The organism is Kitasatospora sp. NPDC056651, assembly GCF_042792155.1.
In the GTDB taxonomy this organism is placed as follows: Bacteria; Actinomycetota; Actinomycetes; order Streptomycetales; family Streptomycetaceae; genus Kitasatospora.
On the sequence record NZ_JBHTWX010000012.1, the window covers coordinates 1 to 57,671 of the forward strand.

The 57,671-nt window shown below is 74.2% G+C and carries 37 protein-coding genes and 1 pseudogene (1 of these 38 running past the window's edge); 26 read left to right on the plus strand and 12 right to left on the minus strand.

The window, feature by feature from the left end; all coding sequences use genetic code 11:
* Positions 1-85: 85 nt before the first annotated feature.
* Positions 86-3,295: a M28 family peptidase gene (locus ACFRAR_RS07570; protein ID WP_380695841.1), complete on the minus strand. Its 3,210-nt coding sequence runs from the start codon at positions 3,293-3,295 to the stop codon at positions 86-88.
* Positions 3,296-3,657: 362 nt separating this feature from the next.
* On the opposite strand from ACFRAR_RS07570, the gene ACFRAR_RS07575 reads away from it, so the two are divergent.
* The 6 genes from ACFRAR_RS07575 (at position 3,658) to ACFRAR_RS07600 (ending at position 19,970) form a co-directional block, all read left to right on the plus strand.
* A complete protein-coding gene (locus tag ACFRAR_RS07575; RefSeq protein ID WP_380695843.1) occupies positions 3,658-5,085 on the plus strand; it encodes a helix-turn-helix domain-containing protein in 1,428 nt (475 codons plus the stop codon).
* Positions 5,086-5,390: 305 nt separating this feature from the next.
* Positions 5,391-6,248 carry a sterol desaturase family protein gene (locus ACFRAR_RS07580; protein ID WP_380695845.1) on the plus strand — a complete coding sequence of 286 codons (858 nt, stop codon included), beginning with the start codon at positions 5,391-5,393 and terminating at the stop codon, positions 6,246-6,248.
* A 70-nt stretch (positions 6,249-6,318) separates the two neighbouring features.
* Positions 6,319-15,558 carry an amino acid adenylation domain-containing protein gene (locus ACFRAR_RS07585; RefSeq protein WP_380695847.1) on the plus strand — a complete coding sequence of 3,080 codons (9,240 nt, stop codon included), beginning with the start codon at positions 6,319-6,321 and terminating at the stop codon, positions 15,556-15,558.
* Positions 15,545-17,224 (plus strand): phytoene desaturase family protein, encoded by a 1,680-nt coding sequence (locus tag ACFRAR_RS07590; protein WP_380695849.1) that lies wholly within the window; start codon positions 15,545-15,547, stop codon positions 17,222-17,224. The genes ACFRAR_RS07585 and ACFRAR_RS07590 overlap by 14 nt, the downstream gene beginning before the upstream one ends.
* Positions 17,225-17,253: 29 nt before the next feature.
* Entirely contained in the window at positions 17,254-18,918 is a 1,665-nt protein-coding gene (locus ACFRAR_RS07595) for a phytoene desaturase family protein (protein WP_380695985.1), read from the plus strand.
* Positions 18,915-19,970 (plus strand): zinc-binding dehydrogenase, encoded by a 1,056-nt coding sequence (locus ACFRAR_RS07600; RefSeq protein WP_380695851.1) that lies wholly within the window; start codon positions 18,915-18,917, stop codon positions 19,968-19,970. The genes ACFRAR_RS07595 and ACFRAR_RS07600 overlap by 4 nt, the downstream gene beginning before the upstream one ends.
* A 50-nt stretch (positions 19,971-20,020) precedes the next feature.
* Here the strand turns inward: ACFRAR_RS07600 and ACFRAR_RS07605 are convergent, their stop codons facing one another.
* The 6 genes from ACFRAR_RS07605 to ACFRAR_RS07630 all read right to left on the minus strand — a co-directional run bounded on the left by ACFRAR_RS07605 (position 20,021) and on the right by ACFRAR_RS07630 (position 28,340).
* Positions 20,021-21,406, minus strand: a complete 1,386-nt coding sequence (locus tag ACFRAR_RS07605) for a hypothetical protein (protein ID WP_380695853.1) — start codon at positions 21,404-21,406, stop codon at positions 20,021-20,023.
* 142 nt (positions 21,407-21,548) lie between these two features.
* Positions 21,549-22,772 carry a pyridoxal-phosphate dependent enzyme gene (locus tag ACFRAR_RS07610; RefSeq protein ID WP_380695855.1) on the minus strand — a complete coding sequence of 408 codons (1,224 nt, stop codon included), beginning with the start codon at positions 22,770-22,772 and terminating at the stop codon, positions 21,549-21,551.
* Positions 22,773-22,864: 92 nt separating this feature from the next.
* Positions 22,865-23,416, minus strand: a complete 552-nt coding sequence (locus tag ACFRAR_RS07615) for a YceI family protein (RefSeq protein ID WP_380695857.1) — start codon at positions 23,414-23,416, stop codon at positions 22,865-22,867.
* Between the two features lie 204 nt (positions 23,417-23,620).
* Positions 23,621-26,512, minus strand: a complete 2,892-nt coding sequence (locus ACFRAR_RS07620) for a penicillin acylase family protein (RefSeq protein ID WP_380695859.1) — start codon at positions 26,510-26,512, stop codon at positions 23,621-23,623.
* A 129-nt stretch (positions 26,513-26,641) separates the two neighbouring features.
* Complete coding sequence (locus tag ACFRAR_RS07625) at positions 26,642-27,238, minus strand: DUF1349 domain-containing protein (RefSeq protein ID WP_380695861.1); 597 nt, start codon at positions 27,236-27,238, stop codon at positions 26,642-26,644.
* Between the two features lie 88 nt (positions 27,239-27,326).
* Complete coding sequence (locus ACFRAR_RS07630; RefSeq protein ID WP_380695863.1) at positions 27,327-28,340, minus strand: zinc-binding dehydrogenase; 1,014 nt, start codon at positions 28,338-28,340, stop codon at positions 27,327-27,329.
* Between the two features lie 101 nt (positions 28,341-28,441).
* Here ACFRAR_RS07630 and ACFRAR_RS07635 point away from each other — a divergent pair, with 101 nt between their 5' ends.
* A complete protein-coding gene (locus ACFRAR_RS07635; RefSeq protein WP_380695865.1) occupies positions 28,442-29,104 on the plus strand; it encodes a TetR/AcrR family transcriptional regulator in 663 nt (220 codons plus the stop codon).
* A 111-nt stretch (positions 29,105-29,215) separates the two neighbouring features.
* On the opposite strand, the gene ACFRAR_RS07640 is transcribed toward ACFRAR_RS07635, so the two are convergent.
* Positions 29,216-29,902 (minus strand): macro domain-containing protein, encoded by a 687-nt coding sequence (locus ACFRAR_RS07640; RefSeq protein WP_380695867.1) that lies wholly within the window; start codon positions 29,900-29,902, stop codon positions 29,216-29,218.
* 263 nt (positions 29,903-30,165) lie between these two features.
* Here ACFRAR_RS07640 and ACFRAR_RS07645 point away from each other — a divergent pair, with 263 nt between their 5' ends.
* The 6 genes from ACFRAR_RS07645 to ACFRAR_RS07670 all read left to right on the plus strand — a co-directional run bounded on the left by ACFRAR_RS07645 (position 30,166) and on the right by ACFRAR_RS07670 (position 40,585).
* Entirely contained in the window at positions 30,166-31,785 is a 1,620-nt protein-coding gene (locus tag ACFRAR_RS07645) for an ADP-ribosyltransferase domain-containing protein (protein ID WP_380695869.1), read from the plus strand.
* Between the two features lie 119 nt (positions 31,786-31,904).
* Positions 31,905-34,052 carry a HelD family protein gene (locus ACFRAR_RS07650; protein WP_380695871.1) on the plus strand — a complete coding sequence of 716 codons (2,148 nt, stop codon included), beginning with the start codon at positions 31,905-31,907 and terminating at the stop codon, positions 34,050-34,052.
* 162 nt (positions 34,053-34,214) lie between these two features.
* Complete coding sequence (locus ACFRAR_RS07655) at positions 34,215-35,255, plus strand: IPT/TIG domain-containing protein (RefSeq protein ID WP_380695873.1); 1,041 nt, start codon at positions 34,215-34,217, stop codon at positions 35,253-35,255.
* A 383-nt stretch (positions 35,256-35,638) separates the two neighbouring features.
* A complete protein-coding gene (locus ACFRAR_RS07660) occupies positions 35,639-37,360 on the plus strand; it encodes a SulP family inorganic anion transporter (RefSeq protein ID WP_380695875.1) in 1,722 nt (573 codons plus the stop codon).
* Between the two features lie 47 nt (positions 37,361-37,407).
* A complete protein-coding gene (locus ACFRAR_RS07665; RefSeq protein ID WP_380695877.1) occupies positions 37,408-37,764 on the plus strand; it encodes a zinc ribbon domain-containing protein YjdM in 357 nt (118 codons plus the stop codon).
* 121 nt (positions 37,765-37,885) lie between these two features.
* On the plus strand, positions 37,886-40,585 hold the full coding sequence (locus ACFRAR_RS07670; RefSeq protein ID WP_380695879.1) for a BTAD domain-containing putative transcriptional regulator: 2,700 nt from the start codon (positions 37,886-37,888) through the stop codon (positions 40,583-40,585).
* A gap of 235 nt (positions 40,586-40,820) precedes the next feature.
* Here the strand turns inward: ACFRAR_RS07670 and ACFRAR_RS07675 are convergent, their stop codons facing one another.
* Together ACFRAR_RS07675 and ACFRAR_RS07680 are read right to left on the minus strand one after the other, a co-directional pair.
* On the minus strand, positions 40,821-41,117 hold the full coding sequence (locus ACFRAR_RS07675; RefSeq protein ID WP_380695881.1) for a hypothetical protein: 297 nt from the start codon (positions 41,115-41,117) through the stop codon (positions 40,821-40,823).
* A 333-nt stretch (positions 41,118-41,450) separates the two neighbouring features.
* Positions 41,451-42,194, minus strand: coding sequence for a DUF4232 domain-containing protein (locus tag ACFRAR_RS07680; protein WP_380695883.1), 744 nt, complete (start codon positions 42,192-42,194; stop codon positions 41,451-41,453).
* A gap of 356 nt (positions 42,195-42,550) precedes the next feature.
* Between ACFRAR_RS07680 and ACFRAR_RS07685 the strand changes: the two genes are divergently transcribed.
* Positions 42,551-43,174 carry a response regulator transcription factor gene (locus ACFRAR_RS07685; protein WP_380695885.1) on the plus strand — a complete coding sequence of 208 codons (624 nt, stop codon included), beginning with the start codon at positions 42,551-42,553 and terminating at the stop codon, positions 43,172-43,174.
* A gap of 159 nt (positions 43,175-43,333) precedes the next feature.
* On the opposite strand, the gene ACFRAR_RS07690 is transcribed toward ACFRAR_RS07685, so the two are convergent.
* Positions 43,334-44,293 carry an ABC transporter substrate-binding protein gene (locus tag ACFRAR_RS07690; protein WP_380695887.1) on the minus strand — a complete coding sequence of 320 codons (960 nt, stop codon included), beginning with the start codon at positions 44,291-44,293 and terminating at the stop codon, positions 43,334-43,336.
* A gap of 90 nt (positions 44,294-44,383) precedes the next feature.
* On the opposite strand from ACFRAR_RS07690, the gene ACFRAR_RS07695 reads away from it, so the two are divergent.
* The 3 genes from ACFRAR_RS07695 to ACFRAR_RS07705 are packed head-to-tail and all read left to right on the plus strand — an operon-like array spanning position 44,384 to position 47,348.
* A complete protein-coding gene (locus ACFRAR_RS07695) occupies positions 44,384-45,382 on the plus strand; it encodes a FecCD family ABC transporter permease (RefSeq protein ID WP_380695889.1) in 999 nt (332 codons plus the stop codon).
* Between the two features lie 8 nt (positions 45,383-45,390).
* Positions 45,391-46,503: a FecCD family ABC transporter permease gene (locus ACFRAR_RS07700; protein WP_380695891.1), complete on the plus strand. Its 1,113-nt coding sequence runs from the start codon at positions 45,391-45,393 to the stop codon at positions 46,501-46,503.
* Positions 46,500-47,348 (plus strand): ABC transporter ATP-binding protein, encoded by an 849-nt coding sequence (locus tag ACFRAR_RS07705; protein WP_380695893.1) that lies wholly within the window; start codon positions 46,500-46,502, stop codon positions 47,346-47,348. The genes ACFRAR_RS07700 and ACFRAR_RS07705 overlap by 4 nt, the downstream gene beginning before the upstream one ends.
* Positions 47,349-47,426: 78 nt before the next feature.
* Here the strand turns inward: ACFRAR_RS07705 and ACFRAR_RS07710 are convergent, their stop codons facing one another.
* Positions 47,427-48,275, minus strand: coding sequence for a universal stress protein (locus ACFRAR_RS07710; protein ID WP_380695895.1), 849 nt, complete (start codon positions 48,273-48,275; stop codon positions 47,427-47,429).
* A gap of 297 nt (positions 48,276-48,572) precedes the next feature.
* On the opposite strand from ACFRAR_RS07710, the gene ACFRAR_RS07715 reads away from it, so the two are divergent.
* From ACFRAR_RS07715 to ACFRAR_RS07755, 9 genes and pseudogenes are all read left to right on the plus strand, one after another.
* The gene (locus tag ACFRAR_RS07715; RefSeq protein WP_380695897.1) at positions 48,573-49,850 is read left to right on the plus strand and encodes an ABC transporter substrate-binding protein; all 1,278 of its coding nucleotides are present in this window, start codon (positions 48,573-48,575) and stop codon (positions 49,848-49,850) included.
* Positions 49,847-50,776 (plus strand): carbohydrate ABC transporter permease, encoded by a 930-nt coding sequence (locus ACFRAR_RS07720; protein WP_380695899.1) that lies wholly within the window; start codon positions 49,847-49,849, stop codon positions 50,774-50,776. The genes ACFRAR_RS07715 and ACFRAR_RS07720 overlap by 4 nt, the downstream gene beginning before the upstream one ends.
* Positions 50,776-51,609, plus strand: a complete 834-nt coding sequence (locus tag ACFRAR_RS07725; RefSeq protein ID WP_380695901.1) for a carbohydrate ABC transporter permease — start codon at positions 50,776-50,778, stop codon at positions 51,607-51,609. Before ACFRAR_RS07720 ends, ACFRAR_RS07725 begins: the two co-directional genes overlap by 1 nt.
* 94 nt (positions 51,610-51,703) lie before the next feature.
* A complete protein-coding gene (locus tag ACFRAR_RS07730; protein WP_380695903.1) occupies positions 51,704-52,885 on the plus strand; it encodes an ABC transporter ATP-binding protein in 1,182 nt (393 codons plus the stop codon).
* A 123-nt stretch (positions 52,886-53,008) separates the two neighbouring features.
* Positions 53,009-54,760 carry a multicopper oxidase family protein gene (locus ACFRAR_RS07735; RefSeq protein ID WP_380695905.1) on the plus strand — a complete coding sequence of 584 codons (1,752 nt, stop codon included), beginning with the start codon at positions 53,009-53,011 and terminating at the stop codon, positions 54,758-54,760.
* A 229-nt stretch (positions 54,761-54,989) separates the two neighbouring features.
* A complete protein-coding gene (locus ACFRAR_RS07740; protein WP_380695907.1) occupies positions 54,990-55,580 on the plus strand; it encodes a restriction endonuclease in 591 nt (196 codons plus the stop codon).
* A gap of 136 nt (positions 55,581-55,716) precedes the next feature.
* Positions 55,717-56,343: pseudogene (locus ACFRAR_RS07745) on the plus strand (ABC transporter ATP-binding protein); the annotation flags it as partial.
* A 95-nt stretch (positions 56,344-56,438) separates the two neighbouring features.
* Positions 56,439-57,341, plus strand: a complete 903-nt coding sequence (locus tag ACFRAR_RS07750; RefSeq protein WP_380695909.1) for a sensor histidine kinase — start codon at positions 56,439-56,441, stop codon at positions 57,339-57,341.
* A protein-coding gene (locus ACFRAR_RS07755; protein WP_380695911.1) for a LuxR C-terminal-related transcriptional regulator crosses the window boundary here: on the plus strand, positions 57,305-57,671 show its 5' portion. The gene runs 290 nt beyond the window's last position; the window shows 367 of its 657 coding nt (coding positions 1-367); the start codon lies at positions 57,305-57,307; the stop codon falls past the right edge of the window. The genes ACFRAR_RS07750 and ACFRAR_RS07755 overlap by 37 nt, the downstream gene beginning before the upstream one ends.

Consider the following 57,671-nt stretch of genomic DNA (forward strand, 5'->3'; position numbering starts at 1 on the left):
GTCCCCCTCGACGGACCGCGGCGCGGCGTTTTCACCGGGTGCTACCGGGTGCTACCGGGTGCTACCGGGTGTCAGCGACCTTCGGTCACACCCGCTGCCAGAGCGCCGGTACGTTCGGCGGCTCCCAGCCGACCTGGGCGGTGTGGCCCTGGAGGCACTGGTAGCTGACCCCGCTGTAGGTCACCACGTCGCCCGCCTGGTAGGTGGTGCCGGCGGTCCAGGTGCCACCGGGGTTGGTCGGGCCGTTGCCCACCACCAGGGAGAAGCTGGTGCTGTGGGTGGCCGAGCCGGTCCCGGTCAGGGTGATGTTGTAGGTGCCGGTGGCGGTCGAGGCGGAGGTGGCGACGGTGAGCGTCGCCGAGCCGCCGGACTGCACCGAGGACGGGCTGAAGGAGACCGTCACACCGGCCGGGGCGCCCGAGGCGGTCAGGCTGACCGTCTGGGCCGAGCCGGAGGTGGTCGCGGTGGCGACCGTCGCGGTGGTGGTGTCACCGGGCTGGACGGTGGCGGTGGCCGGGTTCACCGAGAGGGAGAAGTCGTTGGCGGGCGTGCTGCCGCCGACCGAGGTCTTCCAGATGGTGTAGGCCACGCCGTCGGCGCTGCGGTTGAGCACCGTCGCGTCCACGTTGGCGGTGGTGTCGCAGGACTGGTGGTAGCAGGAGTCGTACGAACGGCCCGCCTGGCCGCCCCACTTGGCCGCCTGCGCCGAGGACTTGGTGGCGCTGGCGCCGGCCGCGTAGCCCGAGGTCGGGATGCCCGCCTGCTGGAAGGAGTAGTCGTCGGAGCGGCCCTGGCCCTCGACGTTCTCCTCCGGCTGGAGGTTCAGCGAGTCCCAGTAGGCCTTCATCGGCGCGGAGGCCGAGGAGGAGATGTTGTTGATGAAGTAGCCGGCGTTGGTCGAGCCGATCATGTCGAAGTTGTAGTACGCCTTGATCGCCGAGCGCTGGGCGGAGCCCAGTTGGCCGACGTAGGACTGCGAGCCCTGGAGGCCCTGCTCCTCACCGGTCCACCAGGCGAACCGGACGTGCCGGGTCAGGCTGGGGTTCTGCTGGGCGAGCACGAGCGCGTTCTCCAGCAGGGTGGCCGAGCCGGAGCCGTTGTCGTTGATGCCGGGGCCGGCCGAGACGCTGTCCAGGTGGGCGCCGAACATGGTGACCTGGTCGGACGGGCCGCCGGGCCAGTCGGCGATCAGGTTGTTGGACTGGTAGGTGCAGGAGGTGCAGGTCTGCTCGGTGACGGTGTAACCGGCCGCCTGGAGCTTGCCCTTGATGTACGCCAGCGACTGGCTGTGCCCGGCGCCGCCCGCGCGGCGGTTGCCGCCGTTCTGGTTGGCGATGGTGTTCAGCTGGGCCAGGTGGGCCTGGACCTTGGCGACGTCGATGTCGGGCGCGGGCCCGTTGGGGTTGCCGCCCCCGCCGACCGTCAGGCCGTACTGGGCGGTGTGGGTGGTGGAGCCGGCGGTGCCGGTCACGGTGATCTGGTAGGTGCCCGCGGTGGCGGCCGAGGAGGCCGCGAGGGTCAGCGTGGCCGACGAACCGGACTGCACCGACGAGGGGTTGAAGCTCGCGGTGACGCCCGACGGCAGGCCGGAGGCGGTCAGGCCGACGCTCTGCGCGGTGCCCGAGGTGACGGCGGTGCTGACCGTCGCCGTGGTCGAGGCGCCGGGCTGGACGGAGCCGGACGCCGGGCCGAGCGACAGCGAGAAGTCGTTGTTGCCGGACGGCGCGCAGGTCGGGTCACCGGTCTGGGCGGGCACGCTGACCGCGTCCCAGGCCGCCTTGGCCCGGTTGAAGAAGGTGCAGCTCGGGTCCAGGCTCTTGGCCGCCGTCAGGGTGGCGGTGCGGTAGCGCTTGTAGGTCATGCCGCTGGTCTTGAGCAGCATGCCGCCGTAGAAGACCCGGCCGGCGTCCTTGATGCCGATGCCGGTGACGGAGGAGCTGTTGCAGGTCGGGCTGGTGGGCTTGCCGCCGCCCGGGTTGGAGCCCTCGGCCAGCAGGTAGAACCAGTGGTTCAGCGGGCCGGCCGCCGCGTGCTCCTCGGTGTTCGGGATGGAGGAGGAGTAGCAGTTGGGGTTGTTGCTCACCAGCGAGGGGTTGTACATGTTGCGGATCGGGCCGTTGCCGACCAGGTTGATCATCTCGCCGACGGTGTAGTCCGGGCTGTCGTACGGAGCGGGCTCGTTGGCGTACGACTCGGTGAGCGCGCCCATGATGTCGCCGGTGGCCTCGCCCAGACCGGCCTCGTTGTTGGCGCCGCCCGGGGTGTACTGGTCGAGGCCGTGGCCGAACTCGTGGCCGACCACGTCGATCGCGGCGATCCACTTGTTGGCCTGGCTGTGGCCGATGGATATCGTGCTGCCGTCCCAGTAGGCGTTGACGTCGTTGAGGCCGACCTTGACCGGCCAGCTGCCGCCGTTGCCGTTGTGCCCGTTGCGACCGAGCCAGTCGCGGAGCATGTCCCATTCCTTCTGGGCCGCGAACATCGCGTCGCCGCAGCCGGTCTCCTTGCTGGTGGCGCTGCCGGTGCCCCAGGAGTCGGAGCTCTTGCTGAACACCTGGCCGGTGCTGTAGTCGGAACAGGACAGTCCCGGCCGGTTGGGGTCGCGCAGCGAGTAGGAGCCGCCCGAGCCGGTGGTGCTGATGGTGACCGGGGCCGGGCCGTTCCACTCGCTGTTGATGGTGCCGGCGCGGACCTCGTCGTAGCTGTCGATCACGTCGCCGGTGGCCGCGTCCACGAAGACGTGCAGCCGGCTCGGGGCGCTACCCCGGTGCCCGGCGAGCACGGTCTCCCAGGCGAGCCGGCCGCTGCCGCCGTCCTTGACCCGGACGACCAGGCGGCGGGACTCCACCGAGTCGACGGCGGCCAGCCTGGTGCGCGCGGTCTTCTCCGCCTGTTCCGCGCTGACCTGCGGTTTCGTCGAGCCCCCGACCGGGCCGGTGGCGGCCGACTGGAGGCCGCGGACCTTGCCCTGTCCGTCGGCGAGCACGACCGCGTCGCCGCCGACCACCGGCAGACCGCGGTAGCTGCGCTCGTACGCGACGGAGTAGAGGCCGCCGACCCAGGGGGTGACGGCCTTGCGCTCGTAGGTCTCGTCCGGGCCCTTGGCGAGCGCGTCCAGACCGGCCGCGGCGGCGGCGTCGGCGGCGTTCACGGCGGCGGCCAGGGCGCTCGGCGGCGCCGGGGTGGGAACGGGCGCGGCGGTGGCCGGCCCGGCGGTGGCGGCGATCATGCCGGCCAGCACCGTCAGGGTGGTCGCTGCGGTCAGCAACCGACCTGTGGAAACTCTGCGTTGCATCGAGGCTCCTCGCATGTGGGGGTCCTCGACCGCGGACGACACGGCTGGTGGCGCTCCGCAGGGCCGCGTCCGGGGGGACGGCCGTGCGGGCCGTCCGCGCTCGGGTGCCCGAACCCTCACATGGCGTCATGCTCGGGTCAATGCCCGGTGCGCGCGGGGCATAGGTTTGGCAAATTCCGTCAAGGCCGCCGGTCCGGGTTTGCGTCAAGCTGGGGTTTCCTTCAAGTGGTTGAGACCACGTCATGTACGGGGTGGGTGGCCATCGAGTACCGTCCTCGTCATCGGAGTCGTCCGAATCACTGGAATCGTCGCGTCGGCGGGCCCTGCGGACCGCCCGGGGACGACGCGCCCGGGAGGCAGCCGTGCAGCGGAACCGTGTGGCCCCCGCGGCAGGGGTTCCGGCACCGCCGACCGGCCGGGTGCGGGACGCCTGGCGGGAGTTCGGCGCCCGGCTGCGGCACTGGCGGCGCCGGGCCGGTCTCACCCAGGCCCAGCTCGGCGCCGGGATCGGCTACGACCACACCGCGGTCAGCAAGATCGAGCACGGTGCCCGCCGGGTCACCCCCCGGGTCGCTGACCGGATCGACGAGCTGCTCGGGGCCGGCGGCGAGTTGAGCGCCGCCTGCCTGCGCGCGGAGAACGCCGAACTGTGCGTCCTGGACGCCCTGTCGCCCGCGCTGCTCCAGCCCCCGGTGCCGGGCGAGGCGCCGCTCGGCGCGCCCGCCCCCGCCCCGGCGCCGCCGCGGCTGCCCGACTACGGACTGCTCTGCCCGCTGCACGGCGCCGAGGGCTGTACGGTGCCCGGGCCCGCCGAGATCGCCGCGCTGCACGCGGAGTTCTGCGCCCCCAGGGCGCTCGACGACCCGTCCGCCGCGCGCCCGCTGGACGCCGCCACCGCGCACGCCCTGACCGGGCTGCTCGCCGCCCACCTGCGCTCCGGCGAAACCGGCGACCGGCCGTGCCTGGCCGCCTCCGTCGAGCGCACCCTGACCGCGGTGCTCGCCCGGCTCGCCGCCGCGCCCGCGGCGCAGCGCGGCCCGCTGGTCCGGCTGGCGGCCGAACACGCCCACGCGGCCGGCGCCCTGCGGATGCAGGACGGGCGCAACGCCACCGCGATGGCCTGCTACGACCGCGCGCTCACCTGGGCCGGGCTGGCCGGGGACCAGGCCACCCAGGTCGGCACGCTCAGCGACATGAGCATCCTGGCCCGGCTGGACGGCGACCCGGTGGCCGCCCTCGGCTACGCCCGGGAGATCGACCGGGCGGCCCCGGACCGGCACTGGGCCGGCGCGATGGGCCGGATCAGCCGGGCCCGGGCGCACGCGCTGGCCGGGGACGCGGGGGCGACCGTCCGGCAGATCGGCCTGGCCCGGGCGCACCTGGACCACATCGGCGCGGACGACGAGCTCGACGTGCCCTGGCTCTCCATCGCCTCGATGCGGGTGCGGGTGGAGGCCGCGGCCGCCGCAGCGCTGCGCGACGTGGCCGCGGCCACCGACGATCCCCGGCTGGCCCGCCGGGCGCTGAGGGCCGCCGAGACCGCGCTCGCCCTGCTCGGTCCGGACCAACTGCCCGCCAGCCGACTGCTCTTCGTCGTCCGGGCGGCCGACTGCCACGTCTGCGCGCACGATCCGGGGTCGGCCGTCGACCTGCTCGGCCCGGCCCTGGAGGCGACCGGGGCCACCGCCCTGCCCGCCCTCGTCGAGTACGAGCTGCGCGGGTTGCGCGACCGCCTCGCGGCGCACGCGCCCCGCGCCGCACACCGGCTGGCGGAGCCGGCCCGCTCCTGACCGGCGGTCGTCCGGGGTCCGTGGTGACGGTGGCCGGGTTGGCCGGATCGGTGGCCGCGCAGAACGGCGCACAAGGGGCGCACCAGGCGCTCGGCCGATGGAACAGTGGGCATCGCACTCCGTCAATTCCCGTTCGTTCTCGAAAATGCGCCCCTTTTGCGCCGTACAGACGTCAACTTCGTGCGCGTATAGTCCGCCGATCGGGTCATTCATGGATTTAACACGTCGAATGACTGTCACGGCGCGTGAGTCCCGCTAGAGTCTCTGACGTTTCCAGTCGTTGGTTCGCGAAGAACGGGGGGCGCGTGCTGTCAGTCATTGCCAGCCGGCTCGCCCATCCGTTGCTGCTGCTGGGTGTGCTGTGCACGGCCGTCGCGACCCTGCACTTCCACTGGGCGCCGGACCGGGTCTCCCCGTTCTTCCTGATCGGCGTGCTCGGATACCTGGCGGTCCTGGAGCGGGTGATCCCGTACCGGACCGACTGGCATCCGAGCAGGCGTGAACTCGGCTGGTACAGCGTCTACTTCGTGCTGAGCATGGTGGGCGGCGCGCTGGCCCAGGGGCTGGTGTCGGCGCTGGTGGAACTGCTCGGCACGGCCCACCCGGCGCTGCCGTTCGCGGCGGAGATCCCGCTCGCGCTGCTGATCGGCTCGCTCGGCGACTACCTCGTGCACCGCTGGTCCCACCGCAACCGGTGGCTCTGGCGACTGCACGGGGTGCACCACGTCCCGGACAAGGTGAACGTCGCGAACAATGGCGTGAATCATTTCCTGGACGTGGCCGTCGCACAGTCCGTGGTCCAACTGTCGCTGGCGCTCATCGGATTCTCTCCGGATTCAGTGTTCGTAGTCGGAATATTCGTCCTGGCTCAGGGGTATTTCGTCCACGCCAACATCGAAGTCCGGATCGGTCCGCTCGGTCACGTCCTGGCGGGCCCGGAGCTCCACCGCCTGCACCACAGCACCGACCTCGCCGAAGCCGGCCACTACGCCTCCGACCTCTCGCTCTGGGATCACGTGTTCGGGAGCTTCACCTGGCGGCCGGGCAGAGTGCCGAAGGCCGTCGGCCTCACCGACCCGGCCGCGTTCCCCGCCACCGGAGAGCTCGGCGCCACCCTTCTGCATCCCTGGCGCCGGCCGAAGACGACCGAACAGTCCGTCTGAACCCCGGCCCACGAGGCCGCCTCCACCTGCCCGTGCCCCCGGCGCCACGCCATCACCCTCGGATTGGATCATGACTTCCTCGCCCTTCGCCGTGCCCCGCGAACGCATCGCGATCACCGGTATCGGCTGCCGCCTGCCGGGACACGCCAACGACCACCGGACCTTCTGGCGCAACCTGATCGAGGGCCGGGACTGTCTCACCGAGACGCCCGCCGACCGCTACGACACCGGCACCCTGGGCAGCAGGGACCGGGCCAAGCCGGGGCGGCTGATCGGGGGCCGGGGCGGCTACATCGACGGCTTCGACACCTTCGACCCGGACTTCTTCGGGATCAGCCCGCGCGAGGCCGAACACATGGACCCGCAGCAGCGCAAGCTCCTGGAGGTCAGCTGGGAGGCCCTGGAGGACGGCGGGCTGCGCCCCGACGAGCTGGCCGGCCGGGAAGTCGGCGTCTACATGGGCGCCTTCACGCTCGACTGGAAGATCCTCCAGTTCGCCGACCTCGACTTCTCCACCATCGCCGCGCACACCGCCACCGGCACCATGATGACGATGGTGTCCAACCGGATCTCGCACTGCTTCGACTTCCGCGGGCCCAGCGTCTCGATCGACACCGCGTGCAGCTCCTCGCTGGTCGCGGTCCACCTCGCCTGCCAGAGCCTGCTCCGTGGCGAGACCGAACTCGCCCTGGCCGGGGGCGCGTTGCTGCACATGACGCCGCAGTACACGATCGCCGAGACCAAGGGCGGCTTCCTCTCCGCGGACGGCCGCTCACGCGCCTTCGACGCCTCCGCCGACGGCTACGTCCGGGCCGAGGGCGTCGGCGTGGTCGTGCTCAAGCGGCTGTCCGACGCGCTGCGCGACGGGGACCCGGTGCACGCCGTCATCCTGGGCAGCGGCGTCAACCAGGACGGCCGCACCAACGGCATCACCGTCCCCAGCGCGGACGCCCAGGTCACCCTGATCGAGCGGGTCTGCGCCGAGGCCGGAGTGGTGCCCGGCAGCCTCCAGTACGTCGAGGCGCACGGCACCTCCACCCCGGTCGGCGACCCGATCGAGGCCGCGGCCCTCGGCCGGGTGCTCGGCATCGGCCGCCGCTCCGGGGACCGCTGCTACGTCGGCTCGGTCAAGACCAACATCGGGCACACCGAGGCGGCGGCCGGCGTCGCCGGGCTGATCAAGACGGTCCTCGCGCTCAAGCACCGCCGCATCCCGCCGCACCTCAACCTGGAACGGCCCAACCCCGGCATCGACCTGGACGCGCTGCCCTTCGAGATCCCGACCGTACCGACGGTCTGGCCCGAGCACCGCGGGCCCGCCCGCGCGGGCGTCAACTCCTTCGGCTTCGGCGGCACCAACGCCCACGTCCTGCTGGAGGAACCGCCGCGGCCCGAGCCCACCCCGCCGGCGGCCGAGCCGGCCCGCACGGTGCTGCCGCTGAGCACCAAGGACGCCGCCGGGCTGCCCGAACTGGCCGCCGCCGTACGGCAGGAGATCGCCGGCGGGACGACCCTGGCCGACCTCGGGCACACCCTGGCGCACCGCCGTCAGCACCTGTCCGAGCGGCTCGCCGTGGTCTACTCCACCCGGCAGGACCTGGACGAGGCGCTGGCCGCGTACGAGCGCGGCGAGGAGCACCCGCGGGTCGTCCAGGGCCGCGCCCTGGAGCGCCGGCAGCGGCGCCTGGCCTGGGTGTTCACCGGCATGGGCCCGCAGTGGTGGGGGATGGGCCGGGGGCTGTACGAACACGAGCCGGTCTACCGGGAGGCCGTGCGGGCCGTCGACCGGGAGATCCGCGAGCAGGCCGGCTGGTCGCTGCTGACCGAACTGGACCGCGCCGAGGCGGACTCCAGGATGGCCGAGACCTGGCTCGCCCAGCCCGCCAACTTCGCTGTCCAGGTGGGACTTTCGGCGATCTGGCGGAGCCACGGCCTGCACCCCGACGCGGTGGTCGGGCACAGCACCGGCGAGGTCGCCGCCTTCCACGAGGCCGGGGTGTACGACCTCGCCGACGCCGTCCGCGTGGTACTCGCCCGCAGCCGCCTCCAGCAGCGTCTGGCCGGCACCGGCAGCATGCTCGCGGTCGGCCTGCCGGAGGCGGAGGCCGAGCGCCGGATCCGCCCGTACCGCGACCGGATCTCGCTCGGCGCGGTCAACAGCCCCTCCGCGGTGACCCTGGCCGGGGACACCGAGGCGCTGGGCGAACTGGCCGAGGAGCTGCGGCAGCAGGGCGTCTTCGCCCGGCCGCTGGACGTCGAAGTCCCGTACCACAGCGTGCGGATGGACCCGATCCGGGACGAACTGATCGCCTCGCTCGCCGCCATCAAGCCGCAGGAGGCGCGGCTGCCGCTCTACCTGACCGCCCGCGAGGGGCTCGCCCGCGGGCCGGAGCTGGACGGCGAGTACTGGTGGCAGAACGTCCGCAACCCGGTGCGCTTCCGGGCCGCCGTCGAGCGGATGGCCGAGGACGGCCACGCGCTGTTCCTGGAGCTCGGCCCGCACCCGGTGCTCGGCCACGCGATCCGCGAGTGCGCCGAGCAGGCGCACACCCTGCCGTCGATCCGCCGGCAGCAGGACGAGCCCGAGCGCCTCGCCCGCAGCCTGGCCGAACTCCACACCCTCGGCGTCGAGTTCGACTGGGGAGCGCTGCACCCGGCCGGCCGCCCGGCACCGCTGCCGGCCTACCCGTGGCGGCGCGACCGCTACTGGGTGGAGCCCAAGCCGGTCGAGCAGGTCCGCCTCGGGCGGCTCGACCACCCGCTGCTCGGCCGCCGCACCGCGAGCGCCCAGCCCGGCTGGACCGGCACGCTCGACCCCGAGCGGCTGCCCTACCTGGCCGACCACCGGATCGAGGGCCAGGTGGTCTTCCCGGCCGCCGGGTACCTGGAGATGGCCGCCCAGGCCGTCCGCACCCTGACCGGCGGCACCGAGGTGACGCTGGCCGAGATCGAGCTGAACCGGGCACTGTTCCTCTCCGAGACCGAGCCCGTCCCGGTCCAGCTCGGCTACGCGCCCGAGGACGCCCGCTTCACCATCGCCTCCGCCCCGGCGGGCGGCGAGCCCGCCGTGCACGCCGCCGGGCGGGTCCGCACCGGCCAGCGCCGCTCCTACGGGCCCGCGCCGGACCTGGACGCGCTGCGCGCCCGGGGACAGCACCTCGACGGCCCGGACTGCTACCGGCGGCTGGCCGAGCTCGGCTACGACTACGGCCCCGCCTTCCGGACCATCGCCGAGGTCTGGGCCGGCCCCGGCGAGGCACTCGCCCGGATCCGGCCGACCGGGGACCTCGGCCCGGACGCGGCCGCCCACCACCTGCACCCGGTCCTGCTGGACGGCTGCTTCCAGGCCCTGCTCACCACCCGGCTGCACACGCCCGAGGGCGGCAGCGTCCGGCTGCCCGTCTCGATCGAGGAGGTCCGGCTCGACGGGACCGGCGACCGCCCGCTCTGGGTGCACGCCACCGTCACCCGGGACAGCGGCGAGGAACTCGTCGGCGACCTCGCGCTCTTCGCCGAGGACGGCACCCCGGTCGGCAGGGTCACCGGCTTCAGGGTCGCCGACGTCGCCCAGGCCCCGGCCTCCGTCGGACTGGCCACCATCGACGGCTGGCTCACCGAGGTCGCCTGGGTGAGCGCACCCGAGCCCGCCGGCGGCGAGGTGCCCGGTGACCTGCTGCTCTTCGCCGACGAGGGCGGCGTCGCCGGACGGCTGGCCGCCCTGGCCGCCACCCGCGGCACCCGCTGCCACCTGGTCCGGCCCGGCACCGGGTACCGCCACGGCGAGGACCACTCGACCGTACGGCCCGACTCCGCCGAGGACGTCCGACGGCTGTTCGCCGACCTCGACCCGGGCTTCGGCACCGTCGTCCACCTCTGGAACCTCGACCTGCCCGCCCTGGAGTCCGCCACCGCCGAGCGGCTCGGCCCGCTCGCCACCCTCGGCGCCTACTCGCTGATCGCCCTCGCCCAGGCCCTGCCCGCCGCCCGCCCGGACGGCCGGCTGCACATCGTCACCCGGGGCACCCAGCCCGCCGCCCCCGGCGACCGGGTCGAACCGCTCGGCGCCCCCGCCTGGGGCATCGGACGGGTGCTGTGGCAGCAGGAGCTGGTCGCCCAGCGCGGCACCCTGATCGACCTCGACCCGGCCGCCGACGCCGCCGCCCAGGCCGAGGCGCTGCTCGCCGAACTCGCCGCCGGGGACGAACAGGAGATCGCCCTGCGGGCCGGTGCCCGGCTCACCAGCCGGCTGCGCCAGGCCGAGGGCCTCACCCGCCCGCTGCCGCCCGTGCTGCGACCCGACGGCAGCTACCTCGTCACCGGGGCCTTCGGCGCCCTCGGCCGGCTGCTCTGCCGCACCCTGGTGCGGCGCGGCGCCCGCCGGCTGATCCTGGTCGGCCGCACCGCCCTGCCCGAGCGCTCCCAGTGGGCGTACACCGACCCGGACGGGCCCGTCGGCGAGCGGATCGCCTTCCTGCGCGAACTCCAGGCGCTGGGCGCCGAACCGCTGCTCGCCCCGGTGGACGTCACCGACGAGGCCGCCCTCGCCGACTGGCTCGCCGACTACCGGCAGCGCCAGCGCCCGCCGATCCGCGGCGTGTTCCACCTCGCCGGGCAGGTCAAGGACACCCTGCTGGCCCAGATGGACCGGGCGGCCTTCGACGCCGGCTACGCCCCCAAGGTGGTCGGCGGCCACCTCCTGCACCGGCTGCTGCGCGACGAACCGCTCGACCACTTCGTGCTGTTCGCCTCCGTCGCCTCGCTGCTCACCACCGCCGGGCAGACCAACTACGCGGCCGGCAACGCCTTCCTGGACGCCCTCGCCCACCACCGGCGGGCCGACGGCCTGCCCGGGCTCAGCCTCGACTGGGGCCCCTGGGCCACCGGCATGATCGAGGAGCTGGGCCTGGTCGCCCACTACCGCGACGCCCGCGGCATGAGCTCGCTGCCGCCCGACGCCGGGACGGCCGTCCTGGAGCGCGTCCTCGGCCAGGACCGCGCCCAGCTGCTGGTCGCCACCGTGGTCGACTGGCCGACCTTCCTCGCCTGGTACCCGGCGCCGCCGCCGCTGGTCGCCGAGCTGGCGGCGAGCGCCGCCGAACAGGCCCCCGTCGAGACCGGCGGCTTCCTGGACACCTACCGCGCGGCCGACCCGCAGGCCCGCCGGGAGCTGGTCACCGAGCGGTTCACCGCCGCCGCCGCGGCCGTGCTGCGGATCGCCGCCGAGCGGATCGACACGGAGACCAGGCTCGGCGCGCACGGCCTGGACTCGCTGCTCGCGATGGAGCTGCGCGCCCGGGTGCACGCCGAACTGGGCGTCGCCCTGCCGGTGGTGGCCCTGCTCAGCAACGGCACCGTCGGCGACCTGGTCGACCTGCTCACCGAGGGCCTGGCCGAGCGGCTCGCCGACGGCGGCCCGGCCGAGGCCGAGGTGGAGCTCCACACCGACGAGTCCCGCTACCCGCTCACCCACAACCAGCAGGCGCTCTGGTTCCTGCGCCTGCTGCACCCGGACGGCTTCGCGTACAACATCGGCGGCGCCGTCGAGGTGCGCGCGGAGATCGACCCCGAGTCGATGTTCGCGGCCTTCCGCTTCCTGGTCGCCCGGCACCCCGGGCTGCGCGCCGCCTTCACCGCCGAGGAGGGCCGCCCGGTCCAGCTGATCCGGGAGGACGCCGAGGCCGACACCGGGCTGTTCGACGTCGAGGGCCGGCCGTGGGAGGAGATCCACGACCTGATCGTCCGCGAGTACCGGAGGCCGTACGACCTCGCCGGGGACCCGCTGGTCCGGCTGCGGCTGTTCCGGCGCGGGCCGGACCGCTGGGTGCTGATGAAGGCCGTCCACCACATCGTCTCGGACGCGATCTCCACCTTCACCTTCATCGAGGAGCTCTTCGAGGTCTACGAGGCGCTGCGCCAGGGCCGCACCCCGGAACTGGCCCCGGTCCCGGCCCGCTACCTGGACTTCCTCAACCATCAGAACCGCTTCCTGGCCGGGCCCGAGGCCCGCCGGATGCTGGACTACTGGCGCGGCCACCTGCCGGCCGAGATGCCGGTGCTGGCGCTGCCCACCGACAAGCCGCGCCCGGCCGTGCAGACCCACAACGGGGCCTCGGAGTTCTTCCAGCTGGACGAGGAGCTCACCTCCAGAGTCCACGAGTTGGCCCGGGCGAACGGCGCCACCCCGTTCATGGTGCTGCTCGGCGCGTACTACCTGCTGCTGCACCGCTGGTCCGGGCAGCCGGACATCGTGGTCGGCAGCCCGGTCACCGGCCGCACCCAGGAGGAGTTCGGCTCCGTCTACGGCTACTTCGTCAACCCGCTGCCGCTGCACGTCAGCCTGGCCGGGGAGCCGACCGTGGCCGAGCTGCTGGCCCGGGTGCGGGCGAGCGTGCTCGGCGGCCTGGACAACCAGGAGTACCCCTTCCCGCTGCTGGTCGAGCAGCTGGGGCTCCAGCACGACCCGAGCCGCTCCGCGGTGTTCCAGGCGATGTTCATCCTGCTCACCCACAAGGTCGCCGTGGAGCGCTTCGGCTACCGCCTGGAGTACATCGAACTCCCCGAGGAGGAAGGTCAGTTCGACCTCACGCTGTCCGCCTACGAGGACCGCGCGGACGGCTGCTTCCACTGCGTCTTCAAGTACAACTCCGACCTCTTCGAACCCGCCACCGTCCAGCGGCTCGCCGCGCACTACCGCAACCTGCTGGACGCCATGACCCGCGCCGCCGAGGCCGAGCCGGTCGGGCGGCTGCGGATGCTGGGCGAGGCCGAGCGCCGGGAGATCCTCACCGGCTTCAGCGGCGCCGAACGCCGGATCGAGCACGACGTCCCGGTGCCGGAGCTGATCGCCAAGGCCGCCGCCGAGCGGCCGGAGGCCGTCGCGGTCGTCACGCCCGGCCGGGACGGGACCCGCCGGACGACCTACCGCGAACTGGACCGGCGCTCCCACCGCACCGCCGTACGGCTGCGCGAACTCGGCGTCGGCGAGGGATCGGTGGTCGCGGTCTGCCTGGACAAGTCACCCGAGCTGATCACCACCCTGCTGGCGATCTGGCGGGCCGGCGCCGCGTACCTGCCGCTCGACCCCGGCCACCCGGCCGACCGGCTCGCCCACCAGGTGGCCGACGCCGGGGCGGCCCTCGTGGTGGTCGACCAGGGGCGCCCGCTCGCGGCCGACCTGCCCGCCGACCTGGTCACCCTGGAAGAGCTCGACCGGCCCGCCGGGACGGCCCCGCAGCTGCCCGCCGCCGACCCGGACCGGGCCGCCTACGTGATCCACACCTCGGGCTCCACCGGCCGCCCGAAGGGGGTCCGGGTCGACCACCGCAACCTGGCCGCCGTCACCGCCGGCTGGCGCGCCGAGTACCGGCTGGACACCGAGGTGCGGGTGCACCTCCAGATGGCCGGCACCGCCTTCGACGTCTTCTCCGGCGACCTCGCCCGGGCGCTCAGCACCGGAGGCACCCTCGTCCTGGTCGACCGCGAACTGCTCTTCGACACCGCCCGGCTGTACCGGGTGATGCGCGAGGAGGCCGTGAACGGCGGCGAGTTCGTGCCCGCCGTGGCCCGCGCGCTGCTGGCGCACTGCGAGCGCGACGGCCTGGCGCTGGACTTCCTGCGGCTGCTGATCGTCGGTTCCGACTCCTGGAAGGCCGCCGAGCACCAGCGGCTGCGCGAGCTGTGCGGCCCCCGGACCCGGCTGGTCAACTCCTACGGGCTGACCGAGGCGAGCGTCGACAGCACCTACTACGAGGGCGCGGCCGAGCGGCTGGAGCCCGGCCGGATGGTGCCCATCGGCCGACCGTTCCCGAACAGCGCGGTGTACGTCCTCGACCCCTACCGCGAGCCCGTCCCGGTGGGCGTGCCCGGCGAGCTGTGGATCGGTGGCGCGGGCGTCGCGGCCGGCTACCCCAACGACCCGGAACAGACCGCCCGGCGCTTCGTCACCAGGGAACTGGACGGCACGACCGTCCGGCTCTACCGCACCGGCGACCTCGGCCACTGGGACACCGCCGGCACCGTGCACCTGCTCGGCCGGATCGACAACCAGGTCAAGGTCCGCGGCCACCGGATCGAGCTCGGCGAGATCGAGGCCCACCTCACCGCCCGCCCGGAACTCGCCCAGGCCTGCGTGACGGTCCGCCCGGACGCCCGGGGAGAGGCCGCGCTCGCCGCCTACGTGGTGCCGGCCGAGGGCACCCTGCTGGACCGCCGGGAGCTGCGCCGCCACCTGGCCGAGCACCTGCCCACCGTGATGATCCCCTCCTACCTCACCGAACTGCCCGCCCTGCCGCTCACCCCGAACGGCAAGGTGGACGTCGCGGCGCTGCCCGAGCCGAAGGCCGACACGGCCGGGGCCCAGCACGAACCGCCGGTCACCCTCTACGAGACCACGGTCGCCGAACACTGGCGGAACCTGCTCGGCCTGGACGAAGTCGGCCTCCAGCACGACTTCTTCGAACTCGGCGGCAGCTCGATCCGGCTCATCGAGCTGATCCACCACCTCCAGACCGAGTTCAACATCAGCATCCCGGTCGGCCTGCTGTTCAAGGTCACCACCCTGCACGGCATGGCCCGCACCGTCGAGCAGATCATCACCGGCGAGGTGGCCGGCGGCGAGGCCTACCTCTGGTTCAACTCCGAAGCACCCGCGGACCGTACGGTCTTCTGCTTCCCGCCGGCCGGCGGGCACGGGCTGGTCTACCGGCAGCTCGCCGCGCACCTGCCGGAGCAGCGGATCGCCTCCTTCAACTACCTGACCGGCGACGACAAGACGGCCCGCTACGCGGACCTGGTCGAGCAACTGCACCCCGACGGACCGTACGTGCTGCTCGGCTACTCGCTCGGCGGCAACCTGGCCTACGAGGTGGCCAAGGAGCTGGAGCGGCGCGGACGCACCGTCGACTCGGTGCTCCTGGTCGACGCCTACCGGGTCACCGAGGCCTTCGACCTCGGCGACGAGCACCTGGCCGTCTTCGAGCGCGAACTGCACGAACACCTGCACCGCCACACCGGATCGCGGATCGTCGCCCAGGAGACCCTCGAACAGGCCAGGGACTACCTGGAGTTCAGCAGCCGGACGCCCAACACCGGTACGGTGAAGGCACAGTTGGACGTGGTCTGCGAACGCGAGCGGCTCTCCGTCCACGTGGGCGGCGAACCGGGTTCCTGGCACGGCGCCTCCACCACCGGCACCGCGGTGTACGTCGGCCACGGCGCCCACGCCGAGATGCTCGACGGGGACTTCGCCGCCCGCAACGCCGAACTGGCGGGCGCCATCCTGGCCGGAGGGGCAGCCGATGGCCGCGACTGACCGGGGACCGGACTGGTCCACCAGGGGGCGGGCCCCCGGCGGCCCGCCCCGGGTCATCGTGATCGGGGCCGGCCTGGCCGGCCTCGCCACCGGCTGCTACGCGCAGATGAGCGGCCTGGAGACCCGGATCTTCGAGAAGCACGTGCTGCCCGGCGGCTGCTGCGCCGCGTGGTCCCGGCACGGCTACCTGTTCGACTACTGCATCGACTGGCTGATCGGCACCGCCGAGGGCACCGGCGCGCACCAGGTGTGGAGCGAACTCGGCGCCCTGGACGGCAAGTCGGTGACCCGCTTCGAGACCTTCAACCGCGTCGTCGACGAACACGGCCGGGCCGTCACCTTCTTCGGCGACCCGGACCGGCTGGAGGCCCACCTGCTGGCCCTCGCGCCCGGGGACGCCAAGCCGATCCGGGCCTTCTGCCGGGACCTGCGGCGCTTCGCCGCGATCGACCTGCCCTGGGACCTCACCCCGCCGCCGCTGCGCACCACGGCGGAACGGCTGCGCACCCTGCGCGCCGTCCTGCCCGCGTTCCGGCTGTTCTGGCGCACCGCGACCACCCCGATGAGCGGCTTCGCCGAGCGCTTCCAGGACCCGCTGCTGCGGCGGGCCTTCCCCAACATGTTCCTCCAGGAGCCGGCCGGCTTCCCGCTGCTGCCGTACCTGTACACCCTGTCCGCCGCGCACAACGGCAACGCGGGCTTCCCCCAGGGCGGTTCGCTCGGCCTGGCCCGCTCGGTCGAGGAGCGCTACACCTCGCTCGGCGGGGTGATCGGCTACCGCTGCCGGGCCGAGCGGGTGCTGATCGAGGACGGCCGGGCGATCGGGGTGGAACTCCGGGACGGCTCGCGGCACTTCGCGGACCACGTGGTGGCCGCCTGCGACGGCCCGACGGTGCTCGACCGGCTGCTGGAAGGGCGCTACTCCAGCCCCTCCACCGAGCGGCTGTACGGCGAACTGCTGGACAAGCCGGGCAACCTGTACCCGGCCGTGGTGTCCGCCTTCGTCGGCGTCGACGGCCCGCTGCCCGAGGGCGAGCCGCACGCCACCACCTACCTGCTGAAGCCCGAGGACGGCGACCGGCTGCCCGGCTCGCTCCAGCACAGCCTGGTGGTGCAGTTGCGCTCCAACTACGCGGACGGCTTCGCGCCGCCCGGCAAGTCGGTGCTGCACTGCACCTACTTCAGCGACTACCGCTCCTGGAAGGACCTGCGCACCGCCGACCGCCGGGCCTACCGGGCGCGGAAGCAGGAAGTCGCGGCGTTCGTCCGGGAGTTCCTGGAGCGGACCTACCCCGGCCTCGGCCGGCGGATCGAACTCGTCGACGTCGCCTCGCCGGTGACCACCGAGCGGTTCACCGGCAACACCTACGGCAGCATCCTCGCCTGGCAGGCCTTCTCCGAGGCCGAGGACGTGGCCAACCGGCTGGTCAACCGGGAGCGGATGCGGCTGCCCGGACTGAGCGGCTTCTCGATGGCCGGCCAGTGGACCGCGCTCGGCGGGCTGATCCGGGCCGCCACCAGCGGGCGGTTCGCCGCCCAGTACCTCTGCCAGGAGCTGGGCCGGCCGTTCCGGGCCTGGCCCAGTGAGAACCAGGAACCCTGGCACCCGGGCAAGTGGGGCCGGCTGCCGCAACTCGACCAGGCCACCGTGGGAGCGCCTGAATGACCACCACCGAAAGCGCCGGCCGGCAGAGCATGGTCATCATCGGCGGGGGGCTCGGCGGCCTGTCCACCGGCTGCTTCGCGCGGATGAACGGCTACCGCACCCGGATCCTGGAGATGCACGAGATCCCCGGCGGCTGCTGCACCGGCTGGGACCGCGGCGAGTTCACCTTCGACTGCTGCATCAGCTGGCTGCTCGGCAGCGGACCGGGCAACGAGATGCACCAGATCTGGCTCGAACTCGGCGCGCTGCAGGGCAAGCGGGTGCGCAACTTCGACGTGTTCAACGTGGTGCGCGCCCGGGACGGCCGGGCGGTCTACTTCTACTCCGACCCGGACCGGCTGGAGGCGCACCTGCTGGACCTGGCCCCGGAGGACGCCCGGCAGATCCGGAGCTTCTGCGCCGGGCTGCGCAAGTTCCGCCAGGCACTGGCCCGTTACCCCTTCCTCAAGCCGGTCGGGCTGATGGGGCGGTGGGAGCGGGCGCGGATGCTCGCCTCCTTCCTGCCGTACGTCAACGTGATCCGGCGCTCGATCACGGTGCTGATGAGCGACTACTCGGCGCGGTTCAGGAGCCCGCTGCTGCGCGAGGCGTTCAACTTCATCCTGTACGAGAAGCACCCCAACTTCCCGGTGCTGCCCAACTACTTCCAGCTCGCCTGCCACGCCGGGCAGTCGGCCGGGGTGCCGGAGGGCGGCTCGCTGGCGCTGGCCCGGTCGATCGAGCAGCGCTACCTGCGGCTGGGCGGCGAGATCAGCTACAACACCAAGGTGAGCGAGATCCTGGTCGAGAACGACCGGGCGGTGGGGGTACGGCTGAGCGACGGCCAGGAGGTGCGGGCGGACATCGTGGTGGCCGCCTGCGACGGCCGGACCACCATGATGGACCTGCTCAAGGGCCGCTACCTGAGCGACACCTACCGGCGGCTGTACACCCAGACCATCACCGAGCCGGGCATGGTCTTCCCCGGCTACGTGACCGTCTTCCTCGGCCTGCGCCGGCCCTTCCCGGCCGGGGACCCGTGCACCACCCACCTGCTGGAGGACGAGGTCGCCGCGCGGCTCACCGGCATCCGGCACCCGAGCATCAACGTCCAGTTCCGCAGCCGCCACTACCCGGAGCTGTCGCCGGTCGACACCACCGTGGTGTACGCCAGCTACTTCTGCGACATCGCGCCCTGGCGCGAGCTGAGCACCGGACCGGAGCAGTCGGCCCGGATGCGGCGCGGCGAGGAACTGCACACCCTGCCGGTCGGCCGCGGGCGCGAGTACCAGCGGGAGAAGCGCCGGGTGCGCGACACCATCGTCGACTTCCTGGACGTCCGGCACCCCGGGCTCCGGGAGGCGGTCGCGGTCAAGGATGTCTCCACCCCGCTCACCCAGGTCCGCTACACCGGCAACTACGACGGCAGCGTGCTGGGCTGGCAGCCGTTCGTGGAGAGCGGCGAGACGCTGGAGGAGGAGGTCAAGCGCAACGGCCCGGGGTTGCCCGGCCTCGCGAACTTCTACCAGTCCGGGGTCTGGGCGACCACCGGCGGGCTGATCCGCGCCGCGGCGGCCGGCCGGCACGTGGTCCAGTTCATCTGCCGGGACGACGGCAAGCCCTTCACCGCGGCGGTGGACGACAGCGCCCCGCCGCCCACCCTGCTCATCGACCGGGTCGGCCCCGCCGACCGACAGTTTGGAGTGACCTCGTGAGGATCGAGAAGTGGGTCGTCCAGGAGCACGCGGACGGCGTGCCGGACATCGAGAAGGTGTACCGGAAGGTCGTGGAGGAGGTGGACGTCCGGCTCGCGGCGGACGAGATGCTGCTGCGCACCCGGTACGTCTCGGTGGACCCGTACCTCCAGGGCATCGCGCTGGACACCCCGATCGGGGACCACATGGGCGCGGACTCGATCATGGAGGTGGTGGAGGCCGGGCCGGACGCGCGCTTCGCGGTCGGCGACCTGGTGCAGGGCTTCGGCGGCTGGCGCACCCATGTGATCAGCGACGGCGAGCCCAGGCTCTGGCAGACCGGCACCTTCCCGATGGTCTTCCCGGCCTACCGGAAGCTGGACCCGGCCGACTACGACGAGGACCTGCCGCTGTCCACCGCGCTCGGCATCCTGGGCGGGCCCGGGATGACGGCCTGGGGGACGGTCGAGAAGTTCCTGGACGTGCGGCCCGACTCGACGGTGCTGGTCAGCGGGGCCTCCGGGGCGGTCGGTTCGCTGGTCGGGCAGCTGGCCAAGCAGCGGGGCGCGCGGGTGATCGGCACCACGGCGACGCCGGAGAAGGCCGAGTGGCTGCGGCGGCTGGGCTTCGACGCGGTGCTGCCGTACCGCGACGGTGACGCGCCGGAGGAGGTGGAGAAGCAGCTGGCCGAGCTGGCGCCGGAGGGCATCGACCGCTACTTCGACAGCCTGGGCGGGGCGTTGACGGACGTGGTGTTCCGGATGCTCGTGGTGGACAGCCGGGTGGCGGTCTGCTGGCAGTGGGGGAGCCAGGTCGGCGGCGACTGGGTGGGGCCGCGACTGCTTCCGATGATCATGTTCCCGCGGACCACGATCCGCGGCATCTTCTCGCTGGAGTGGTTCACGGAGGAGAACTGGGCGGCGCTGCGGCGGGACCTCAAGCCGCTGGTCCGCAGCGGGGAGCTGCTGCACCGGGAGACCGTCCACCAGGGGTTCGACAGCATCCCGGAGGCCTACCGGGGCCTGTACCTGGACCGTTCGGCCAGCCGGGGGAAGGTGCTGGTCGAGCTCTGAGCGACGCGGAGGGCCCTTCGGCCGACTGCCGAAGGGCCCTTTGTCGCACCTCAGTTGAGGGTGAACCAGGTGCTGCGGGACTTCTTCCACTCGGGGTGGGTGAGGTCCTTGGCGGCGGTGGAGTCGCCGTAGAGGTCGGCGGAGCCGTCGTCGGTGATCAGCTGGGCGCGGGCGCCGGGGGCGTTCAGGTCCGGGACGTCCGGAATGGCCTCCCAGGCGCCGTAGTCGCTGGTCGGCAGGTCGATCAGCTTGGTCGGCAGGGAGCCGGGCCGACCGTCCCAGCGGTAGAGCGCGTACGGGGCGGAGTTGTCCTCGGCGGCCCAGGAGCCGGCCGAGATCAGGTACTGGCCGAGGTCGTTGCGGCGGATGTCGCGGATGGAGAGACCGCCGAGGTCCAGCTCGATCGGGTCGCCGAAGGTCGCGTGCGCGGCCGAACCGTTCAGCAGGGAGGGGAAGTCGGTGACCGGGACGAGCAGCGCCCGGCCGCCGGTGACCGCCGGGGTGAGCGGCGCGCGGAAGCCGATGTAGGCGGTGCTGGTGCTGCCGGGGGCGAACTCCAGGCCCTCGACGTTGAACCCGTCGATCTGCTTGGGCACCTGGCCGTCGGCGGCGCCGGCCGCGAAGCCGTAGCGCTTGCCGTGGGCGTTGTCCCAGGTGATCAGGTCGTCGCGCAGGCCCTTGTACGAACCGGCAAGGGAGAGCTGGGTGTTGGCGCCGGATCCGGTGACGGTGGTGGCGAAGACGGTGTGCCGGTCGGGCTTGATCACGCCGTCCTTGTTGTTGCCGAGCGAGCCCGTCCAGTAGATGGTGTTGCCGACCCGGGTGGCGGCCTCGATGTCGATCTCCTTGGAGACGCCGAGGGCCGAGCTGAAGTCCCAGGTGCGGACCGGCGCGCCGGAGTTGTTGGGGTCGTACAGGCGCAGGGTGTTGGACTCGTCGTCGCCGACCACGATGTAGCCGCCGCCCGCGTCCACGGCGGCCGAGGCGTCGCTGGAGCCGGTCAGGTAGCGGCTGGTGGCGGAGAACCCGACGGCGGGGGAGGAGGCGTAGTGCAGGGTGCCGGTGGCGCTCTTGCCGCCGAGGCCGGTGACCTTGATCGTGAGGTCGGCGTAGCCGACGCCCTGGGCCGCGACCGCCAGAGAGCGGCTGCCGCCGGTGCCTGTCACCGTGACGTCGCCGGTGCGGGCCACGGCGCTGCGGGTGGTGGCGGAGGCGGCGACGGTCAGCGCCGAGGCGTCGGCACCGGACTGGGCCACCGTGACGGTCACGGTCGGGTCGCCGGTGGCGCCGACCGCGCCGGACAGGTAGCCGGCCGAGAAGTTGATCGTCGGGGTGCCGTACGTGGCCGCGCCGGCCGGGAGGGCGGGCAGGGCGAGCGCGGGCACCGCGGCGACGGCGACGGCCAGCGGCAGGAGGCGGCGGAGGGAACGCGACACGGTGGCTACCCTTCGGCAGATGCGGGGGAGTTGACGGAGGGTGTCAGCCTGCTGGCGCTCGGCGAACACCGGCCCTACGGAGACCTGACGAGGAAGGGCGGGCGGGCGAACAGCGGGCCTCCGCGGGCGGCCCGGCCGGCGGTCAGCCGGTGAGCCCGGCCGCGCGCAGGCGGCGGCCGACCGCGTCCCAGTCGGGGGCGACCGGCTCGGTGCGGTGGGTGTCGACGCCCTTGTCCTTGAAGCCGCTGGAGGTCGACACGCAGACCACCGGGCCCTCGGAGAGGTCCGGCCGGCCGTCGCCCAGACTGCGCAGCCCGGCCAGGCCGGCCGCCGAGGACAGCTCCGTCCAGAGCCCGGCCCGGGCCAGCTCGCGCTGGGCGTCGGCGAGTTGACGATCGTCCACGGTCAGCGCCCAGCCGCCGCTGCCGCGCACGGCGAGCACCCCGCGGTAGCCGCTGACCGGGGCGGCGATCGAGTACGCGTCGCTCGGGCCGACCGGCACCCGGGCGGCCGGAAGGCCCTCGGCGACCGCCCGGGCGAGCGGCCCGGAGGCGGCCGACTCGCAGGAGTGGACGCGCGGCACCCGGTCGGTCAGGCCCAGCCGCCGCAGCTCGGCGAAGCCCTTCCAGACGCCGAACAGCAGCTCGCCGTAGCCGGTGGGGACGAACACCGCGCTCGGCAGGCCGATGTCCCGGAAGATCTCGTAGGCGATGGTCTTGTAGCCCTCGGGGCCGTACGCGTGCCCGGTGTGGGTGGCCGTCAGGTTGCTGACCGGGTGCAGGCCCAGCCGGTCGACCGTGCGGCGCAGCAGCGGCCAGCGGGCCTCCCACGGCACCGGGAGCACCACCGCGCCGTAGGCGTTGAGGAAGGCGTCGACGTTCGGCGGCAGGTCCGGACCGGTGAACACCACGCAGCGCAGCCCGGCGCGGGCCGCGTAGGCGGCCGCCGAGGCGCCGTGGTTGCCGGAGGAGGCGACGGCCAGGCCGGGGGCGCCGACGCCCACGGCGGCGCTGGTGGTGCAGCGGTTCAGCCGGTCCTTGTGGCTCCAGGTGGGGTTGCGGGACTCGTCCTTGACGTACACCCCGGGCTCGATCTCGACCAGCGGGGTGGCGCCCTCGCCCAGGCCGGGGGCGAGCAGCGGCGGCAGCAGCGGGGCCCAGCGCTCCAGGCCGCCGCGCACCGGGGCGGGGGCGAACAGGCCCGCCGGGTCGGCCCGGTCGTAGGCGTAGTCGACCTCCACGGGGTAGTCGACGTCCTCGGTGCCGGTGCGGGGGCAGCCTGCGGTGAGCGGGGGCCAGAGGGGGTATGCGAGGGTGTGGTCGCCGAGGGAGCGCTGGCCGGTCGCGAGGGAGTCTTCTGTCGGCATGTCCAGGAGACTAGCCGGGCGGCCGCGGGCGTTCCCGGGTTTCGCTCCCGGCTGCTGCTCCCGGCGGGGTCGGCCAGCCCTGGCGGGGCCGGTCAGCCCTGGCGGATCGCGGAGATGTCGAACTCCAGGACGATCTTGTCGCCGACCAGGACGCCGCCGCCCTCCAGGGCCGCGTTCCAGGTGACGCCGTACTCCTTGCGGCTGATGGTGACCGAGCCCTCCAGGCCCACCCGCAGGTTGTTGTACGGGTCGACGGCGTTGCCGGTGTACTCGAAGTCGATGGTGACCGGGCGGGTGGTGTCCTTGATGGTGAGGTCGCCGGTGACCCGGTACTCGCTGCCGGACTTCGGCTCGACCGCGCTGGTGCGGAAGGTGATGTCGGGGAAGTTGGGGGCGTCCAGGAAGTCGTTGGTGCGCAGGTGCTGGTCGCGCTGCTCCACGCCGGTGTCGATGCTCTCGGCCTTGATCACCACCTGGGCGGTGGAGCGGGACGGGTCGTTGCCGTCCAGGTGGGCGGTGCCCTCGAACTGATGGAACGCGCCGCGGACCTTGGTGACCATGGCGTGGCGGGCGACGAAGCCGATCCGGGTGTGGGTGGGGTCGAGGACGTAGTCGCCGGTGAGGTCGGCGAGGTTGGCGGTCATGGGCGGCGTGCCTCCTGGTGGCGGGCCCGGGTCTCGCGGCCTCGGATCTCGGCCGCGGCCCGGGGGTGGTCGGGCGGTCCCCGGACCACGCTAGGGGCAGTTCCGGCGGGCCGCGCGCCGGATTGGTCGGGACGGGCGCGCGCCGGGCCCCGGTGGTGGGGCCCGGCGGCGGGGTAGCAGTGGTGGGGGCTCAGTGGCGGGGGATCAGCGGTGGCTCGGGAACTGCACCACCTGCTGGTAGGTCGGCCGGTTCTGCCAGGTGGTCTTGGCGTCGGTCACGCCGCCCAGCGGGCGCTGGATGATCGTGTCGGCGCACCACTGGTCGCCCGCCGCGCAGTCCGCGTCACCCGGGTAGACCTGGGCGGGGGTCCGGGCGGCGGCCTGCTTCAGGGTGTTCAGCAGGACGGTCCGGCAGGCCGTGAGGTCGCCCCCGCCGCAGAACGGGCGGGCCAGCGGGCCGGCCACCTGGTCGCCGAGGACGGCCCGCAGGTCCTTGTCCAGGTAGCTCCACCAACCGTACTGGAAGGCCGAACCTTTGTGCGGGATGGCCTCGTTGGCGCTGACCGGGCCGCCGGAGGGGCCGGTCTGCCCGCCCGACGGGGACTCGTTGATCTGGAGGGCGCCGGTGAGCGCGCCGAACAGCTGGTCGCCGAGGCCCGGCCGCATGACGCCGTCGGCGACCAGCGGCCACCAGGCGTCCATCACCCGGATCGCGGTGGCGTCCGCGTAGCCGTGGATCCCCGGCGAAGTCTCCTTCCGCTGGGCGCCGTTGGCCAGCCAGGCCTCCAGTTGCTGCAGGGCGGTGAGGGTGGCCTGGTCGGTCACCGGTGCGCTGCGCAGCACCCGGATCAGGTCGGGCAGCACGTCCTCGGCCCGCAGGTCGGCCAGGGCGGCGCTCTCCATCGCCTGGGTGAGCGAGACCCGGCTCGCCTTCCCGCCGTTGCGGAGCAGGGACTTGACCCGGTCGTCCAGCAGGTTGCCGCGGTGCACCGAGCCGTTGCCGAAGCCGGCCGAGGTGTAGCCGTCGGCCTGCTTGTTGTTCCAGGAGATGAAGTAGTCCTGGTTGACGGACTGCGGGTGCTCGGCCGCCGGGGTGTACCGTGCGGTGTTCGCGGTGGGGTCGAAGTCGGCCCATTCGTAGGCGGGTTGGGCCAGCACGGGAAGCCCGGCGTCGACCCCGGGGGCGCGAACCGGGTTGCTGCCGGAGTTGTAGTACGCGATGTCGCGCGAGTCGGCGTAGAACCAGTTGAACGTGTAGTTGATGTCCTGCGCCGCCCGTTGGAAGCCGGCCGCGTCGTGCACCGCGCCCGGGTCGTTCAACTCCTGGAAGCCGATGATGGATTCGGCCTCGTGCCGGTAGGTGGAACGCAGTGAGGTGAAGGCGACGGGGGAGCCGCCGACCGTTCCCCGGGCGGTCACCAGGCCGTACTTCGAGCGGTACATCACCAGGGTGTAGGAGCCGGCCGGGGTGGAGTCGCCGGTGGTGGGGTTCCACGCGTTCTTGCGTTCCAGCCGGTCGAAGGGCAGGCACTGGCCGTGCCAGAGGTAGGAGTCGGCGGCGGTGGTGACCGGGGAGCCGTCGGTGGTGCAGAGCGGGACGGCGTAGGTGTCGGTGATGTCCTGCCCGGCGGAGGTGGCGCTCCAGGCGTAGTCCTGGCCGCGGCCGAGCTGCACGTAGAAGCTCAGGCCGGCGAAGGCGGCGCCGCGGGCGCTGATCCCGGGGCCCTGGATCTCCTCCAGCATCAGCAGCTGCGGGGCGAAGTAGCCGGTCTGCGGGCCGAACACGGCCACCGGGTGGCCGTCGTCGGTGTGCGCGCCGGAGACCAGCAGGGCGTTGGACATGCCGTGCCTGGCGCTCAGCAGGTTGCCGGGCAGGACGCCGGGCGCCGGGCCGGCCGCGGAGTTCGCGGAGCCGGTGGCGTCGTAGACCACCCGTTCGGGCAGCACCGAGCCGGGGTCGGGCAGCGCCTCGCCCTGCGGGTGGTCCGGGACGGTCGCGTACGGGAAGCTCTGCCCGTCGTGAAGGGTCTGGACGGCTTCCGGGTCGTCGGCCTCGCGCAGCGACTTCCAGACCGCGTCCCCGGCGTCCTTGCCGTACCGGGCCTCGGCGGCCGACTTGACCTGGGCGGAGGACAGTTCACCGCCGCCGCCGGAGCCGAACAGCGCGCCGACCACGGAGGCGAGGGCGACCAGGTCGGTCAGCTTGAACGGCTCGATCGATCCGGCGTTGGTGATCGGGTCGATGTGTCCGGTCAGGTCGTACTCACCGGGGAAGGTGCGGGCGTTGTAGGACTCCTTGGCGTACTGGTTGATGCCGTCGAGGTAGGCGGTGGCGTCGGCGAGCGCCTGGGTGGCTCGGCCGCCCCGGGCGGCGATGGCGTCGATCTGCTGTTGCAGCTCGGCCTCGGTGTACGGCGCGGCCTGCCAGAAGCTCTGCTCCAGCTGGCGGTTGGCCGCGGCGCCGCCCGCGAAGCCGGACAGCTGGCCGCGGCCGACGTGCCGGAAGAGGTCCATCACCCAGAGCCGGTCCTGGGCGGCGGCGTAGCCCGCGCCGAACTCGGTGCCGTAGCGGGTGGTGCCGGTGATGTGGGGGACGCCGGTGGCCTTGTCGCGGACGATGGTGACGTCCGGGCGCGGGCTGGTGCTGCTGGCGACCTGGTCGGCGGGGACGCCGAAGGAGGCGTCGTTGAAGAAGTCGCGCAGCTTGGCCTCGGTCAGGCCGGGGTAGCCGGAGGCGAGGGCGGCGTAGGGGCCGAGCTGGTCGTCGGTGTGCGCGGGGCGGGTGCCGAAGGCCCGGTTGAGCAGGATCTCGGCGAGGGTGGCGTTGCCGTTCTCTCCGGGCGGGAGGATGTCGGCGCAGTGGCCGCCGCAGAGGTCGGTGGCCGTGGCCGCCGTCGCGGGGGTGGGTGCGGCGGTGGCGGTGGGGGTGGTGAGGGCTGCGGTGACGAGCAGGGCCGAGGCGAGGGCGGCGGCCGGGAGTCGGAGGGATCGGGGGCGGGGGCGTCGGTGTGGTCGCAAGGCGGACTCCTCCGTCGAGTCGCGGAGAGTCGACGGTAGGGGTGCTACTGGACGGTTGGCTAGTGGCGTGCATGCCATTTCCCGCGGAGCGGCCCGGAGTCGGGGCCGGCGGTGCGTCATCCCCGCCGGCCGCGCGACCGCCGCGGGCCGGGATCCGGTGCGGTGCGACCCGGGGTGGGGAAGGGGGCGGCGCCGCACCCGCCGGGCTCAGTCCGGCAGGTGCAGCGCCGAGTCGGCGGGGCCCTGGGTGAAGCGGGTGAAGCGGACCTGGAGGCCGGCGCGTTCGGGGGAGCAGCAGAACGGGCCGGCGGTGGCCGCCGCCTCGGGGGCGAGTGGGGCGAGGCGGACGAGGCGCCAGGGAGCGTCCTCGCAGCGGGCGCGGATGGTCACCGCGTCGCCGGTGCGACTGGCGCGGACGGTGACGGCGCGGCCGTGCCAGTCGGGGACCGGGGCGAGGGACCAGTCGGAGACCTCGCGGGTGACCACCGCGCCGAGGTGGGGAACGCCGTCGCTCATCTCCACGCCGGCCTTGATCCACGTCCGGGGGTCGACCCGGATCAGCAGGCCGGCCTGGTCGTAGAGGGCGGCGAAGTCGGCGACGAAGGTGACCTCGGTGGCGCTGCCCGGCGGGAAGCCGGCGAGCAGCGCGTGGCCGTCGTCGCGGACGAAGCCGTAGCCGGTGGTGCGCCAGAAGTCGCTCCGGCCGCGGGCGGTGACCAGGAGGTCGGCACCGTCGGTCCGGGTGTCTTCGGGCTCGTTGAGCCAGCTTCCCTCGTGCCAGGGGATGTCGCGGGGCGGGCGCATGCGGTCATCCTTTCGTCGACTTGCTGAAACTTGCCGAAATTCTCGAAAGGATATCCGGATCGCCCGCCCCGGCGACGGGGGCCCCGGGTCAGGGCTTGAGCACCAGGCGGATCGGGTTGCCCTCCTTGTGCTCCAGCGCCTGGACCGCGCGGGCGGCCTCGGCCAGCGGGAAGCTGCCGCTCACCGAGCGGGAGAACTCCAGCCGGCCGCCGCGGACCAGGTTGACCAGGTCGACGACGTCCTCGCCCTCGGAGCCGTAGTGGCCGCGGATCTCCTGGCGCAGGTAGCTCATCCGGGTGCCGTTGGTGACGGTCAGCGGCTTGTCGGTGAGGCCGACCAGGACCAGGCGGCCGTTCTTGCCGAGGGTGGCCATGGCCTGCTCGCGGACCGGGGCGACCCCGGCGAAGTCGAAGGCGACCGACAGCGGGCGGCCGCCGGTGGCCTGGAGCAGCAGCCCGGCGAAGCCGGGGTCGGCCGGGTCGAGGGCGGCGTCGGCGCCGAAGGCCAGGGCTCGCTCGCGGGCGGCCGGCAGCGGGTCGACGGCGACGATCGGGAAGGCGCCGATCGCCCGCAGCAGCTGCACGCCGTGGGCGCCGAGGCCGCCGACGCCCCAGACGCCGACCGCCTCGGCCGGGCGCACGGCGCCGGTGGCGGTGATGGCGGCCCAGGGGGTGGAGACCGCGTCGGGGATGAAGCAGGCCTGGTCGAAGGGGAGCTCGTCCGGGATCGGCACCAGCGTGGTGACGGTGGCGAGCGCGTACTCGGCCCAGCCGCCGTCGTAGTCCACGCCGCGGGTGTGCACGACGCCGTCGCGGGTCTCTCCGGCCTGGAGCAGCACCCGGTCGCCGACGGCGGCGGTGGTCACGCCCTCGCCGAGGGTGTGCACGGTGCCCGCGACCTCGTGGCCGAGGGTGACCTTGTCTCCCTTGAGGTAGAGCGGCTTGAGCATGCCCTCGATGAGGTGGACGTCCGAGAGGCAGACGCCGGCGGCCTCGACCCTGATCAGCACCTCGCCCGGGCCGGGCACCGGGACGGGGACCTCCTCGACGGCGAAGGCGCCCTTGGCGACGTCGAGCCGGCCGGCGAGCATCGTGGCGGTCATCGGGGACTTCCCTTCTCGCGGGGGCGGCGGGTCGGGGGAGTGCCCGCCGCTCCGGAAGTTACTTGTTATCTGACAAGCAAGTTCGACACTAGCATGGTGTTATGTCTACGCACGATGAGGGACGAGCCGGTGGTGCCGGGACGCTTCGGGACGCACCGGCGCGCCGGACCCAGGCCGAACGGCGGGCCCGCGCCGAGTCGGCGCTGATCGCCGCCGCCGCCCGGCTGATCGCCGAGCACGGCAGCACCGGGGTCACCCTCGCCAGGGTCGGGGAGGCGGCGGGCTTCAGCCGGGGCCTGGCCACCCACTACTTCGGGTCGAAGGGCGCGCTGCTGGCCCGGCTCCAGGAGGCCGCGCTGGCCGAGGCGATGGCGGCGGCCGCGCCGGCGCGCAGCGGGGCGGGCGCGGTGGACGAGCTGTGCGGCTTCGCGCGCGGCTGCCTGGAAGGGGTGCGCAACCCGACCGATCTGGGCCGGGCCTTCGTCGTGCTGGGCGCGGAGGCGCTCGCCGGGGCCTCGGAACTGACCGTCGCGGTGGCGGAGCTGGACGCCCGGACCCGGGAGTGGACGGCCGAGGTGGTCGGCCAGGGGCAGCGGGACGGGGAGCTGCGCCCCGGCGTGGACCCGGCGGCTTTCGCACTGGCCTTCGTCGGGCTGCTCAAGGGGCTGGTGGTGCAGGCCGCGGCCGCTCCGGCGGCCTTCGACGTGGGGGTGGCGGTGGCGGAGTCCGAGCGCTGGATCCGCCTGGTGCTCACGGCGGGCTGAGCGCGGGGCGGGGCGGGCCGGGGTGCGCGGGTGGGGGCCGGCCCGGGCGGGGTCGGGTGAGGGGGTGTCGGCCGGCCGCCCCGGGGTGCGGTCAGGCTCGTCGGGGTGCGGTCAGGCCCGTCGGGCCGGCGTGCCGCGGCGTGCGGGCGGGGCTATCCGAACCCGTTCGGTGGCGGGGGCCTTCTCCAGGTCGTCCAGCTGGGCGAGAACGGTGGCGCGCAGGTCGTCGTCGTCCTCGAAGTGGTGGTCGTTGAAGAGGGTGTAGCCCGACCACATCAGGTTGGCGCACACCCGGGCCGGGACCCGGCCCGTCCGGGCGCCCATGCCGACCAGCGCGACCGAGCGGATGCTGCCCGGCTCCAGAGCGTTCTGCCGGTGGACGGCCTGGAACGCGGCCGCGCAGGCCAGGGCGACGTTCAAGGTCTCGCTGACGTTCTCCGAGGACGTCTCCATGGTCGGGGCCGAGATCAGGAACCGGGGGTTGACGGCGCCGGACGGGACACAGACCGCGCTGCCGACCGGGAGGCGGCCGGCGTGCCGCTCGTCGATCGCCTTCCGGACCCGCAGCTGGATGCCCGCGCCCAGGTGGCGCTTGATCGCCGCGTCCGTCCCGCCGTCCATCCGGCCGAGGGAGTTGGTGGGGCTGACCCAGGCGTCGACCTTCGCGGTGAGCAGGGAGGCGTGCCGGACCTCGACGCCGGGGGTGTCGGCGAAGGCGGCCCGCCAGGACGCCACGACCGTCGCGTTGAGGTCGGTCAGCAGCACCGTGAGCGGTGCCTGGGTGCGGTCGGTGGTCATGCGGGGCTCCTGTCGGTCGCGGGGAAGGCGGGGCGGGCGTCCGGGCACTCCCGGACGCCCGGCCCCTGCCGGTACCGACGAAGCTAGCGCCCGGAACTGACAATCCGCCCGGTGCCGTACCCGGCGGTCCGCCGCCGGTCGGAGCGGCCGGGAGTGTCGGACCCTGCTGGTAGGACTGTGGTGTCCGCCAGGGAAGCTGACGGTTCATCACCTGCCGTTCGTATGCCATTCGTACGGTCCCGACCAGCCGGAGTCGCACCACCATGAACGCTGTCGACACCTCCGCCACCCAGCCCGACCCGAACGACCCGCTGGCCCTCGCGGAGCTCTTCGCGGGCGGCGGCGAGCCGTGGCTGCCGCTGCTGAAGCCGGTCATCGAGGCGCAGCCCGGGGCGGCCTCGTTCATCGGCCCCGGCCGCAGCCCGGACGTCGTCCCGGTCCGCGAGCTGACCTTCCAGGCGCTCAAGCCGCACGCGCCGGACAAGTGGAAGGTCGTCGTCTTCGGTCAGAACCCGTACCCGCGGCCGGAGAGCGCCACCGGCATCGCGATGTTCGACAACACCTTCCACGACTGGAAGGACAGTCAGTTCGGCCGGGTGATCAGCATCCGGTGCCTCATCAAGGCCGCGGCGATGTGGAAGTACGGCATCCCCAAGAAGACGCCGATCGCCGACATACGGGCGCTGCTGAAGAAGGAGGAGACCGTCCAGCCGCCGGAGTGGTTCCAGGCGATGCTCACCCAGGGCGTGCTGCTGCTGAACGCGGCGCTGACCGCGAGCGGTGATGGCGCGATGGGGCCGGACCAGCACACCGGGTTCTGGCGGCCGGTCGCCGAGCGGATCGTGGAGGAGATCCTCCGGGCCAAGCAGCAGGCCGCCGAGGAGGACCGCTTCGTGGTCTTCGCCTGGTGGGGCGCGCACGCGCGCAACCTGAAGCAGGTCGTGCTGCGGCTGGAGAAGAAGTACCCCGAGGTCGAGGTCCGCCACATCGACCACGCCAACCCGGCGGCCCAGGGGGACCTCTTCTGCGACGGCGAGCACTTCGCCACGGTGAACGCGGCCCTCGCCTCGCTCGGCGCCGACGAGGTGGACTGGCTGCCCAGCACCGGCTGGGACACCCGGCCGGGGCACGACGGCGGCGCGGACGGCGGGGTCGCCGAGCGGATGGGCGCCTTCATCGCCTCCACGATGGAGCTGCACCAGCTCTACCTGGAGCGACTCGCGGGGGTGAAGGACGAGGGCCTCGTCCTGCCCGCCATCACCGGCGTGTTCGACACCCCGGTGATGGGCTTCCGGGAGGCGGTGGCACCGGTCGCCGAGCTGCTGCGGGGCCTGGGCGGGCACGTGTCGCGGTCGCAGGAGTTCGGCGAGCGCCGGGTGGGCGAGGCGGCCGCCGGCCTGTCCGCCGACGAGATCTCCGCGCTGTACCTGTACACCTGCGAGTCCGCGTTCTACCGGGAGATCAACGCGGTGCTGCGCTCGCCGGACCGCGGCCGGCTGGTGCCCTACCTGCCGTACCTGCGGCTGCTGTTCGCGGCGGTGTCCCGGCTGCCCGTGCGCACCGCGCCGCTGTGGCGCGGGGTCTCACTGGACCTGCGGCGGCAGTACCCGCTCGGCAGGACGGTGACGTGGTGGGGCGTGTCCTCCTGCACCTCCAAGCTCGGGGTGGCGCAGGCGTTCCTCGGCAGCCGGGGCAAGCGGACGCTCTTCGAGGTGCGCCCGGTGCGGGCCGCCGGCATCCAGAACTTCTCGGCCTTCACCGGCGAGGAGGAGTTCATCCTGCTGCCCGGCACGCAGCTGGAGGTCACGGACGTGCGGACCGAGCGCGGCGGTCTGTGCACCGTGACGCTGACCGAGCTGGAGGAGGCGCCCCTGGTGTCCTGACACGTGTCCCGCGGGCCCGGCCGAACAGAAATCTTAACCAAGTTAGTATTTTTACTAAGTTTGGTTATGCTGGAAGTCGACCAGCAGGAGAGCCCGTTGTGCGGGAAGGGGCGCGAACGATGACCTCGAAGAACCGGAGCCTCGACGGCGAACTGGAGCGGGAGCGGGCCTACGTCGAGGTCTGCCGGGCGGCGATGGCCCGGCAGGTCGAGGACGCAAGCCACCAGGTGGTCGCCGGGGAGGACGTCTCCGGCGACGGCGCCAGTGCGGAGGCGCTCGGCCGGTACCTGCGCACCCGTGCCAAGCGGATGAAGGAGCTGCCGGAGAGCCCGTCGTTCTTCGGCCGCCTGGACTTCGCCGACACCGCGGAGGCCGGGGACCACCGGGGGCAGCGCTACTACGTGGGCCGCCAACGGATCTCCGAGGATCCGACGGTGCCGCCGCTCGTGGTCGACTGGCGGGCCCCGGTCTCCCGGGCGTTCTACCAGGCGAGCGCGCACGACCCGCTCGGGCTGGTGCGGCGCCGGCGGTTCGGCTGGGCGCCGTGGAGCCCGGGCGCGCCGGAGGACCTGACCGGGCTGGAGGACGAGCCCCTCGGCGGTTCCGGCAGCTCGGGCGGTTCCGGCGGGAGCAGCTCCGGCGGGAGCGGCTCGGTGGACGGTGGGGCGGCCGGTACTACGGGCGGCGGCGCCGCGGGCAGTGCCGGCGGCATCCTGGCCGCCGAGATCGAGCGGCCCCGGACGGGCCCGATGCGGGACATCGTCGCCACCATCCAGCCCGAGCAGGACGCACTGGTGCGGGGCGAGTTGAGCGAGTCGGTGTGCGTGCAGGGCGCACCCGGCAGCGGCAAGACCGCCGTCGGGCTGCACCGTGCCGCGTACCTGCTCTACAGCTTCCCGCAGCGGATCCGGCGCGGCGGTCTGCTGGTCATCGGCCCCAACCGGACCTTTCTGCGCTACATCGCACAGGTGCTGCCCGCGCTCGGCGAGATCGGCGTCACGCAGAGCACCGTCGAGGACCTGGTCGCCGCCCGGCAGGTCACCTCGGTGGACGACGAGCGGGCCGCCGCGGTCAAGCAGGACGCGCGGATGGCCACGGTGCTGCGCCGGGCGCTGTACGGCCGGGTCCGGTCGACGGGCGCGGAGCAGCTGGTCGTCCCGGACGGCTCCTACCGGTGGCGGGTCGGCGCGGAGCGGCTGGACCGGGCGGTCGCCGAGGTGTGCGAGCAGGCGCCGCCGTACGCGATCGGCCGGGAGAGCCTGCGCGTCCGGGTGGTGGCGATGGTCCAGGACCAGGCCGAGCGCCGCTCCGGCGTCAGGTCCGGCGCCTGGACGCGGACGATCGGGCGCGGCAGACCGGTCGCGGCCTTCCTGGAGGCCGCCTGGCCGAATCTGGGCCCGGAGGCCGTGGTCACCGCCCTGCTGAGCGACCCGGCCGTCCTGGCCGAGGCGGCCGACGGAGTGCTCAGCGCGGAGGAACAGGAGGCGATCCGGTGGCGCCGGCCGCCGCGTTCGGAGCGGAGCGCCAGGTGGTCCGAGCACGATCTGATGCTCCTGGACGAGGTGTCCGGGCTGATCGAGCACCCGGCGGGCTTCGGCCACGTCGTGGTGGACGAGGCTCAGGACCTCTCCCCGATGCAGTGCCGGGCGATCGCCCGCCGCAGTGCCTTCGGCTCCCTCACCGTCCTCGGCGACCTCGCCCAGGCGACCGCCCCGTGGGCCGCCCGCAGCTGGCCCGAGCAACTCGCCCACTTGGGCAAGCCGCAGGCCGCGGTGGTTCCGCTGACCACCGGATTCCGCGTCCCGGCCGCGGTGATGGCACTGGCCAACACCCTGCTGGGTGTGCTGGAGGTGGACGTGCCGCCGGCCGTGTCGCTGCGCCGGGACGGCGAGTTGGCGGTGCGGAAGGTGGCCGGTGGCGGCCTGGTCCCGGCAGCGGTGGCGGCGGTGCGGGCCGCGTTGGAGCGGGAGGGATCGATCGCGGTGATCGCGGCGGACGGTGCGGTGGCGGAGGCCGCCGAAGCGCTCCGGGCGGCGGGCATCCCGACCGGGGAGGCCGAGCAGGTCGGCACCACGGCGCGGGTCACGGTGCTGCCGGCCTCGCTGGTGAAGGGGCTCGAGTACGACCACGTGGTGGTGCTGGAGCCGGCCGCCATCGTGGAGGCCGAACCGCGCGGCCTGCACCGGCTGTACGTGGTGGTGACCAGGGCGGTCTCCCGGCTGGACGTCCTGCACGCCCGTCCGCTGCCCGCGCCGCTCGGCAGTTGACGGCAGGGCGGCGGACGGCGGGGCGGCTGGTGGCGGGGCAGGGCGGGGCGGGGATGGCGGACGGCGGGGCGGGTGGGTGCGGGATCGCGCCAATCGCGGTGGTGGTTCGGGCGATTCGGGGAAGTGGCGGTCGAAAGGCCGGGCGTTCGGAAGGATTTCGGTATGCCTACGATCATCAGACTGGCAGGAGCCGGTCTCGCCGCAGCCCTGTCCCTGACCGCCGCCACCGCCGGGGCGGGTGCCGCCCCGGCACACGCCGACGGCCCGACCGTCGTGCGTCAGCGGATCGTCCTCGACATGGCGGGGAACTACCCGACCGAACAGAACCGGCTGGGCGTCTTCTCGGTGTCCTGGAGGGTGCTCGGCGCCGAGGACCTCGCCGGGCCGACCCACTTCACCGTCGACCTCCCGCCGGGGCTCACCACCGGCGGCGCGATGTTCTACTCCACGCCGTACGACTACACCTTCACCGAGACCGTCTCGCCCGACGGCCGCCACCTGGAGGCCGTCCTGGACGGCAACCGCCGTTCCGGCACCGAGGAGTTCATGAAGATCCCGGTCGTCGCGGAGGGGACCGGCCCGGTCACCGGCGCGATCACCGCGAGGGTGGCCAACGCCGACGACACGGTTCCCACCGGGCACGTCCGCACCCACCTGCTCGGCATCGGACCGCTGCCGCCGCTGTTCGCCCCGCCGCCACGGATCGACGACGTCAGCGCCACCACCGGCCCGGGCGCGGGCGGCACGCCCGTGACCTTCACCGGGGCCGACCTGGCCGGCGCCATGGTGCTGGTCGACGGCGTCCCGGCACCCGGCAGCTGTACCGACACCGCCTGCACGGTGACCACGCCCGGCGGCTCGGGCAGCGCCGCCGTCACGGTCGTCGGACCGGGCGGCACGGTCCAGGCCCCGGCGGCGTTCGACTACACCGGCGCCCCGCCGCCGCTCCCGCCGGCCCCCGCGCTCTCCGGGCTGAACACCCCGTCCGGACCGGTCGGCGGCGGCACCGCGATCATCGTGACCGGCCACGACCTGGCCGGCGGTGCGGTCTCCTTCGGCAGCCGGCCCGCCGCCCGCCACTCCTGCGGCCCGCAGCTGTGCACCGCGACCGCGCCGGCGGCCGACCGGACCGGCCCGGTGGGCGTCACCGTCACCACGGCGGGCGGCACCAGCGCGCCCGTGGGGTACACCTACACTCCGTAGCGCGCGGTCGCGCCGGAGGACCGGCCCCGCGAAGACCGGCCCCGGCGGCCAGGGAGAGCAGTGCCCTGGCGGCCGGGGCCGGCCGTTTCCGCCCGGCGCGGTGACCGGGGCCGGCCGTTCTCGCCCGGCGCGGTTCCCGGGCCGCGGACGGGAGCGCTGCCGACCGCCGGCGTCCGGCGCCCGGGCATCAGGGGTCACTACGGTCCGAGTCCAGCACTTGCGAAACAAGTGATTTGAAAAATTCTTCAAGTTCATACATGCTTTCGTGCCGTCGGACCGGCACGAGGCGCATCCGGGCGCCGCCGGACGCGGGAAGGAGCGGCCGTGACCTCGGCAACCGGCGAACGCCGACCGGCCGCCGGCCGGTCGGGAGAGGCCACGGCATGAGCCTCTCGACCGCGCTGTCCGAACGGGTGCGGGCCGTCCTGCCCACCCGGGCGATCCTCGCCACCATGGGCCGCTCGCCGCGCAAGGACCTGCTCGCCGGCCTCACGGTGGCCATCGTCGCGCTGCCGCTGGCCCTCGGCTTCGGCATCTCCTCCGGCGCGGGCGCCGAAGCCGGCCTGGCCACCGCGGTCGTCGCGGGGGCGCTGGCCGCCGTCTTCGGCGGTTCCAACCTCCAGGTGTCCGGGCCGACCGGAGCCATGACCGTCGTCCTCGTCCCGATCGTCGCCCGCTACGGCACCGGCGGTGTGCTGACCGTCGGACTGCTGGCCGGGGTGGTCCTGGTGCTCCTCGCCCTGCTCCGGGCCGGCCGCTGGATGGCGTACGTGCCGGTGCCGGTGGTGGAGGGCTTCACCGTCGGCATCGCCGGGGTCATCGCCCTCCAGCAGGTGCCCGGCGCGCTCGGGGTGGCCAAGCCCGAGGGCGACAACCCGGTGGTGGTCGCGGCCCGGGCGCTGCGCGCGTTCGCCACCGCACCGCACTGGGCCTCGGTCGGTGTGGCGCTCGCGGTCGCGGCCGTGATGCTGGTCGGCGTGCGGCTGCGGCCCGCGCTGCCGTTCTCGCTGATCGCCGTCGTCGCGGCGACCGTCACCGCGAAACTGGCCGACCTGCCGGTCGCCGCCATCGGTCACCTGCCCACCGGTCTGCCGGCCCCGTCGCTCGGCTTCCTCGACCTCTCCGCCGTCCCGGCGCTGCTGCCCTCCGCGCTCGCCGTCGCCGCGCTGGCCGCGCTGGAGTCGCTGATGTCGGCGACGGCGGCCGACGCGATGAGCGTGTCGGAGCGGCACGACAGTGACCGCGAGCTGTTCGGCCAGGGCCTGGCCAACCTGGCCGCCCCGCTGTTCGGCGGCGTCGCCGCCACCGGCGCGATCGCCCGCACCGCCGTCAACGTCCGCTCCGGCGCCGCCTCCCGGCTCGCCGCGCTGGTGCACGCCGCGGTGCTCGCGGTGATCGTCTTCGCCGCCGCGCCACTGGTCGCGGGGATCCCGTTGGCCGCCCTGGCCGGGGTGCTGATCGCCACCGCCGTCCGGATGGTCCAGGTCGGCTCGCTGCGCGCGCTGGCCCGCACCGGGCGCGGCGAGGCCGCCGTGCTGGTCCTGACCGCCGCCGCCACCCTGGCCTTCGACCTGGTCACCGCCGTGGTGATCGGCATGCTGCTGTCCGGCGTCCTGGCGCTCGCCGCCGTCGCCCGGGCGGCCCGGGTCGAGCAGGTCCCGCTGCACGCCGACCTCCCGCCGGCCGACCACCACGAGGAGGAACAGGCGCTGCTGGCCGAGCACATCGTCGCCTACCGGATCGACGGGCCGCTGCTGTTCGCGGCCGCGCACCGGTTCCTGCTCGAACTCACCGGGTCCGCCGAGGTGAGGGTGGCGATCCTGCGGATGTCACGGGTCAGCGCGATCGACTCCAGCGGTGCCACCGTCCTCGGCGACGCCATCGGCGAGCTCCGGCGGCGCGGCACGCTGGTCCTGGTCTCCGGCGTCCGCGAGGAGCACCACCGTCCGCTGGACGCCCTCGGCGTGCTCGACCGGCTGCGGGCCGACGGGCACGTCTTCGCCACCACCCCCGAGGCCATCGCCCACGCCCGCACCCACCTGTACGAGGGGGAAGCGGGCGCCGACCACGGCCGGGCGGCCGCCGGCACCCCCGCCGACCACTGACCTCAACCCACCCGACCGTCTCCGACCAGCCTGGATATCCTGAACTCATGAGCGACAACCTTCCCCCGTGCCCGCAGTGCTCCAGTGAGTACACGTATGAGATGAACGCCCTCATGGTCTGCCCCGAGTGCGCCCACGAGTGGGTCCTCGCCGACTCCGACGAGGCCCCGGCGGCGACCGGCGAGCGCGTGATCAAGGACGCGGTCGGCAATGTGCTGGCCGACGGGGACACCGTGACCGTGGTCAAGGCGCTCAAGGTCAAGGGCAGCCCCTCCGGCATCAAGGCCGGCACCAAGGTGCGCAACATCCGCCTGGTGGACGGCGTGGACGGGCACGACATCGACTGCCGCATCGAGGGATTCGGCGCGATGCAGCTCAAGTCCGAGTTCGTCAAGAAGGCCTGACGGAGCGTCAGCCGGGGGCGGTGGTCCGGAACCCGGGCCCCGCCGGACCCCGCCCGCACCCTGCCGCACCCGCACCGGGAGCCCGCGCCACCTGGGCGTAAGCTGCCCAACCGTGACTGGGGTGGCAGCGGGAAGTGGTGACGGAGCGGCCGCGCGGGGCGGCGGGGCGGCGCGGGAAGGCCTGGCGTTCCGCCTGCTCGGCCCGCTCGGCATCACCGGCGCCCGCCAGGGCGCCACGCTGGGCGGGCCCCGGGAGCGGGCGTTCCTGGCGGTGCTGCTGCTCCGGGCCGGCCGCCGGTGCGGGCCGGAGGAACTGGTCGACGGACTGTGGGGCGCGGACCACCCCGCGAGCGCGCTGGGCGCGGTGCGCACCTACGCCTGGCGGGTGCGGCGGGCGCTCGGCGACGCCCAGGAACTGCTGCGCTCCGATCACGGCGGCTACCTGCTGGACGTGGTGCCCGACGCGGTGGACGCGCTGCGCTTCGAGCGCCTGCGCGCCGAGGCGGGCGAGGACCTGACGGCCGGTCGGGTCGCGGCCGCCCGGGACGGGTACGAGAGCGCGCTCGGCCTGTGGCGCGGCGAGGCACTGGCCGGAGTGGCCGGGCCGTTCGCCGAGCGGGAGCGCGAACGGCTGGCCGCGCTGCGGCTCGACGGGCAGGTGGCGCTGCTGCGCTGCCGCGTCGAACTGGGCGAGCACGCCGGGGCCGCCGCCGACCTCGCCGTGCTGATCGGCGAACACCCGCTGCGCGAGGACCTGCGGGCGCTGCGGATGCTCGCCCTGCACCGGGACGGGCGGGTGGCCGAGGCGCTGGCCGAGTTCACCGGCGCGCGCGAGGTGTTGCGCGACGAACTCGGCACCGAGCCGGGCCCCGAACTGGCCGCCGCCCAGGCGCGGGTGCTGGCCGGCGGGCCGCCCGTACCGGCCGCCGCGGCGGGCCCGTCGGCGGGCGCCGCCTCCGCGGGGGCGGCCCGGCACCACCGGCTGCTCGCGGCCGTCCCGCCCCAGCGGCCCGTGGCGCGGCCGTACCCGGGCGTGCGCCCGGGTCAACTCCCGCCGTCCGCCGCCGACTTCACCGGACGCCGGGAGCTGCGCGGGGCGCTGCGGCAGGCACTGCGCCACGATCCGGAGCGGATGCCGCTGGTCGTGCTGACCGGGATCGGGGGCGTCGGCAAGACCGCCCTGGCGCTCGACGCCGCGCACGCGGTGCGGTCCGACTACCCCGACGGGCAGCTGTACGTCGACCTGCGGGGCGCGGGCACCGGCCCGGTCGACCCGATGGACGTCCTGGCGGACTTCCTGGTGGCGCTCGGCCTGGCGGCGGGGCAGGTCCCCGCCACCCTGCGGGCCCGGGCGGCGGCCTACCGCTCGGCGCTGGCCGAGCGCCGGGTCCTGGTCGTGCTCGACAACGCCGCGCACGCCGAGCAGTTGGAGCCGCTGCTGCCCGGTGCGCCGGGCAGCGCGGCCCTGGTCACCTCCCGCAGCCGGGTGCTCACCATGGCCGGCGCCCACCGCTTCGAGGTCAGCGTGCCCGAGGCCGGTGAAGCCGTCGCGATGCTCGACCGCTTCGCCGGGCCCGGCCGCCTGGCCGACCACCCGGACACCGCCGAGGAGCTCGTCCGCTCCTGCGGCCTGCTGCCGTTGGCCCTGCGCATCATCGGCTCCCGGCTGGCCGCCTACCCCGACCGCGACCCCACCGCGATGGCCACCCGGCTGCGCGACCACACCCGCACCCTCAGCGAACTGCGGGTCGGCGGCCTGTCCGTCGAGGCCACCATCGGCCTCGGCTACGCCGCGCTGCCGCCCGACCAGGCCCGCGCGCTGCGGCTGTGCGCGCTGCTGGACTGCGCCGACTTCCCCGTCTCCGCCGTCGGCGCCCTGCTCGGCCTGCCCGAACGCGAGGCCGAGTGGCTGCTCGAACCACTCGTCGACGCCGGGCTGTTGGAGTCCCACGGCGTCGGGCGCTACCGCTTCCACGACCTGGTCCGCCTCTACGCGCGGCAGCGCGCCGAGGCCGAGGACGGGCCCGAAGCCTGCGCGGACGCCCTGCTGCGCCTGCTCGACTTCCTGATCGCGACCCTGCGCCAGGTCCTCTACCGGGGAGTCCGGGCGGACGGCGGCAACCGGGCGGCCGGCGGTGTCCGGGCCGTCCTGTGGCCGACCGAGCACACCGGGCTCGTCTTCGGCCGCCCCGACGAGGCCCGGGCCTGGCTGCTGGACGAACACCAGCTGCTCAGCAGCACGGTGGCGCGCATCCTCCGGGACGTCCCGCCGGTGCGGGGCCTGCCGCTCGTCGTCTGCGCGCTCAACGGGCTCGGCATCAGCGGCCTGTTCGTGGGAACGGCGTACTGGAGCCGGCTGGAGCGGCTCTCCGCACTGGCCGTCACGGCGGCCATGGGCGAAGGGATCCCGCCGGGGCTCACCGCCGAGGCGCTCAGCGACCGGGCCGGCTACGCCTGGGTCAGCCGGGACTACGCCACGGCCGAGCGGTACGCCCGGGAGGCCGTCGGCTGGGCCGTCCGGGTCGGCAACGAGGAGGTCCGGTACCTGGGGAGCCACATGCTCGCGGCCTCGCTCGTCGAGCTGGGGCGGGGCGCCGAGGCCAAGGAGGTCGCCCGGCGGGCGGTCGAGGTCGGGGGAGATCCCCGGCAGGTCGGCAGCCCGGCCTGGTACGCCAAGGAGATCGTCCAGCTGTACTCGTTCTTCACCTCGGAGGAGGCGCCGGTGGACGCGGCCACCCGGATCCAGCGGACGATGCGGGGGCTGGCCGGCCGTGGGGCTGGCCGCCGGCCGGAGGCGGGGGCGGGGGCGGAGCGGGACTGAGTCGCGGCGCCCGGGCGGGCGGTCGAGCGGTGCCTCGAACGCGGCTCGGAACGGGACCGGGGCTCGCCCTGACCGTGCGCGGGCAGGCCCGGGCCGACCTCGGTCGGACGGAAGCGGCCCGCGCCGGCCTGGAGCAGGCCCGCGCGGGCCTCACCCGGCTGGGGCTGCCGGACGCGCAGGAGGCGGAGCCGGTGCTCGGCCTGCTCGCGCGGTGGCGCGGGGGAGTGACCGGAGGTCAGCCGGCCGCCGGGCCGCTGTGGTTCCACGCGCCGGACCCGGCGGCGGAGCGGCCGGGCCGGTGGTGGCCGTGCAACAGGTGGTGCCTGCCGTGCCGGTTGTCCTCACGCCGGGGCTTGTCGGTCGCGTGCTGACCGGCGGTCGCCGGGGCGCCGGGGTCGGCCGTCGCCGATCCGGTGGCCACCCCGGCGGCGGCGACCAGCAGGGCGGCCAGCCCCGCCACGGCCGGCCCTCGGCGCAGCCGCCCGGCCGGACCGGCCGTCCCGCTCCCCGTCGTCCGCGCGGTGTTCGACACGGTGTCCTGCCCTTTCGGTGGTGCCTCGTTCAGGTGGGGATCATCGTGTCCGGCGCCGATCAACATCCTCTTGACATCCGATCAACCAGAGTCTGAATCGTTCGTTTCCGATGTGACCTGGTCCGATTGTGCCGTCGCGGACCGGCTCGGCGGCTCAGCACGGCCCGGGCAGTGGCCTCCGCCTCGCGCTCGAAGCGGTCGCCGGGGTCGGAGACGCGCGGCCGACGCGCCGGTCGGACGGGCCCGGACGCGGGGTCGCGCGGGGTCGCGGAGTCCGGGAAACCGGCGGACGAGCGTGTCGGGGCGCTCGTCCGCCGGAGCAGGGCCCCGCGGTCAGCCCGCCGGAGAGCCGGAGACCTCGCCGACGGGGCCGACCAGGACCTTGCCGTTGCCGTCCGGCTTCTCGGGGTTGTCGAGCCCGAAGGAGCCGCCCGGCCACGGAACCGTCACCTGGTGGGTGTCGTTCGGGGGCGTGATGACGATCTGGGAGGCCTTGACGCCCGACCCGCCGGAGTTGTTGACGGGGTAGGTGATGTGGAACGCCGCCGTCATCCCGGACTTGAGGACCGTCCCGTACGGGGTCTCGTTGGTGCGCTGGACGGCCATGGTCGTCCCGCCGACCTTGAGGTCCACGCCGGGGAAGCCGAAGAGCTTGCACTCGTGGCTGCCCCTGAAGTCGAGCTGGACGGTGACGACACCGTTGACCTGGTCGATGGTGTTGTCGTAGGCCGACACCTTGAGGTCGTCCGGGGTGCAGGCGGGGGCACCGCCGGCGGCGGCGTCGGCGTTCTTGCCGCCGGCCGTGGCCGCTCCACCGGGCTTCGGCGCGGCGCCGCCGGGCGCCGCCTTGGTCGGGGCCGGCTGGGCCGGTGCCCCGGTGGCGGGCGCGGCGGTGGCGGGCGCGGCCGGAGTCGCACCGCCCTGGGTGGCCCCGGCTGTGACCGCGACCGTGACGCCGACGCCGTCCTCCGGTCCGCAGGCGGTGAGCGCGAGGAGCGCGGTGGCGCCGACCGCGCCGGCCAGGGCGGTCCGCCGGGCGCGGCGGGAGGGCTGACTGCTGGAAGGGTTCGTGAACATGGGCTTCCCCCAGGTCGAGGTGGATGAGGTGGACGCGGCGGGCTGAACCGCCGACCCGGCAGGTGGTGAGTCCCGCCGGGGCCCGGGGCCGCCCGATGGAACGGGGGCGGGCCCGGGGCCGGTCGACGCCCGATCAACGGGCGCGCCGAGGGCTTTGATCGGATCTTGATCGGCTCGTGCGAACCTCCCGGTGTTCCGGTCCGGGGGATGTCGACCGGAACACCGGGAGGGCCGGCACCGTGCCGCCGGTCGCCATTGAGACTGCCATCGGGGGCGGCGCGCGCCCAGGGACGCGCGGGTGGCCGCGAGGGCGGTCGCGGCTTCCCGGACGTACCTGCCGAACAAGGAGCGAACTCGTGCAACGCGTGCCCGTACTGGTCGACGCCGTGGACCGGATCTCGGCGGCCGGGACCGCCTCGGCGATCCGCGAGCAGCCGGCCCTGGAACTGGTCTCGGAGGGGGAGGCCCGGCCCGGCGGGGTGGCCGTGGTGGTGACCGAGCGGATCGACGAGCCGACCGCCGAGCGCTGCCGCCGGTTCGTGCGCGGCCACGGGCTGCGCCTGGTCACGGTGGTGACCGGGGTGACCGAGCACGAGTTGCTCCGGGCCGTCGAGTGCGGCACCAGCGCGGTGCTGTGGCGCCACGAGACCAGCCCGGAGAAGCTCACCTCCGCCGTCCTCGCCGCGCACCGCGGGGACGGCGACCTGCCGCCCGACCTGCTCGGCCGGCTGCTGGCCCAGGTGGGCCGGCTCCAGCGCAACGTGCTGCAGCCGCAGGGCCTGGGCTTCGCCGGGGTGACCGAACGGGAGGCGACCGTGCTGCGCCTGATCGCGGACGGGCTCGACACGGCCGAGATCGCGGGCCGGCTCGCCTACTCGGAGCGCACCATCAAGACCGTGCTCCAGGGGGTGATGACCCGGATGCAGCTGCGCAACCGGGCGCACGCCGTGGCGTACGCGCTGCGCGAGGGGCTCATCTGAGCGGGGCCCTGGGTTCCCGGTCAACAGCCCGGTGCGGATGAGGAGTTCGGAACGGTTCACGAACCGGACGCGGCGGCGAGCACCGGAAGGGCCGTCACCGTTTCGCCGGTGACGGCCCTTCGTGCCCCTCCGGGGGGGGGAATTCCCTTGCGGGCGAGGCTACTTCGCGCCGAAGGCCTTCTCGATGTCCGCGACGACCTTCTCCGCGGCGATCGGGCCGGAGCTGCTGCTCCAGACCTGGCCGTCCACGCCCATCAGCTGGTTGGTGCCCACGGCCTTCAGCCGGTTGAAGGCCTCCTGGGTGCGGGCGGTCTCCAGGGCCTTCTCGCCCTCGGCGTTCAGGGTGGCGACGAACAGGCGGTCCGCGTCGGCCTTGTTGAGGTTCTCCAGGGACAGCGGGTCCGAGTGCGGCTGGGCGCCGAGGCCGTCGGCGATCGGCATGGTGGTGGCGCCGGCCTTCTTCAGCAGGTCGCCCGGCATGTTGGTGGTGTTCATCACGATCGGCCCGTTGGGCATCCAGCGCATCACCACGGCGCTGCCGGTCTTGCCCTCGCCGGCCTTGGCGGCGCGCTTGTCCAGGGCGTCCAGCTTGGCGGTCAGGTCGTCCTTGTGGCCGAGCGCGTCGCCGTAGACGGCGAGCACCGAGCGCCAGTCGCCGGCCTTGGGCACGATGGTCGGCGCCACCGCGGAGAGCTTGTCGTACTGGGACTTCTCGATGCCCGAGGAGGCCAGGATGAGGTCGGGGGTGGCCTTCAGGATGGCTTCGAGGTTGGGCTCCTTGACCGTGGCGACCAGCGGGATGCCGTCGGCCTTCAGGTAGGCGGGGGCGGTGGTGCCGCCACGGCTGGAGCTGGTGCCGACCGGGGTGACGCCCAGGGCCATGGCGGTGTCCAGCGAGGTGTCGTTGAGGGCGATGACCCGCTTGGCCTCGGCCGGGACCTCGACCGCGCCGAACGCGGTGTCGATGCTGCGCTTGCCGCCCTTCGCGGCGGCGGTGGAGGAGCCTGCGTCACCCGCGGCGTTGTCGGACCCCGAGGAGCCGCACGCGGTCAGGCCCAGGGAGAGGGCGCCGACGACGGCCGCACCGAGCAGGGTCTTCGTAAAGCGGGTGCCAAGCATGGGTCTTCTCCGGGAAATGGTAGTTTACGGACGAACCGTTTTCCTGAGGTTAGCCTAACCATACTCAAGACCCTGACGGAGAGGCCCGGTGTGACAACCCGATCACTCCTGCTGCGCGGACTGCTGCCCGCCGGCGCGATACTGCTGGCCGCCGTGCTGGCGAGCCTGCTGCTCGGCGCGGGCGACGTGGGGCCGTCACGGGCGCTCGCCACGCTGCTCGGTGAGGGTGACTCCGACTCCCGGTTCACCGTGTTCCAGCTGCGCGTCCCGCGCACCGCGGTGGCCCTCGCGGTCGGCCTCGCCCTCGGCGTGGCGGGTACCGTGCTCCAGGCCGCCGCCCGCAACCCGCTGGCCGAACCCGGACTGCTCGGCGTCAGCACCGGCGCCTCCTTCGCCGTCGTGATCGCGATCGTGCTCGGCGCCAGCGCCGCCAGCGTCGGCCCGTACGTCGCCGTGCTGGGCGCCGCCGCCGGCTGCCTGCTGGCCCTCGGCGCGGCCCGGCTGCGCGGCACCGGCGACGACCCCGTCCGGCTGGTGCTCGCGGGCGCGGCGCTGAGCGGGCTGATGAACGCCGGTTCCTCCGTGCTGCTGCTGTCCGACGCCCGGGCCGCCGACGAGATCCGGTTCTGGACCATCGGCTCGGTCGCCGGGCGCGGCACCGACCAACTGGTGGCGGTGCTGCCGGTCCTGGTGCTCGGTCTGGTGCTGGCACTGCTCTCCGGCCCGGCCCTGACCGCCCTGAGCCTCGGTGACGACGTCGCCACCGGCCTCGGCCACAAGCCCCGCCGGGCCCGCGCCCTCGCGGTGACCGCCGTCGCCCTGCTGGTCGGCGCCGCCACCGCGATCGCCGGACCGGTCTCCTTCGTCGGCCTGGTGGTCCCCTTCGCCGCCCGGGCCCTCGTCGGCCCGGACCTGCGCCGGCTGCTCCTGGTGTCTGCGCTGCTCGGGCCCGCCGTCGTGCTGCTCGCCGACGTGGCCTCCCGGCTGGTCGCCCGCCCGTACGAGATGCCGCTCGGCGTGATGACCGCCCTGTGCGGCGCCCCCGTCCTGGTCGCCGTCGTCCGCTCGCACCGGATGCCCTCGCTGTGAAGGCCCCTGTGAACACCGCCGTGAACACCGCCGTGAACCCTGACACCCCCTCGGCCGCCCCGCGGCCGTCCGCGCCGCCGCGGTCCGCCCCGCCCGGCACCAGGCTGCTCGCCCTGGGCGGCCGCTCGGTGCTCGTGCCCGTCCGGCCGCTGATCGGCTGCGCGGTGCTGCTGCTCGCCCTGGTCGCGGTCACCGCCGTCTGCCTGGCCGTCGGAGAGACGAACCTCGACCCGGTGACCGCCCTGCGCGCCGCCTTCGGCGACGGCACCGCCCGCGACGTCCTGCTGGTGGAGAAGCTGCGGCTGCCCCGCGCCGAGGCCGCGCTGGCCGTCGGAGCCGCCCTCGGCGTCGCGGGCTGCCTGATGCAGACCCTCGCCCAGAACCGGCTGGCCACCCCGGACACCGTCGGCTTCAACGACGGCGCCACCGCCTTCGCCGTCGCCTCCGTCACCGGCGTCGCCACCCAGCTGCTGCCCTCCGCCGCCGCCCTCGCGGGTGCCGCCACCGCCGCCTCGCTCGCCTTCGCCCTCGGCGGCGGAGCCGGCCGCAACGGCTACCGCTTCCTGGTGGTCGGCCTCGGCATCGGCGCGGTCTTCGGCGCGGTGACCAACCTGATGCTCTCCCGCGCCGCCATCGACGCGGCCAACGCCGCCTACGGCTGGACGGTCGGAACCCTCAACAGCCGGGACGCCGACACCGTCGGCTACCTCGAACTCGGACTGCTGCTCTGCCTGCCCGCCGCCGTGCTGCTCGGCCGCCGGCTGTCGCTGCTGCGCTTCTCCGACGCCGTCGCCACCGGGCTGGGCGTCCGGGTGCGCGGCCTGCGGGTCGGCGTGCTGGTGGTCGCCGTGGTCTGCGCGGGTCTGGCCGTGGCCGTCGCCGGACCGCTCGGCATGGTCGCGCTCGCCGCCCCCGAGGCGGCCCGCCGGATCGCCGGACCGCGCTGCGTGCCGGTGCTCACCTCGGCCGCCGCCGGAGCCGTCTTCACCCTGCTCGCCGACCTGCTCGGCCGCACCGCCCTGTCGCCGATCGAGGTGCCGGCCGGCCTGGTCACCGCCGTCGTGGGCGGCCCGTACCTGCTCTGGCTGCTGCTCACCACCCGTCCCCGGAGGACCGCATGACCGCCCGCACCGCGACCCCCGCGACCGCCGAGAGCGCCGCCGACGGCGCCCCGGCCCCCCGGCTGGAGACCAGCGCGCTCAGCCTCGGCCACGACCGCACCATCGTGGTCCGCGAGCTGGACCTCGAACTGCCGCAGCGGCAGGTCACCGTCATCGTCGGCCCGAACGGCTGCGGCAAGTCCACCCTGCTCGGCGGCCTGGCCCGGACCATCGCCCCGCGCTCCGGGGCCGTGCTGCTCGACGGCAAGCCGCTGACCTCGCTGTCCACCCGGGCGATCGCCCGGATCATCGGCCTGCTGCCGCAGTCCGCCACCGCCCCGGACGGGCTGACCGTCCGTGACCTCGTCCGCTACGGCCGCCAGCCGCACCAGGGCCTGCTGCGGCAGTGGTCCGCCGCCGACGCCGAGGCGGTCGAGCACGCGCTCACCGCCGCCGACCTCCACGACCTGGCCGACCGTCCGCTGGACACCCTCTCCGGCGGCCAGCGCCAGCGCGCCTGGATCGCGATGGCCGTCGCCCAGGACACCGACATCCTGATGCTGGACGAACCCACCTCGGCGCTGGACATGGGCCACGCCCTGGAGGTGCTGGAGATGGTGCGCGGCCTGACCGAGCGCGGCCGCACCGTCGTCCTCGTCCTGCACGACCTCACCACCGCCTGCCGCTACGCCGACCACATGGTGGCGATGCGGGACGGCGAGGTGGTCGCCCAGGGCGCCCCGCGCGACATCGTCACCCCCGGGCTGGTGCGCGAGCTGTACGGGGTGGAGAGCGCGATCCTCACCGACCCGGTGCACGGCACCCCGGTGGTCTGCCCGGTCGGCCTCGCGCCCCGGACCCGCTGAGGGGCCCGGTCCCGCTTGGCCCCCGGCCCCGCCGAGGGCCCCGGGCCGCCGGGCCGGGCCTCCGGGGGCCTGCCCCGGTCAGCCGTACGGGACGACCGCGACCGGGCAGTGCACGTGGTGGATCGCGGCGTGCGCCACCGGGCCGAGGTGGTGGTGGCGCAGCGGCATCCGCCGCAGGCGGCGGCCGACGACCAGCAGCCGGGCCGTTCCGGCGGCGTCCACCAGGTCGACGGTGGCCTTGCCGCGGACCAGGTCGGTGGTCACCGCCACCTCCGGGTGCCGCTCCCGCCACGGTTGCAGCGCCTCGGCGAGCCCGGACCGCTCGACGGCGGAGACCTCGGTCTCCAGCCCGCCGATCGCGCCGTAGGACATGTACTCGCTGCCGGCCGGCGGGGACCAGACGTGGATGACGCGCAGCGGCGCCGAGCGGAGCGCGGCGGCCTCGAAGGCGAAGTCCAGGACGGCGTCCGCCGGGTGCGCGAGGTCCAGGCCGACCGTCACCGGGCCGTCCGCCTCGTCCCCGTCGGCCCGGACCAGCACCACCGGGCAGGCGGCCCGGCGCAGCACCTCCTGGCTCACCGAGCCGACCAGGAAGCCGCGGACCGTGCCCAGCCCGCGCGAGCCGAGCACCAGGACGGCGGCGTCGTGCGCGGCGGCCTCCAGCGCCTCGACGGGATCGGCGGCCACCGACGAGGCGGAGACCGCGACCTCCGGTGCCAGGGCGCGCAGCTCCCCCTCGCGCTCGGCGAGCCGGGCGAGCGCCGAGTGGTCGCCCGGCTCCGTCCCGGGCGCGACGTGCTTCGGCCGGGGCCAGGCCTGGAGGACGTCCAGGCGCAGGCCCCGGCGCCGTGCCTCGTGGGCGGCCCACGTGGCGGCGGCCAGGCTCTCGGGTGAGCCGTCGAATCCGACGACGACGGGTCCGGTCACGGCGTGCTCCTCGGTTGCGGTGCGGCCCCAGTATCCGCGCCCCCGCGGGGCGGCGCCTCCCGGACGCGGCCCGTCGTCCGGGGCCGTGCCCGGGCGGGGCCCGGTTCGCCGCCGTTCGAGCCGGTTCGGCCGTCCGGCTGGTCGGCGGCGCGGCACGCCCGGTGCCGTGCGGCGCCCCGGGCCGGGCCGTGTCTCATGATTCCCGCCGGGATGCACGGCGTCGCGCGCTGATCCGACGCGAACCATGAGACACGGCCCAAGGTCGGCCGGACCGGCCCGACCGAGCCCGGGAGAACGATGCCGAGGGTCCTCCGATTCCGCTCGCGGTGGGCGAGCGCCGCCGCCGGACTGTCCGTGCTGGCCTCCGCCCTGGCGGGCTGCGGGGGTGGCGGCGGCGCCGGCCCGGCCGTCCTGGACTGGTACAACTTCCCGGACGACTCGGGCGCCCTCCAGCAGGCCGCCGACCGCTGCGGGCAGCGGTCCGGCGGGCGCTACACGATCCGCTACAACAAGCTGCCGCGCGGCGCGGACGGCCAGCGCCAGCAGCTGGTGCGCCGGATGGCGGCGCACGACGCCGGGGTGGACATCCTGGGCCTGGACGTCACCTGGCCCGCCGAGTTCGCCGAGGCGGGGTGGATCCGCGAGTGGACCGGGGCGACGGCCGAGCGGGCCACCGCCGACACCCTGGACGCGGCGGTGCGCACCGCGACCTGGCGGGGCCGGCTGTACGCGGTGCCGTACAACTCCAACACCCAGCTGCTCTGGTACCGCGAGGACCTGGTGCCCGCCCCGCCCGCGACGTGGGCGGAGCTGCTCGCGAAGGCGAAGGAGCTGGCCGGCGAGGGCAAGCCGCACCTGGTGGAGATCCAGGGCGCCCAGTACGAGGGGCTGACGGTCTGGTTCAACACGCTGGTCACCAGCGCGGGCGGTTCGATCCTCACCCCCGACGCCCGGGCGCCCTCGCTCGGGACGCCCGCCGTGACCGCCGCCGCCGTGATGCGCGACCTGGCGGACTCGGTGGCCGCCGACCCCTCGCTGGCGAACCAGATGGAGGACCAGAACCGGCTGGCCATGGAGTCGGGCACGGCCGCCTTCGAACTCAACTACCCCTTCGTCTACCCCTCGATGAAGGCCAACCGGCCCGACCTGTTCCCGCACTTCCGCTGGGCCCCGTACCCCGCGGTGACCGCCGGCCGCCCCGCGAGCGTGACCATCGGGGGGATCGACCTCGCGGTGGGCGCCTTCAGCCGGCACCCCGGCCTCGCGGCCGAGGCCACCCTCTGCCTGCGCGACCGGGACAACCAGCTCACCAACGCGCTGGAGGGCGGGCTCCCGCCCTCGCTGCGCGGCCTGTACACGGCGCCCGAACTCGTCTCCAGCTACCCGTTCGCCGCCGACGTGCTGGCCGCCCTCGACTCCGCGAGCGTGCGGCCGCCGACCCCGGCCTACCAGAACGTCTCGATCGCCGTCTCGCACGCCCTCTCCCCGCCCTCCGGCATCCGCCCGGAGCAGGACGTGGCCGGCCTGCGCGGGCAGATCCAGGCCGCCCTCGGCTCGAAGGGACTGATCCCGTGACACCGTCCACCGAGGCCGCCGCCGCGGCCGTACCGAGGCCGGCCCGGCCGTCGCGCGGCGCCCGCCAGGAGCGCCGGCTGGGCCTGCTGCTGTGCGCGCCCGCGGTGATCGTGATGCTGGCCGTCACCGCCTACCCGATCGGCTACGCGCTGTACCTCTCGCTCCAGCGCTACGACCTGCGCTTCCCCGACCAGGCCCACTGGGTCGGGCTCGCCAACTACGGCGCGGTGTTGACCTCGCCGTTCTGGTGGCAGGCGCTCGGCGTCACGGTGCTGGTCACCGCGGTGTCGGTGACCGTCGAGCTGGTGCTCGGCCTGGCGCTCGCCCTGGTGATGCACCGCGCGGTCTTCGGCCGCGGCACCGTGCGCACCGCGGTGCTGGTGCCGTACGGGATCGTCACCGTGGTCGCCGCCTACTCCTGGCAGTACGCCTGGACGCCGGGCACCGGCTACCTGGCCGCCCTGCTGCCGCGGGGCAGTGCCCCGCTCACCGAGCAGTGGCCGGCCATCGGTCTGATCATCCTCGCGGAGGTGTGGAAGACCACCCCGTTCATGGCGCTGCTGCTGCTCGCGGGCCTGGCGCTGGTCCCGGAGGAGACGGTCCGGGCGGCGATGGTGGACGGCGCGGGCTTCGGGCAGCGGCTGCGGCTGGTGATCCTGCCGCTGATGAAGCCGGCGATCCTGGTCGCGCTGCTCTTCCGGACCCTGGACGCCTTCCGGATCTTCGACAACGTCTACGTGCTGACCGGCGGCTCCAACGGCACCGGCTCGGTGTCGATCCTCGGCTACGACAACCTCTTCACCGCGCTCAACCTGGGCATCGGCTCGGCGATCTCGGTGCTGATCTTCGTCTGCGTGGCGCTCATCGCGCTGGTCTTCGTCAAGCTGTTCGGCGCGGCGACGCCGGGCGCGGAAGCGGAGCGGTGATGAGCGGGCGGTCCGTCAGGACGCTCACCGGCTGGGGCGTCGCCAACCTGCTGGTCGTGCTCTACGCGCTCTTCCCGGTGTGGTGGATCGTGGCGCTCTCCTTCAAGGACCCGAGCACCCTCTCCGACGGCGCCTTCGTGCCCCGCCGGTGGACGCTGGCCAACTACCGCGGCATCTTCCGGACCTCGGAGTTCACCCGCGCCCTGGTGAACTCGGTCGGCATCGCGGTGATCGCCACCACCGTCGCCGTCGTGCTCGGCACCATGGCCGCGTACGCGGTGGCCCGGCTGCGCTTCCCCGGCAAGCGGCTGCTGGTCGGGGTGTCGCTGCTGATCGCGATGTTCCCGCCGATCTCGCTGGTCTCGCCGCTGTTCGACATCGAGCGGGCGCTCGGCCTGTTCGACACCTGGCCCGGGCTGATCATCCCGTACATGACCTTCTCGCTGCCGCTGGCGATCTACACGCTCTCGGCGTTCTTCCGGGAGATCCCCTGGGACCTGGAGAAGGCGGCCAAGGTGGACGGCGCCACCCCGTGGCAGGCGTTCCGGCTGGTCATCGCGCCGCTGGCGGCGCCGGGCGTGTTCACCACCGGCATCCTGGTCTTCATCTTCTGCTGGAACGACTTCCTGTTCGCCATCTCGCTGACCTCCACCACCTCGGCCCGGACGGTGCCGGCCGCCATCGCCTTCTTCACCGGCAGCTCCCAGTTCGAGCAGCCGACCGGTTCGATCGCGGCCGCCGCGGTGATCATCACCATCCCGATCGTGGTCTTCGTGCTGCTGTTCCAGCGCCGCATCGTCGCCGGGCTCACCGCCGGCGCGGTCAAGGGCTGAGTCCCCGAAGGCCGAGTTCCCGAAGGTTGAGCCCCCGAAGGTTGAGTCCCCGAAGGTCGAGCCCGCCCCACCCGGCGGGCCAGGAAGGCGGATCGTGGCCGAGATCGTCCTCGACGGCATCACCAAGCGGTACCCGGACGGCGCCGTCGCCGTGCGCGACGTCGACCTCACCATCGCCGACGGCGAGTTCGTGATCCTGGTGGGCCCCTCCGGCTGCGGCAAGTCCACCACGCTCAACATGATCGCCGGGCTGGAGGACATCACCGAGGGCACCCTGCGGATCGCCGGGGAGGTGGTCAACGACCGCGCGCCCAAGGACCGGGACATCGCGATGGTCTTCCAGAGCTACGCCCTGTACCCGCACATGAGCGTGCGCGACAACATGGGCTTCGCGCTGCGCCTGGCCAAGGCCGACAAGCGGGTCATCGCGGCGAAGGTCGAGGAGGCCGCGCGCATCCTGGACCTCACCCGGCACCTCGACCGCAAGCCCGCCAACCTCTCCGGCGGGCAGCGCCAGCGGGTGGCGATGGGCCGGGCGATCGTCCGCGACCCCAAGGCCTTCCTGATGGACGAGCCGCTGTCCAACCTGGACGCCAAGCTCCGGGTGCAGATGCGCACCCAGATCGCCGCCCTGCAACGGCGCCTGGGCACCACGACCGTCTACGTCACCCACGACCAGGTCGAGGCGATGACGCTCGGCGACCGGGTGGTGGTGATGCGCTCCGGCGTCGTCCAGCAGGTCGGCTCGCCGCAGCACCTGTACGACGAGCCGGTGAACCTCTTCGTCGCCGGGTTCATCGGCTCGCCCGGGATGAACTTCCTCGGCGCCGTGCTGGAGCGGGGCGCGCTGCGCACCTCGCTGGGGGACCTGCCACTGGACGACCGCACCCGGCGCGCCCTGGAGCGGGCGGACGCGCCGCGCGAGCTGATCGTCGGCATCCGCCCCGAGGACTTCGAGGACGCCGCCCTGGCCGAGGGGCACACCGGCGGGGTCACCGTCACGGTGACCGTCGAGGTCCGGGAGTCGGTGGGCTCGGACGTCTACGTCCACTTCACGCAGGAGGGCGGGCCGGCGTCCACCGTCGAACTGGTGGAGCTGGCCGCCGACTCGGGCCGGGCCGACACCGGGATGCGGGGGCACCGGGTGGTCGCCCGGCTGAGCCCGGTCACCCGGGCCGCCGAGGGCGGCCCGCTGGAGCTGTGGGTGGACACCGCGCGGATCCACGTCTTCGACCCGCGCGGCGGGGCGAACCTGACGCACCCGGAGCACGCGTAGCCCGGCACCGGGCCGGAGCACGCGTAGCCCGGCACCGGGCCGGAGCACGGAAGGCCCAACCCCCGGCGGGCACGCGGTGTGCCTGACCGGGGCCGTCCGCAAGCCGACCTAAATTGCCCGGTTATGAGAGAAAATGTCGGAATCAGTCGTCGGACACTGCTCAAGGCCCTCCCCGCGGCCGCCCTCGTGGCCGCCTCCGACGGCATCCTCGCCCTTTCCCCGGCAGCGGCCGCGGCCTCCTTCCCGCAGCCGGTCGTCCGGCGCCCGCGGACGACCGCCGGGACGGCGCGGACGGCCGCCGGCAGGCCGAGGGCGGTGCTCGAACAGACGCTTGACGTGCGGTTCACGGACACCGACATCCCGGGCTACGGGACGGCCACCACGCGCACCTACAACGGGACCATCCCCGGGCCGACCCTGCGGGTGCGCGGCGGGGACGTCCTGAGGCTGCGGCAGGTCAACGGCCTGCCGCCCGACCGCCCCTACCGCGGCCCCCACAACCGCCCGCACCACCAGAACACCTTCAACCTGCACACCCACGGCCTGCACGTCTCCCCGTCCGGGAACGCCGACAACATCCTGCGCGAGTTCCGGCCGCGCACCGCCGACGAGGTCGAGGCCGGCGCCCCGGAGCCGGAGTACCTGACCACCGTCGAGATCCCGGACGGCCACCCGGCGGGCACCTACTGGTACCACCCGCACGTGCACGGGTCCACCGCCGAGCAGATCGCCGGAGGGATGGCCGGGGTGATCATCGTCGAGGGCGACGTCGACGAGGTGCCGGAGATCGCGGCCGCCGCCGACGTGGTCGTGTGCATCAACGAACTCCGGCTCAAGAAGGGGAAGGTCCCCGAGTTCACCGCCGGCGACACGTTCACCGCCGTCGCGCCGACCTTCACCGTCAACGGCGAGGTCAACCCCACCCTGGTGCTGCGCCCGGGCGAGGTCCAGCGCTGGCGGCTGGTGGGGGCGCTCGCGTTCACCACGCTGCCGCTCCACCTGGCCGACGGCGACGACGACGTGACGCTGTACCAGATCGCGCAGGACGGCATCACCTTCCCCGCGCCGGTCGCCACCGGGACGCTGGTCATGGCTCCCGGCAACCGCGCCGACGTGCTGGTCCTCGGCGGCGACCCCGGGACGTACGAGCTGCGGGCCGACGGGGTGTCCGGGCCGCTGATGACGGTCGAGGTCTCGGGGGAGGCCGTCGACCCGCCGATGGGGCTGCCGGACCGGCTGCCGCAGGGCAAGCCGTTCCTCGACGCGGACGACGTCACCGACCCCGATGACGAGCGCCGGGTGCTCTTCCACGTCGACGGGGGTGTCTTCGCCAGGCCGTTCCCCAACGCCTACCGCGTCCTCGGCAGCAACCCGACCCCCGCGGCCGACCCCGACGGCGACCTCACCACCGACCCCGCCTACGGCCTGTTCGACCCGGACTACGTCAACCACACCCTGGAGCTCGACACCGTCCAGCGGTGGACCGTCCGCACCGACGACGACCGGCCGGTCTTCCACCACTCCTTCCACCTGCACACCAACCACTTCCTCGTCACCCACCGCAACGGCGAACGGCTCGACCCTCCGGTGTGGCACGACACCGTCAGCCTGGCCGGCGGGCGGCCGGGCGACACCTTCACCTTCCTGGTGAAGTACGAGGACTTCACCGGCCGCACCGTGCTGCACTGCCACCAGCTCCAGCACGAGGACCTCGGGATGATGCAGCTGATCGACTACGTCGAGCCGCGGCGGCCGGCGCCGGATTCGTCGGGCTCGTCGGGCTCGGGGCACCACGGGCATCACGGGCACCAGGGCCGCCCCGGCCGGCCGGGGCGGGCCGGGCAGCCGGGGCGGGCGCTGACGGCCGAGCGCTGAGGCGGGCGGCGGGAAACCTCCGGACCACGGTTCCGGCGGCCGTCCGCGGGGGGCCGGCCGTCGGTATCCGGTCAACTCGACAACCCGGCAGGTGGAGTTCGGTGGATCGCGGGCGCACGGGAGGCGGCGGGCCCTAGGCTCGTGCGGACACCGTGGTGCGAGGGGGAATGCTGTGGCCCGGAAGCCCGTCCGGCGACGCCGGCCGATCGCCGTCCGTGTGGCGCGGCGGATGGCCGGACGCCACCCGGTGGGGGTGGGGGTGGCCGCGCTGGTCGCGTTCGCCCTGGTGCTGCTGGTGCTCCAGTGGATGGCCCACCACCTGCTGCTGCTCGCCGCCTTGCTGGCCGTCGGCGCGGCCGCCGGGGTCGTCGTGCAGCGTGCGCGGGTGCGGACCAGGCAGCGGGAGCTGGACGCGCGGACCGCCGGACTGCGGCACATCGGCCCGTTCCTGGCGATGACCCCGAAGGCCTTCGAGCACGCGCTGGCGGACCTGTGCCGCCGGGACGGCTGCACGGCGGTGACGGTGGTCGGCGGGTCCGGCGACCTCGCGGCGGACGTGCTGGCCACCACCCCCACCGGGCAGCGGATCCTCATCCAGGCGAAGCGGTACGGGCCGCGGACCTTCGTCGGCTCCCGGGACGTCCAGACCGTCAACGGCACCTACCGCGACATACACCGCTGCGACCTGGCCGCCGTGGTGACGACCAGTTCCTTCACCAAGGCCGCCGCCGAGTTCTGCGGCCGGGTCGGCATCCGCACCGTCGACCGGCGCGCGCTCGCCCTGTGGGCGGACGGGCGGGGCAAGCCGCCCTGGGCCTGAGACCGGGGGCCGGGGGGTAGGTCTGGACCCACCCCCGTCGGGAGCGCAGGTGGATTCCGCCGGAGTCCCGCCGTTCCTAGTGTCGATCACGAGCCGCCCGGAGCCGGGCGGCCGTGAACGACGCGGGGAGGACGAGGTGCCGGGAAGCACGGCGCGGACGGGGCAGGAGGCCCCGGCGCTGCGGCTGTCGGGGCTGCGCAAGCGGTTCGGGTCGCACACCGCGGTGGACGGGGTGGACCTGGTGGTGCCGCGCGGGTCCTGCTACGGGCTGGTGGGGCCCAACGGCGCGGGAAAGACCACCGCGCTGTCGATGGCCGTCGGGCTGCTGCGGCCGGACGCCGGGAGCTCCGAGATCCTCGGGGCGGACGTGTGGCACGACCCGGTGCGGGCCAAGGCGCTGGTCGGGGTGCTGCCCGACGGCATGATGCTGCCCGAGCGGCTGACCGGGCGCGAACTGCTGCACTACCTGGGGCGGTTGCGCGGTCTGCCGGCCGCCACCGCGGACGCCCGGGCGGAGGAACTGCTCGCGGTGCTGGAGCTGGACGGGGCCGGGCACACCCCCGTCATCGACTACTCCACCGGGATGCGCAAGAAGATCGGGCTGGCCACCGCCCTGCTGCACGCTCCGAGGCTGCTGGTCCTGGACGAGCCCTTCGAGGCCGTCGACCCGCTGTCCGCCGCGACCATCCGGGTCATCCTGCGGCGCTTCGTCGCCTCCGGCGGCTCGCTGGTGCCGTCCAGTCACGTGATGGCCCTGGTCGAGAGAACCAGTGGTTCGCGCGCGCGGCCCGCAACCTCCGCTGGATCTGGAGCGACCCGGCGACCTGGCGCGACATCCTGTGGGCCGTCACCGACCCGTTGGTCGGCGGAGGCATCGCCGCCGCGCCCCCGCTGGCGGTCGGCTACGGCCTGTACGGGCTCGCGCAGCCGCTGCTGCCGGCGCCCGGCCCCGGCTACGACCTCCTCCCGCAGGCCGGCGCCCTCGCCCCGCTGCCCGGCCTGGCCCTGGTGGCGGGCGGCCTCGCCCTCGCCCGGCCCGCGCTGCGCCTGCACGGCCGGTGGACCCGCGTCCTGCTCGGGCCCACCGAGCGCTCCCGGCTGGCCCGGCGGGTCGAGCAGCTCACCGAGACCCGGCTGGACGCCACCGAGGCCCAGGCCGCCGAACTGCGCCGGATCGAACGGGACCTGCACGACGGCGCGCAGGCCCGGCTGGTCGCGGTGAGCCTGCGCCTGGGCGCCGTCGCGGCGCTGATCGACCGCGACCCGGAACAGGCGAAGCGGGTCGTGACGGACGCCCAGGACAACGTCACCCAGGCCCTCCAGGAACTGCGCGACCTGGTGCGCGGGATCCACCCGCCGGTGCTCGCCGAACGCGGCCTCGCCGAAGGGGTGCGGGCGCTGGCGCTGGACGTCCCGCTGGAGGTGGAGGTCCGGACCGAACTGCCCGGGCGGGCGGAGGCGCCAGTGGAGTCGGCGGTCTACTTCGCCGTCAGCGAGGCGCTCACCAACGCCGTCAAGCACGGCGACGCCCGGCACGCCACGGTGCGCCTCGCCCACGCCGGCGGACTGCTGCGCGCCGAGGTCACCGACGACGGCGGTGGCGGCGCCGACCCCGCCCGGGGCAGCGGCCTGCGGGGCATCCGGCGCCGGCTGGCAGCCTTCGACGGTACGCTCACGCTGACCAGCCCCCCGGGGGGTCCGACCCGGCTGATCATGGAGCTACCGTGCGTGTTGTCCTCGCCGAGGACCTCGTCCTGCTGAGGGACGGCCTCTCCCTGCTGCTCGGCGCCCACGGGCACGAGATCGTCGCCGCGGTGGAGAGCGGCCCCGAACTGGCCGCCGCACTCGCCGAACACCGCCCCGACATCGCGGTGGTCGACGTCCGGCTGCCGCCCACCCACTCCGACGAGGGCCTCCAGGTCGCGCTCGCCGCCCGCCGCGAACAGCCCGGCCTGCCCGTCCTGGTCCTCTCTCAGCACGTCGAACAGCTCTACGCCCGGGAGCTGATCGCCGACGGCACCGGCGGCGTCGGCTACCTGCTCAAGGACCGCGTCTCCAAGGCCGACCAGTTCGTCGACGCCGTCCGCACCG

Excerpts from the sequence above, each read along its gene's own strand:
- ACFRAR_RS07590 (WP_380695849.1), top strand. The coding sequence starts at position 15,545 with ATGGCCGCGACTGACCGGGGACCGGACTGGTCCACCAGGGGGCGGGCC.
- ACFRAR_RS07625 (WP_380695861.1), bottom strand. The coding sequence starts at position 27,238 with ATGCGCCCGCCCCGCGACATCCCCTGGCACGAGGGAAGCTGGCTCAAC.
- ACFRAR_RS07635 (WP_380695865.1), top strand. The coding sequence starts at position 28,442 with ATGTCTACGCACGATGAGGGACGAGCCGGTGGTGCCGGGACGCTTCGG.
- ACFRAR_RS07610 (WP_380695855.1), bottom strand. The coding sequence starts at position 22,772 with ATGCCGACAGAAGACTCCCTCGCGACCGGCCAGCGCTCCCTCGGCGAC.
- ACFRAR_RS07655 (WP_380695873.1), top strand. The coding sequence starts at position 34,215 with ATGCCTACGATCATCAGACTGGCAGGAGCCGGTCTCGCCGCAGCCCTG.
- ACFRAR_RS07615 (WP_380695857.1), bottom strand. The coding sequence starts at position 23,416 with ATGACCGCCAACCTCGCCGACCTCACCGGCGACTACGTCCTCGACCCC.
- ACFRAR_RS07690 (WP_380695887.1), bottom strand. The coding sequence starts at position 44,293 with ATGCTTGGCACCCGCTTTACGAAGACCCTGCTCGGTGCGGCCGTCGTC.
- ACFRAR_RS07640 (WP_380695867.1), bottom strand. The coding sequence starts at position 29,902 with ATGACCACCGACCGCACCCAGGCACCGCTCACGGTGCTGCTGACCGAC.
- ACFRAR_RS07620 (WP_380695859.1), bottom strand. The coding sequence starts at position 26,512 with ATGGCATGCACGCCACTAGCCAACCGTCCAGTAGCACCCCTACCGTCG.
- ACFRAR_RS07595 (WP_380695985.1), top strand. The coding sequence starts at position 17,254 with ATGGTCATCATCGGCGGGGGGCTCGGCGGCCTGTCCACCGGCTGCTTC.
- ACFRAR_RS07630 (WP_380695863.1), bottom strand. The coding sequence starts at position 28,340 with ATGACCGCCACGATGCTCGCCGGCCGGCTCGACGTCGCCAAGGGCGCC.
- ACFRAR_RS07585 (WP_380695847.1), top strand. The coding sequence starts at position 6,319 with ATGACTTCCTCGCCCTTCGCCGTGCCCCGCGAACGCATCGCGATCACC.
- ACFRAR_RS07650 (WP_380695871.1), top strand. The coding sequence starts at position 31,905 with ATGACCTCGAAGAACCGGAGCCTCGACGGCGAACTGGAGCGGGAGCGG.
- ACFRAR_RS07570 (WP_380695841.1), bottom strand. The coding sequence starts at position 3,295 with ATGCAACGCAGAGTTTCCACAGGTCGGTTGCTGACCGCAGCGACCACC.
- ACFRAR_RS07645 (WP_380695869.1), top strand. The coding sequence starts at position 30,166 with ATGAACGCTGTCGACACCTCCGCCACCCAGCCCGACCCGAACGACCCG.
- ACFRAR_RS07665 (WP_380695877.1), top strand. The coding sequence starts at position 37,408 with ATGAGCGACAACCTTCCCCCGTGCCCGCAGTGCTCCAGTGAGTACACG.
- ACFRAR_RS07715 (WP_380695897.1), top strand. The coding sequence starts at position 48,573 with ATGCCGAGGGTCCTCCGATTCCGCTCGCGGTGGGCGAGCGCCGCCGCC.
- ACFRAR_RS07680 (WP_380695883.1), bottom strand. The coding sequence starts at position 42,194 with ATGTTCACGAACCCTTCCAGCAGTCAGCCCTCCCGCCGCGCCCGGCGG.
- ACFRAR_RS07735 (WP_380695905.1), top strand. The coding sequence starts at position 53,009 with ATGAGAGAAAATGTCGGAATCAGTCGTCGGACACTGCTCAAGGCCCTC.
- ACFRAR_RS07740 (WP_380695907.1), top strand. The coding sequence starts at position 54,990 with ATGGCCGGACGCCACCCGGTGGGGGTGGGGGTGGCCGCGCTGGTCGCG.
- ACFRAR_RS07705 (WP_380695893.1), top strand. The coding sequence starts at position 46,500 with ATGACCGCCCGCACCGCGACCCCCGCGACCGCCGAGAGCGCCGCCGAC.
- ACFRAR_RS07725 (WP_380695901.1), top strand. The coding sequence starts at position 50,776 with ATGAGCGGGCGGTCCGTCAGGACGCTCACCGGCTGGGGCGTCGCCAAC.
- ACFRAR_RS07660 (WP_380695875.1), top strand. The coding sequence starts at position 35,639 with ATGAGCCTCTCGACCGCGCTGTCCGAACGGGTGCGGGCCGTCCTGCCC.